General features: G+C 70.1%; 52 protein-coding genes, 1 tRNA gene and 1 other RNA gene (2 of these 54 only partly in view). 22 read left to right on the top strand and 32 right to left on the bottom strand.

Features of this window, described 5'->3' with window-relative positions; translation table 11 throughout:
* The 7 genes from B140_RS0103145 to ffs form a co-directional block, all read right to left on the bottom strand.
* Positions 1-359 carry the 5' portion of a hypothetical protein gene (locus B140_RS0103145; RefSeq protein ID WP_018117900.1) on the bottom strand. The gene continues 31 nt to the left of window position 1, outside the view, so only the first 359 of its 390 coding nucleotides appear in the window; its start codon is at positions 357-359; its stop codon lies beyond the left edge, outside the window.
* Positions 359-1015: a recombination mediator RecR gene (gene recR / locus B140_RS0103150; protein WP_018117901.1), complete on the bottom strand. Its 657-nt coding sequence runs from the start codon at positions 1013-1015 to the stop codon at positions 359-361. The genes B140_RS0103145 and recR overlap by 1 nt, the downstream gene beginning before the upstream one ends.
* A 10-nt stretch (positions 1016-1025) precedes the next feature.
* The gene (locus B140_RS0103155) at positions 1026-1352 is read right to left on the bottom strand and encodes a YbaB/EbfC family nucleoid-associated protein (protein WP_018117902.1); all 327 of its coding nucleotides are present in this window, start codon (positions 1350-1352) and stop codon (positions 1026-1028) included.
* 52 nt (positions 1353-1404) lie between these two features.
* The gene (locus tag B140_RS0103160) at positions 1405-3684 is read right to left on the bottom strand and encodes a DNA polymerase III subunit gamma and tau (RefSeq protein WP_018117903.1); all 2280 of its coding nucleotides are present in this window, start codon (positions 3682-3684) and stop codon (positions 1405-1407) included.
* Positions 3685-3717: 33 nt separating this feature from the next.
* Entirely contained in the window at positions 3718-4329 is a 612-nt protein-coding gene (locus B140_RS11780) for a hypothetical protein (RefSeq protein ID WP_156801634.1), read from the bottom strand.
* A gap of 45 nt (positions 4330-4374) precedes the next feature.
* The gene (locus B140_RS0103170) at positions 4375-5643 is read right to left on the bottom strand and encodes an aspartate aminotransferase type Ic (RefSeq protein ID WP_018117905.1); all 1269 of its coding nucleotides are present in this window, start codon (positions 5641-5643) and stop codon (positions 4375-4377) included.
* A gap of 113 nt (positions 5644-5756) precedes the next feature.
* An RNA gene (gene ffs, locus B140_RS13235) (signal recognition particle sRNA small type) lies at positions 5757-5853 on the bottom strand.
* Between the two features lie 163 nt (positions 5854-6016).
* On the opposite strand from ffs, the gene B140_RS0103175 reads away from it, so the two are divergent.
* Positions 6017-6105: transfer RNA gene (locus B140_RS0103175), tRNA-Ser, on the top strand.
* A 117-nt stretch (positions 6106-6222) separates the two neighbouring features.
* Here the strand turns inward: B140_RS0103175 and B140_RS0103180 are convergent.
* Both B140_RS0103180 and B140_RS14175 read right to left on the bottom strand, forming a co-directional pair.
* Positions 6223-7083, bottom strand: a complete 861-nt coding sequence (locus B140_RS0103180; RefSeq protein ID WP_156801635.1) for an SPFH domain-containing protein — start codon at positions 7081-7083, stop codon at positions 6223-6225.
* Between the two features lie 191 nt (positions 7084-7274).
* Positions 7275-8405: a peptidoglycan recognition protein family protein gene (locus tag B140_RS14175; RefSeq protein ID WP_018117907.1), complete on the bottom strand. Its 1131-nt coding sequence runs from the start codon at positions 8403-8405 to the stop codon at positions 7275-7277.
* A gap of 171 nt (positions 8406-8576) precedes the next feature.
* Between B140_RS14175 and bioB the strand changes: the two genes are divergently transcribed.
* Positions 8577-9572 carry a biotin synthase BioB gene (bioB, locus tag B140_RS0103190; RefSeq protein ID WP_018117908.1) on the top strand — a complete coding sequence of 332 codons (996 nt, stop codon included), beginning with the start codon at positions 8577-8579 and terminating at the stop codon, positions 9570-9572.
* A gap of 17 nt (positions 9573-9589) precedes the next feature.
* Entirely contained in the window at positions 9590-9886 is a 297-nt protein-coding gene (bsaP, locus tag B140_RS11790; protein WP_018117909.1) for a biotin synthase auxiliary protein BsaP, read from the top strand.
* 10 nt (positions 9887-9896) lie between these two features.
* On the opposite strand, the gene B140_RS0103200 is transcribed toward bsaP, so the two are convergent.
* Entirely contained in the window at positions 9897-11264 is a 1368-nt protein-coding gene (locus B140_RS0103200; protein WP_018117910.1) for an FAD-dependent oxidoreductase, read from the bottom strand.
* A gap of 275 nt (positions 11265-11539) precedes the next feature.
* Here B140_RS0103200 and pta point away from each other — a divergent pair, with 275 nt between their 5' ends.
* From pta to B140_RS0103220, 4 genes are all read left to right on the top strand, one after another.
* Positions 11540-12949 (top strand): phosphate acetyltransferase, encoded by a 1410-nt coding sequence (pta, locus tag B140_RS0103205; protein WP_018117911.1) that lies wholly within the window; start codon positions 11540-11542, stop codon positions 12947-12949.
* Entirely contained in the window at positions 12949-14142 is a 1194-nt protein-coding gene (locus B140_RS0103210; protein WP_018117912.1) for an acetate kinase, read from the top strand. The genes pta and B140_RS0103210 overlap by 1 nt, the downstream gene beginning before the upstream one ends.
* A 108-nt stretch (positions 14143-14250) precedes the next feature.
* Positions 14251-15609 carry an NHL repeat-containing protein gene (locus tag B140_RS0103215; RefSeq protein ID WP_026165938.1) on the top strand — a complete coding sequence of 453 codons (1359 nt, stop codon included), beginning with the start codon at positions 14251-14253 and terminating at the stop codon, positions 15607-15609.
* Between the two features lie 17 nt (positions 15610-15626).
* Positions 15627-16166: a hypothetical protein gene (locus B140_RS0103220; protein ID WP_156801636.1), complete on the top strand. Its 540-nt coding sequence runs from the start codon at positions 15627-15629 to the stop codon at positions 16164-16166.
* A gap of 50 nt (positions 16167-16216) precedes the next feature.
* On the opposite strand, the gene B140_RS0103225 is transcribed toward B140_RS0103220, so the two are convergent.
* The 4 genes from B140_RS0103225 to B140_RS0103240 all read right to left on the bottom strand — a co-directional run bounded on the left by B140_RS0103225 (position 16217) and on the right by B140_RS0103240 (position 22554).
* Entirely contained in the window at positions 16217-17452 is a 1236-nt protein-coding gene (locus B140_RS0103225; RefSeq protein WP_026165939.1) for an AAA family ATPase, read from the bottom strand.
* An 83-nt stretch (positions 17453-17535) separates the two neighbouring features.
* Positions 17536-19980: a serine/threonine protein kinase gene (locus B140_RS0103230; protein WP_018117916.1), complete on the bottom strand. Its 2445-nt coding sequence runs from the start codon at positions 19978-19980 to the stop codon at positions 17536-17538.
* Complete coding sequence (locus B140_RS0103235; protein WP_018117917.1) at positions 19973-21043, bottom strand: glutamate ABC transporter substrate-binding protein; 1071 nt, start codon at positions 21041-21043, stop codon at positions 19973-19975. Before B140_RS0103235 ends, B140_RS0103230 begins: the two co-directional genes overlap by 8 nt.
* Positions 21040-22554 carry a hypothetical protein gene (locus B140_RS0103240; RefSeq protein WP_040425890.1) on the bottom strand — a complete coding sequence of 505 codons (1515 nt, stop codon included), beginning with the start codon at positions 22552-22554 and terminating at the stop codon, positions 21040-21042. Before B140_RS0103240 ends, B140_RS0103235 begins: the two co-directional genes overlap by 4 nt.
* 54 nt (positions 22555-22608) lie before the next feature.
* Between B140_RS0103240 and B140_RS0103245 the strand changes: the two genes are divergently transcribed.
* The 3 genes from B140_RS0103245 to B140_RS0103255 are packed head-to-tail and all read left to right on the top strand — an operon-like array spanning position 22609 to position 24815.
* Positions 22609-23115: an NUDIX domain-containing protein gene (locus B140_RS0103245; protein WP_018117919.1), complete on the top strand. Its 507-nt coding sequence runs from the start codon at positions 22609-22611 to the stop codon at positions 23113-23115.
* Positions 23112-24050: an ABC transporter ATP-binding protein gene (locus B140_RS0103250; protein ID WP_026165942.1), complete on the top strand. Its 939-nt coding sequence runs from the start codon at positions 23112-23114 to the stop codon at positions 24048-24050. The genes B140_RS0103245 and B140_RS0103250 overlap by 4 nt, the downstream gene beginning before the upstream one ends.
* A 3-nt stretch (positions 24051-24053) precedes the next feature.
* A complete protein-coding gene (locus B140_RS0103255; RefSeq protein WP_018117921.1) occupies positions 24054-24815 on the top strand; it encodes an ABC transporter permease in 762 nt (253 codons plus the stop codon).
* Between the two features lie 58 nt (positions 24816-24873).
* Here the strand turns inward: B140_RS0103255 and B140_RS0103260 are convergent, their stop codons facing one another.
* The 6 genes from B140_RS0103260 to B140_RS0103285 all read right to left on the bottom strand — a co-directional run bounded on the left by B140_RS0103260 (position 24874) and on the right by B140_RS0103285 (position 31163).
* Complete coding sequence (locus B140_RS0103260) at positions 24874-26109, bottom strand: Na/Pi symporter (protein WP_018117922.1); 1236 nt, start codon at positions 26107-26109, stop codon at positions 24874-24876.
* Between the two features lie 147 nt (positions 26110-26256).
* On the bottom strand, positions 26257-26709 hold the full coding sequence (locus B140_RS12915; RefSeq protein WP_018117923.1) for a CAP domain-containing protein: 453 nt from the start codon (positions 26707-26709) through the stop codon (positions 26257-26259).
* 478 nt (positions 26710-27187) lie between these two features.
* A complete protein-coding gene (gene cls / locus B140_RS0103270; protein ID WP_040425953.1) occupies positions 27188-28648 on the bottom strand; it encodes a cardiolipin synthase in 1461 nt (486 codons plus the stop codon).
* Between the two features lie 56 nt (positions 28649-28704).
* Entirely contained in the window at positions 28705-29529 is an 825-nt protein-coding gene (locus tag B140_RS0103275) for an exodeoxyribonuclease III (RefSeq protein ID WP_026165944.1), read from the bottom strand.
* Between the two features lie 2 nt (positions 29530-29531).
* Positions 29532-30551, bottom strand: coding sequence for an N-acetylglutamate synthase, CG3035 family (locus B140_RS0103280; RefSeq protein WP_018117926.1), 1020 nt, complete (start codon positions 30549-30551; stop codon positions 29532-29534).
* A gap of 15 nt (positions 30552-30566) precedes the next feature.
* Positions 30567-31163: a peptide deformylase gene (locus B140_RS0103285; protein WP_026165945.1), complete on the bottom strand. Its 597-nt coding sequence runs from the start codon at positions 31161-31163 to the stop codon at positions 30567-30569.
* 16 nt (positions 31164-31179) lie between these two features.
* On the opposite strand from B140_RS0103285, the gene B140_RS0103290 reads away from it, so the two are divergent.
* From B140_RS0103290 to B140_RS0103300, 3 genes are read left to right on the top strand one after another with little or no spacing between them, the layout of a single operon-like run.
* Positions 31180-31401, top strand: a complete 222-nt coding sequence (locus tag B140_RS0103290; RefSeq protein WP_018117928.1) for a DUF3263 domain-containing protein — start codon at positions 31180-31182, stop codon at positions 31399-31401.
* Positions 31402-31434: 33 nt separating this feature from the next.
* Positions 31435-32319 (top strand): LytR C-terminal domain-containing protein, encoded by an 885-nt coding sequence (locus B140_RS0103295; RefSeq protein WP_018117929.1) that lies wholly within the window; start codon positions 31435-31437, stop codon positions 32317-32319.
* 51 nt (positions 32320-32370) lie between these two features.
* Positions 32371-33504 carry a glutamate--cysteine ligase gene (locus B140_RS0103300; RefSeq protein WP_018117930.1) on the top strand — a complete coding sequence of 378 codons (1134 nt, stop codon included), beginning with the start codon at positions 32371-32373 and terminating at the stop codon, positions 33502-33504.
* A 212-nt stretch (positions 33505-33716) separates the two neighbouring features.
* Here B140_RS0103300 and B140_RS0103305 read toward each other — a convergent pair whose 3' ends face one another.
* From B140_RS0103305 to B140_RS0103340, 8 genes are all read right to left on the bottom strand, one after another.
* Positions 33717-34100, bottom strand: coding sequence for a monovalent cation/H(+) antiporter subunit G (locus tag B140_RS0103305; protein ID WP_018117931.1), 384 nt, complete (start codon positions 34098-34100; stop codon positions 33717-33719).
* A 3-nt stretch (positions 34101-34103) separates the two neighbouring features.
* Entirely contained in the window at positions 34104-34379 is a 276-nt protein-coding gene (locus B140_RS0103310) for a monovalent cation/H+ antiporter complex subunit F (protein ID WP_026165947.1), read from the bottom strand.
* 3 nt (positions 34380-34382) lie between these two features.
* Positions 34383-34892: a Na+/H+ antiporter subunit E gene (locus B140_RS0103315; protein WP_018117933.1), complete on the bottom strand. Its 510-nt coding sequence runs from the start codon at positions 34890-34892 to the stop codon at positions 34383-34385.
* Positions 34893-36656, bottom strand: coding sequence for a Na+/H+ antiporter subunit D (locus B140_RS0103320; protein ID WP_018117934.1), 1764 nt, complete (start codon positions 36654-36656; stop codon positions 34893-34895).
* Entirely contained in the window at positions 36649-37140 is a 492-nt protein-coding gene (locus tag B140_RS0103325) for a Na(+)/H(+) antiporter subunit C (protein ID WP_018117935.1), read from the bottom strand. The genes B140_RS0103320 and B140_RS0103325 overlap by 8 nt, the downstream gene beginning before the upstream one ends.
* Before the next feature lie 2 nt (positions 37141-37142).
* On the bottom strand, positions 37143-40112 hold the full coding sequence (locus B140_RS0103330; protein WP_018117936.1) for a Na+/H+ antiporter subunit A: 2970 nt from the start codon (positions 40110-40112) through the stop codon (positions 37143-37145).
* 302 nt (positions 40113-40414) lie between these two features.
* A complete protein-coding gene (locus B140_RS0103335; RefSeq protein WP_018117937.1) occupies positions 40415-40903 on the bottom strand; it encodes a Rossmann-fold NAD(P)-binding domain-containing protein in 489 nt (162 codons plus the stop codon).
* 197 nt (positions 40904-41100) lie between these two features.
* Entirely contained in the window at positions 41101-42456 is a 1356-nt protein-coding gene (locus tag B140_RS0103340) for a dipeptidase (protein ID WP_040425892.1), read from the bottom strand.
* A gap of 208 nt (positions 42457-42664) precedes the next feature.
* On the opposite strand from B140_RS0103340, the gene groL reads away from it, so the two are divergent.
* The 3 genes from groL to B140_RS0103355 all read left to right on the top strand — a co-directional run bounded on the left by groL (position 42665) and on the right by B140_RS0103355 (position 46305).
* Positions 42665-44308, top strand: a complete 1644-nt coding sequence (gene groL / locus B140_RS0103345; RefSeq protein ID WP_018117939.1) for a chaperonin GroEL — start codon at positions 42665-42667, stop codon at positions 44306-44308.
* A 158-nt stretch (positions 44309-44466) separates the two neighbouring features.
* Positions 44467-45366 (top strand): polyphosphate kinase 2, encoded by a 900-nt coding sequence (gene ppk2, locus B140_RS0103350; RefSeq protein ID WP_018117940.1) that lies wholly within the window; start codon positions 44467-44469, stop codon positions 45364-45366.
* A 531-nt stretch (positions 45367-45897) separates the two neighbouring features.
* Positions 45898-46305 carry a CAP domain-containing protein gene (locus tag B140_RS0103355; protein WP_018117941.1) on the top strand — a complete coding sequence of 136 codons (408 nt, stop codon included), beginning with the start codon at positions 45898-45900 and terminating at the stop codon, positions 46303-46305.
* A gap of 34 nt (positions 46306-46339) precedes the next feature.
* On the opposite strand, the gene B140_RS11800 is transcribed toward B140_RS0103355, so the two are convergent.
* The 4 genes from B140_RS11800 to B140_RS0103375 are packed head-to-tail and all read right to left on the bottom strand — an operon-like array spanning position 46340 to position 48904.
* Positions 46340-47596, bottom strand: coding sequence for a hypothetical protein (locus B140_RS11800; protein ID WP_018117942.1), 1257 nt, complete (start codon positions 47594-47596; stop codon positions 46340-46342).
* Between the two features lie 33 nt (positions 47597-47629).
* Complete coding sequence (locus B140_RS0103365) at positions 47630-48085, bottom strand: MarR family winged helix-turn-helix transcriptional regulator (RefSeq protein WP_018117943.1); 456 nt, start codon at positions 48083-48085, stop codon at positions 47630-47632.
* Between the two features lie 42 nt (positions 48086-48127).
* Positions 48128-48424, bottom strand: coding sequence for a rhodanese-like domain-containing protein (locus tag B140_RS0103370; RefSeq protein ID WP_018117944.1), 297 nt, complete (start codon positions 48422-48424; stop codon positions 48128-48130).
* Positions 48425-48427: 3 nt separating this feature from the next.
* Positions 48428-48904, bottom strand: a complete 477-nt coding sequence (locus B140_RS0103375) for an inorganic diphosphatase (RefSeq protein ID WP_018117945.1) — start codon at positions 48902-48904, stop codon at positions 48428-48430.
* 116 nt (positions 48905-49020) lie between these two features.
* On the opposite strand from B140_RS0103375, the gene dacB reads away from it, so the two are divergent.
* The 6 genes from dacB to folP all read left to right on the top strand — a co-directional run.
* A complete protein-coding gene (dacB, locus tag B140_RS0103380) occupies positions 49021-50304 on the top strand; it encodes a D-alanyl-D-alanine carboxypeptidase/D-alanyl-D-alanine endopeptidase (protein ID WP_026165948.1) in 1284 nt (427 codons plus the stop codon).
* Positions 50305-51267, top strand: coding sequence for a tRNA lysidine(34) synthetase TilS (gene tilS / locus B140_RS0103385; RefSeq protein ID WP_018117947.1), 963 nt, complete (start codon positions 50305-50307; stop codon positions 51265-51267).
* Positions 51257-51847 (top strand): hypoxanthine phosphoribosyltransferase, encoded by a 591-nt coding sequence (hpt, locus tag B140_RS0103390; protein ID WP_018117948.1) that lies wholly within the window; start codon positions 51257-51259, stop codon positions 51845-51847. Before tilS ends, hpt begins: the two co-directional genes overlap by 11 nt.
* A 172-nt stretch (positions 51848-52019) precedes the next feature.
* Positions 52020-54347 carry an ATP-dependent zinc metalloprotease FtsH gene (gene ftsH / locus B140_RS0103395; protein ID WP_018117949.1) on the top strand — a complete coding sequence of 776 codons (2328 nt, stop codon included), beginning with the start codon at positions 52020-52022 and terminating at the stop codon, positions 54345-54347.
* Positions 54337-54915 (top strand): GTP cyclohydrolase I FolE, encoded by a 579-nt coding sequence (gene folE, locus B140_RS0103400; RefSeq protein ID WP_018117950.1) that lies wholly within the window; start codon positions 54337-54339, stop codon positions 54913-54915. The genes ftsH and folE overlap by 11 nt, the downstream gene beginning before the upstream one ends.
* A 12-nt stretch (positions 54916-54927) precedes the next feature.
* Positions 54928-55776: the 5' portion of a dihydropteroate synthase gene (folP, locus tag B140_RS0103405; protein ID WP_018117951.1), read on the top strand. The gene runs 30 nt beyond the window's last position; only the first 849 of its 879 coding nucleotides appear in the window; it begins with the start codon at positions 54928-54930; the stop codon falls past the right edge of the window.

Below are 55776 nucleotides of genomic sequence, written 5' to 3' on the forward strand. Positions count from 1 at the left end.
AGCCCCACCCGCCCGCTGGCCTTGACGCCGAGCGCACTCCACTCGCCCACATCCACGCGCCGCTCGGTGTCGGTGCTGCCCATCTCGATCGTCTCCGTGCGCGGCTCGGCGCTCGCGGGGGAGTCGATGGTGATCTCGATGCGGTCGCCCGGCTGGCCGTGGTAGACCAGCTCCTCGCCGTCGGCGGAGAGCACCGCGGGGTCGCAGGAGCCCTCCTCGGTGACCGCCCCCAGGATGGGGTCGTCCGGGGTCCTGATCCCCTCTTGGGATAAGGTGGGCTGCTCGTACTCCACGGTGCGCTGGGTGGCGCAGCCGGTGGCCACCCAGCAGCAGGCCAGCAGGCAGACCAGGCGCTTCATCACACCGTCAGCCTTCCGCTCAGGGCGCGGGAGAGCGTCAGCTCGTCCACGAACTCCAGGTCCCCGCCCAGCGGCATGCCGGAGGCGAGCTTGGAGATGGTCAGGTTGGGGAAGTCCCGCAGCAGCCGCACGAGATAGGCGGCGGTGGCCTCGCCCTCGGTGTTGGGGTCGGTGGCGAGGATGACCTCGGTGACCTCCGGAGCGGAGTCGTAGAGGGGGCGCTCCGGGGTGGAGTCGGCCAGTTGGCGATCCGGCAGCGCCCCGCCGATGCGCTGTAGCAGGGGGGTGATGTTCAGCTCGCGCGGGCCCACGCCCGCCAGCGGGTCGAGCGCCCCGCCCAGGACGTGATAGCGCCCGGAGTATTCTCCGGTACGCTCGATGACCTGGATGTCCTTGGGCTCCTCCACCACGCAGATCACCGAGCGGTTGCGGCCGGAATCCGCGCAGATGCGGCACACCTCCGCCGAGGAGATGTTGCAGCAGATGCGGCAGAACGTCACGCCGTCGCGCACGCCGCCCAGGGCCTGCTGCAGGCGGGTGATGTCCTCGGGCTCCGCGCGGAGGAGATGAAAGGCGATGCGCTGGGCGCTCTTGGGGCCCACCCCCGGCAGGCGCGAGAACTCGTCGATGAGGTCTTGCAGAGGTCCTTCAAACACCCGTGTTACGTTACCCCAGCATCCCGCCCAGGCCGCCGCCGAGCCCCTGGGACAGCGGCCCCATCTTCTCCTCCGCGAGCTGGCCCACCTTCTTGTGGGCGTCCGCGAAGGCGCCGGTGATGAGGTCCTGGAGGGTCTCCACGTCCTCGGGGTCCACGACCTCGGGGTTGATCTGCACGTCCTTGACCTCCCCGCCGCCGTTCATGGTGACGGTGACCAGGCCGTTGCCCGCGGTGCCGGAGACGTCGGTAGCCATGATCTCCTTCTGCGCCTGTTGGAGCTGGAGCTGCATCTGCTGGGCCTGCTGGAGGATGGACTGCATATCGGGCTGGGACATCGCGGTGCCTTTCTTGTTCGCGTGTGCTTTCGGGTACCGAGTGTACTCACGCCTAGAGCGGCTTGGCCCCCAGCTCCTCGGCCAGCAGCTCCATCACCACGGTCATGGCGTCGCGGCGATCCCGGCTGCCGGGCTCGCTGGCCGCCGCCCGGATCATCTCCTCCTCCTCGGATTCCACGGGGGTGGGAGGGGTCGGGGAGTCCTCGGGCGGCGCGTACGGGGGCTCCTCGTCGGCGGGCTCCGGCGGCAGCGGCACCTCCTCGTCCACCGGCGGGCGCCGCTGCGGCACTGAGGGGGCGGGCCGGGGCGCGGGACGGCGCGCGGACCCCGTGGGCACGGTGATCCGGGGCGGCGACGCCGGCGCGGGCGGCTCCGGCGCGGCGGCGGGAGCGCTCTTACCGGGGTCCTCCTGCCCGCCGAGGGCGGCGGGCTTGCCCCACACGGAGGGGGTTCTCGCCGGCTCCTCGGGCTCGGTGGGCTTTTCCTTGGGGGCGGGCGCGCGACGCTCGCGCGGGGCGGACTCCGTGGGCTGCCACGGCTGCTGCGGCGCGGGGGCGGAGCGGAAACCCTGCGCGGCGGGGTCCGTGCCCACCACGCAGTGCACCTTGAGCGGGCGCCCGGCCACCTGGCCCACGGCCGCCACGATGTCCTTGTTGTTCTTCTCCGCGTTCAGGCGCGCGGCCAGCGCCCCCGTATTGTGCCCCAGCACCAGGGTGTCCTCGCGGATGCCCAGCACGGTGGCCTCGGTCAGCATGATCTGCGCCACGCGGTTGCGGGCGCCCACGTCCTCGCGCAGCTTGGCCCACGCGCCCCGGATGGTCTCCAGGGGGTCGGCGGCCCGCTCGGGCGGGGTCTCCTCCCGCTTCTCGCGCGCGGGGGGCTCGGGAGCCTCGGCGGGCGCCTCGCCTCGGGGAGCCTCCTCGCGCCGCTGCGGCTCCGGGGATTCCTTCTGACCCTCCGGCGGCGCGGCGGGGCGTTCCGGCTCCGGCGCGGGCTGGTGTGCCTGCGGCTGCGGCTGCTTGGCGGGCGCAGCGTCGGGAGCCGGGGCCTGGTCGTTTTCCTTGGGTGCGGCGGCAGGAGCCGGGGACTGCTCGCCCCGGGCCGCGCGCTGCGAGGGGCGCTCGTACACGCGCCCGCCCGCCCCGGTGATCCGGGGCGAGGGCGCGGACGAGGAGGCCGCCTGCGCGGCGGCCTTGGCGGCCTGCTGCGGCGAGGCCGCCAGCGGGGCCGGGGGCTGCTCGGCGGGGAGCAGCAGGTGCGCCGCCAGGATCTCCAGCAGCAGGCGCGGCGAGGTGGCCCCGCGCAGGTCGGCCACCCTGCTGTTGACCTGGTCCGCCAGCCGGGTGATCTGCGGGCCGCTGAAGCTCGAGGCCTGGGCGCGCAGCACCTCGGCGCGGTCGGCGGGGGCGTCCACCAGGCCCATCTCCAGGGCCTCGGGCACGGCCTCGAGCACCATGAGGTCGCGCAGGCGGTCGAGCAGGTCGGAGACGAAGCGGCGCGGCTCGATGCCGGTCTCGATGACGTCGTCGATGGTGGCGAAGAGCCGGGCCTTATCGCCGCCGGCGAGGGCGTCCACGGTGGCGTCGAGAAGCGAGAGGTCCGTGACGCCGAGCAGCGGCAGGGCCTCCTGGTAGGTCAGGCCGCCGGGGCCTGCGCCCGCGAGGAGCTGATCGAGGATGGACAGCGAGTCGCGGGGGCTGCCGCCGCCCGCGCGGATCACCAGGGGATAGACGGAATCCTCCACGGACATGCCCTCGGCCTCCACGGTGCGCGCCAGCAGCCCCTTCATGGCCTGCGGGGTGAGCAGGCGGAAGGGGTAGTGGTGGGTGCGCGAGCGGATCGTGCCGATGACCTTTTCCGGCTCCGTGGTGGCAAAGATGAAGATGAGGTGCTCCGGGGGCTCCTCCACGATCTTGAGCAGGGCGTTGGACCCCGCGTTGGAGATCATGTGGGCCTCGTCGATGATGAACACCCGGTAGCGGGAGTCCGCCGGGGCGTAGTAGGCGCGGTCGCGCAGCTCGCGCATGTCCTCCACGCCGTTGTGGCTGGCGGCGTCCAGCTCGGTGACGTCGAGGTTGCCGGGGCCGCCCGGGGCCAGCGAGCGGCAGGAGGCGCATTCCCCGCAGGGGGTGGAGGTGGGGCCCTGCTCGCAGTTGAGGGAGCGCGCGAGGATGCGGGCCGAGGAGGTCTTGCCGCAGCCGCGCGGCCCGGAGAACAGGTACGCGTGGTTGATCCGGCCCGAGTCCAGGGCGGCGGACAGTGGCCGCGTGACCTGTTCCTGGCCTACGACCTCGGCAAAGGATGCGGGGCGATACTTCCGGTAAAGCGACACGCCCCTCAGCCTACCTGCCCCGCGTGGCGGCGCTTATCGACGCCAGTTGTGCACCGCGATGCGCTCGGCCTGAACCTCCCGGAGGAAGCGGTTCATCCCCTCGCGCATGACGCGCTCGCGCTCCTCGTCGGTGAGCATGATGAGCTGGAGCATGACCGTGAGCCGCCCCGCGCCGGGGGTGATGCCCTCGCCGTGGACGTCCCCGGCCTCCTCGGTGAACTGCGGCACCGGCCCGCCCCACATGAAGGGCGGAACCAGGAGGCCGTGCAGCACCGTGATCCCGGAGTCGAAGCCGAACTGATCCATCAGCACGCCGGAGCGGTGGGCCAGGTCCGGGAGCATGGTACCCGGCTCGGCGGGCAGCACGGCGGCGTTCTTGCGCAGCACGTCCACGGCGGCGCCGAGCACGCGCACGGCGGGGATCACGGAGCCGTCGATCACGGTGAACAGCTCGCTGCGCACGTCGGTGGGGGTGCTCTCCCCGTCCACCTGGAGGCCGGTGTCCACCCGGGCAAAGTCGGTGGTGCAGGCGATGGACTGTTTGCCAAACTCCGCCACGCCGATGTGCACTCCGCCGGCGGGGTGGACACTCAGTTTGGCGGGCATGAAGTCATCGAGCCAGTATTCCGTCTCAGATCTATTCACTGTCCCGTCGTGCTCCTTCCACAGCCTGTTTCTCCTCGTCCCGTTCTACGCACCCAGCTTCTCCACGGCGGCCAGCAGCACGCAGGTGGCCACCCCGTCCATGGCCTCGGCCACCTCCTCCACCGGGGGCAGGGAGGGGGCGAGGCGGATGTTGCGGTCGTTGGGGTCCTCGTGCAGCGGGAACGACGACCCCGCCGCCGTCAGCGCGATACCGGCCTCGCGGGCCAGTTCCACCACGCGCGCCGCCGTGCCGTCGAGCACGTCCAGGGAGATGAAGTAACCCCCCTCGGGCGAGGTCCACCGCGCTACATCATACGTGCCCAGCCGCTCCTGAAGAATCCCCAGCACACGCTCGAACTTCGGGGCGAGGGAGGCGGCGTGCTTGCGCATGAGGGCGCGCACCCCCTCGGCGTCGCGGAAGAACAGGGCGTGCGCGAGCTGGTTGACCTTGTTCGGGCCGATGCCGCGCACCCCGGCCAGCGAGGAGTACCAGGCGAGGTTGTCCGCCGAGGACGCGAAGAAGCTCACCCCGGCGCCCGCGTGGGTGATCTTGGAGGTGGAGGACATCCACCAGAAGCGGTGCGGGTGCCCGGCCTCGCGCGCCAGGTCCAGCACGTTGTGCACGGTGGGGAAGTCCTCGGTGAGGGTGTGTACCGCGTAGGCGTTGTCCCACACGATGCGGAAGTCCGGGGCGGCGGTCTCCATGCCCGCCAGCGCGCGCGTGACCTCCTCGGAGTAGGTCACCCCGGTGGGGTTGCCAAAGATGGGCACGGACCACATGCCCTTGACCTGGGGGTCCTTGACGATCTCCCGGATGGCCTCCACGTCGGGCCCGTGCTCGAGCATGGGAACCGGGATCATCTCGAAGCCGAACCGCTCGGTGATGGTGAAGTGGCGGTCGTAGCCGGGGACCGGGCAGATCCACTTGACCGTCTCCTCCTGGGACCACGGGCGCTCGGAGTCCACGGTGCCCCAGGTGTAGGCGAAGCTGATGAGGTCGAACATGATGTTCAGGCTGGAGGAATCCCCGGCGATGATGAGCTCCGGGTCAACCCCCAGCAGCTCGCCCCAGATGCGGCGGATATCCACGATCCCCGTGAGGTTGCCGTAATTGCGCACGTCGGCCCCGGTGGCGTCGCGGTAGGCGTCGCCGGGCAGGCCGAGGAGGTCCCGGGAGAAGTCGAGCTGCTCGGCGGAGGGCTTGCCTCGGGTGAGGTCGAGCCGCAGCCCCTTGGCCTGGAGTTCTTGGTACTTTCCGCGCACCTGGGCGGCGAGTTCCGTACGCTGCTCGGGGCTCAGATCCAGGAGAGACAAGGGGAGTTCCTTCCGGTGGGGGAATAGCGGCACAATAATTACGGCCCATCCTACCCTTTATTGACTCCGCCCCGTGCCCCCGATGCGGCCGCGCCCCGGCCGCAGTGAAGAAAAATAAGGGGACCTCGCGCACCCGCGAGAGCTCGCTGACCCTTGCTGCATTCCTGCCCTGGGGGAGTTCACAAGATACACGCCGCGCGAGATCCAGGAACCGATTGTAGCCTATCCCCGGACCCGGGCCAAAGGGGCGGCGAGGGGGTGTGGGGGCGCGGCTGCTGGGGCGGCGCGGCGCGGGCGTGTGCAGGAGATTTGTTCGCCGGGTGCGGTGGGTGTACTGTAATCCCGGTACGCGGCGGTCACGCCGTGGTGCGCTGGAGGATTCGACTAGCGGCCTATGTCACACGCCTGGAACGCGTGCGGGGTTCACGCCCCTCGTGGGTTCAAATCCCACATCCTCCGCCAGATAGGAACCCCGACCTTGGGAGCAAGATCGGGGTTCCTTGTGTGGCCGGGGGCTCTCGGTGTGACCGCACCCGCGCCTGGGGCCAGGGTCGGGCGGCGGGAGCGGCCGGGAGGGGCTTAGGGGGCCTGGGTCACCGGCTGCACGTCGGTGGGGAAGCAGCCCAGCGGCGACTGTTGGGTCTCCGCCACGATGTCCAGGCACTTGGAGGTCAAAACCTCGGGGCTCAGCGCGCCCTCCAGGGCGCGGTTGGCCCGGGCCTCGGCCTCGTTGGTGGCCTTCTTCTGCTCCGTGATGCGCGTGCGGGCGATCTCGGACTGTAGCTCGTCGATGCGGGCCTGGGTGGCGTCGTCGAAGTTGATGATGGGGATGGTCACGGAGTGGACCTCGATCTGCCCGCCCACCTTGGCGAGCATCCGCTCCAGGGTCTGCTGGGAGAGCACGGCCAGGGTGTCATCCTCGGCGTCCACGCTCTCCTGGGAGAGGGGATCGTACCCGCTCATCACCTCGTTGAGCGCCGCGCGGAAATTGCGGTCCACGAGGTTGGACTGAATGCCCTCGAAGGTGCGGTAATCCATGAAGAGTTCCTCGGCGCGGTCCACCTTTAATTGCCATTGTAGGGAGGCATCCACGGAGGCTTTTGCGTCATTTCCCAGGCGCACCTCAATGCTGCCGCGCGTGTTTTCCCCGCCGTCGCGATAAATGTCGTTTTGCTTGGCGCCGTCGAGCTTGGTCACGGACTCCCAGGGGGCCTTGGCGTGCAGCCCGTTGGACAGCGATCCGGTGGGCTTGCCGAAGGCGGTCTTGATCCCCACCGTGCGGGGCTGCACCACGGTGATGCAGGAGGCCACCAGGATCAACACCGCCAGGGCCACGGTGGCCGCGCCGGTGATCCGGGCCGCGCGCGGCGTCCAGCTCGGCTGCTTATCGCCGGGTTCGGCGCCGCCCGCGGCATGGGTGCGAGGCTTTCCGGACAACATGCACAGAATTCCGGCGATGATAAGGACGATGGATAGGATGAATAAAAACACGAAGCTCTCCCGCCTGTCATGGTGGTACTGGCAAAATAAACGGTGGCTGCGATCCCCTTGCGGTAGTGACCCCCAATTGTGCAACCACCATTCATTATAGCATACTTTTAAGGAAAAGCGGCGGGAGTTTAAGGGAAACTCTATAACTCCGTTGTGAGGATTTCCGCCACGGACTGCCGCACCTCGGGCAGCCGACGCCAGAGGCGGTCCCCGGGGCATTCGATGGGCTTCTCGGAGATCGGCTCCCAGTCGTGGTGCCCGCTGATGGTGGGCTGCACGAGGTCCACCGAGGAGGCGGGGTTGGTGTAGCGCACCTGGCCGAGGGGATCGAGGCCCAGCTCCCGGCACAGCACGGCCAGCACGGTCACAAGGGAGTCCAACGCCGCGCGCGTGGGCGGCTCGGAGGTGAAGTCCCCGATGAGGCAGACCCCGATGTTGCCGGTGTTGGCCTTGTACACGTGCCCGGCGGTGACCACCCGGGGGCCGGTGGAACCTGCGTCGGTGGCGGTGGTGTTGGCGGCGGGGTCAAAGACGGCGCGGCCCGGGGTGCCGGTGGTGCGCCCCTGGTAGACGGTCCCCTCGGGGTCGATGAGCAGGTGGTAGCCGATGTCTCCCCAGCCGCGCCCGCCGTTGTCGGAGGAGGCGTGGAAGCGGTAGATGCCGCGCACGGCGGCGGCCCAGTCGTGCTGATACTCGAGCTCTTTTCCCGAGGGGATGAAGGTGTGGTGCACCGTGAGGCACGCCGGGGCGCCGTACTCGGGCGGCCAGGTCATGAGGGATTCGTCCGCGCCCCACTGCTCGCGGGAGACCGCGCGCAGGCCGGGGGCGACCTCCGCGTCGGAAGAGCCGCCGGAGGAGGCCGGGACCAGCTCGGCCCACGGCTGGCGCAGGTGCGCGCTCACGCTGGGGTCGCACTCCACGGAGACGGCGCCCTCGGGCACCGCGATGAGCTCGGAGCACACGGGGAAGTCGCCGTCGCGCCCGTGGGCGGAAGGCGTGGCCGCGACGTCGCGGGTGGAGCCGTCCTCGAGCAGGAACCGCACGGCGGCGGGCTCGTGCGCCGTGGTCGCACCCTCGGGGAACCGGAGGCTCACCGCCGCGCCGCGCGCGGGCGGGGCGCTCGGGGAGAGTGGGGTGGACCGGAGGGCGTCGAGGTCGAGTGCCGTGGCGCGGGGCAGGGCGCGGGAGGAGAGCGCGAGGGCTCCGGTGGCGAGGGCCAGGCGGCCGAGCTGGCGGCGGCTGATTGGGCCCGGTGTGAGGTGAGTATGCATGGCAAGAAGATACGGCTCCGCGCCGCGCGGGGGTGTGGTGCGGAACACCGTCCGGCTGTGACGTGCGACGTCACAGCCCGTTGCCCCTGGAAGGGGGAGCGCGGGGCGGCGGAATTGAACGCCGTTTAATAGGCTGGGGGTGTTACACCCGCCCGCACCGAAGGAGCACCCATGCCGCACGTTCTTGACCTTGCCCGAGCGAAGGCCCTGGGGGACGGGGAGGGGCTGAGCCGGGAGGAGCTGCTGGGTGTGCTGCGCCTGCCGGACGGAGAGATCCCCGCCCTGCTGGAGCTGGCCCACGAGACGCGGCTGCGCTGGTGCGGGGAGGAGGTGGAGATCGAGGGCATCGTCTCGCTCAAGACCGGCGGCTGCCCCGAGGACTGCCACTTCTGCTCCCAGTCGGGCATGTTCGCCTCCCCCGTGCGCTCCGCGTGGCTGGACATCGACGCCCTCGTGGAATCCGCCAAGCACACCGCCAAGACCGGGGCCACGGAGTTCTGCATCGTCGCGGCGCTCAAGGGGCCGGACGAGCGCCTGATGGGGCAGCTAGAAAGCGCGGTGGTGGCCATCCGCGCGGAGGTGGACATCCAGGTGGCGGCCTCGGTGGGCACGCTCGACGCCGCGCAGGCGCGTCGGCTCGCGCGCGCCGGGATACACCGCTACAACCACAACCTCGAGACCGCCCGCAGCTTCTTCCCCCGGGTGGTGACCACCCACACCTGGGAGGAGCGCCGCGCCACGCTGGACCTGGTGCGCGGGGTGGGGATGGAGGTGTGCTCCGGCGGCATCCTGGGCATGGGGGAGACCCTGGAGCAGCGCGCGGAGTTCGCGGAGCAGCTCGCCGAGGTGGAGCCCGCCGAGGTGCCCATGAACTTCCTCGACCCCCGCCCCGGCACCCCCTTTGCCCACTACCCGGTGATGGACTCCCGCGACGCCCTGCGCGCGGTGGGGGCCTTCCGCCTCGCCATGCCGCGCACCACCCTGCGCTTTGCCGGAGGGCGGGAACTCACCCTCGGGGCCGGCGGCGCGGAGCGGGGACTGCTGGGCGGGATCAACGCCATGATCGTGGGCAACTACCTGACCACCCTGGGCCGCCCGATGGAGGAGGACCTGGACATGATGGAGCGGATACAACTGCCCATCAAGGCCCTGAACTCGGCGGTGTAGGGGACGGTGTAGAGGACATGGAGGCAACGGGCGCGCGGCGCGCGCCGCATCGCGGCGGGCCGAGCGGCGCGGGAGACGAGGCCGAGGAACTCGCCGCCGCTATCCTCGCCGGGGAGGCTCCCGCCTTTGATCCCTACACGGGCGCCCGGCCCGGCACCGGCGGACCGCCCTCGCCGGGGGCGCGCGCGGGGCTCGAGGCGCCGCGCTACTGCCAGATCTGCGGGCGGCGCATGGTGGTGCAGATCCTCCCCCACGGGTGGCGTGCGCGCTGCTCGCGGCACGGCGCGGTGGAGTCCCGCTGGCTGGAGCGCTGAGGGGTTATGCCTATGCCTGCGGCCCGGCGTGGCGGACCATCTCCTCCCACTCCACGATCTTCTTGCGCTCGCGGCCCTCGGCCTCGCCCAGGGCGCGCTCGGCGGCGTCCAGGCGGTGCCAGCCCTCCCAGGTGGTCACCGCGATGCCCTTGTCCTCGAGGAAGTCCAGGGCGGCCTCCGGGGTGGCCTTCTCCGCCTCGGGGGCCTCGAGGGAACCGGCGGAGTAGTCCGCCAGCAGCATCTCGATGGTCTCCTTGGCGTCGGACTTGGTGTTGCCGATCAGCCCCACCGGGCCGCGCTTGATCCAGCCGGTGGCGTACAGGCCGGGCACTGGGGAGCCCCCGGGGGCGTCGAGCACGTGGCCGCCGTCGTTGGGGATCACGGCCTTGGCGGCGTCGAAGGGCACCCCGGCCACCTCGTCGGAGCGGTAGCCCACGGCGCGGTACACCGCCTGCACGGGCCAGGTGGTGAACTTTCCGGTGCCGCGCACCCCGCCGTTGCCGTCCAGCTCGGTGCGCTCCGTCTTGATGGCCGCCACGTGGCCGTCCTCCCCGATGATCTCCACGGGGGACTCAAAGAAGTGGATGTAGAGCTTGTGCGGCGCGCCCTTGGGATCGCGCATGGCGTACTGCTCCAGGGTCTGGCACACCAGGTCGGTGGACTTGGAGGCGCGGCGGGCCTCCTCGGAGGCGGCGTCGTAGTCGATGTCCTCCGGGTTGACGATGACCTCGATGGTGGGGGAGTGGTCCAGCTCCTTGAGCTCCAGGGGGGTGAACTTGGCCTGGGCGGGGCCCCGGCGGCCAAACACGTGCACCTCCTGGGCGGCGTTGGCGGACAGGCCGTCAAAGACGTTGTCCGGGATCTCGGTGACGTGCAGCTCGTCGCCGGTCTTGGCCAGCACGCGGGCGATGTCCAGGCCCACGTTGCCCACGCCCACCACCGCCACGGAGGGGGCCGTGAGGTTCCAGTCGCGGCTAAAGTCCGGGTTGCCGTCGTAAAAGCCCACGAACTGCCCCGCGCCGTAGGACTCGGGGAGGTCGGAGCCGGGGATGGGGAGGTCGCGGTCGCCGGTGGCGCCGGTGGAGAACACCACGGCGTCGTAGTACTCCTGCAGCTCCTCCACGGTGACGTCCTTGCCCACCTCGACGTTGCCCAGCAGGCGAATCTCGGGCTTGTCCAGCACGTTGTGCAGGGACTTCACGATGCCCTTGATGCGCGGATGATCGGGGGCCACGCCGTAGCGGATGAGGCCAAAGGGCGCGGGCATCCGCTCGTAGAGGTCGATCTGCACGTCCTGATCGGACTTCACCAGCAGATCGGAGGCGTAAATGCCGGCGGGGCCGGCGCCCACCACGGCAACGCGAAGGGGACGGGACATGTGGCTGTTCCTTATCTATTCCGAGAGCAGATACCTAACTCGGCATAGTCTACTGAGCGGGATCGGGGGCGGGAAGGGCGCGGGGTTGCCGCGTGGTCGCCGGGGTCCGGCCGTGGGTTTTCCGCAGGTTCCGCGCGGGGTGGCCAGCGGCGGGGGTACGGGGGCATTTCACCCCGTCATTTCCTCGTATCGAGGGTGCAGAGCCGGTAAAATCGGGCGGGTCAACGCTGTTGGTGCGCGGGTGAAAATAATCCGCTCCGCAAGAAAGGTCGTCCATGGCGCATTCTCGTTCCTTCCTGCTGACCGCAATCAATTGCATCTTCGAGGGGGTGGACGAGGAATCCTGGGCGCGCGACCTCGGCCTGCGCCTCCTGCCGGTGTCCGCCGACACTGCCGACGCCGCCCCCACGGTGGCCGGGGTGCTCGCCAGTGCGCCCCTGAGCCAGGGCGAGGCGCTGCTGCTCGGCACCGGCAACCACCTCTTTGACGCCCAGGTGGCCGCCGCCCTCGGCGTGCCGTTGCTGGCGCTCGTCGGCGGTTCCTCGGACTCCGCAGCCTCCGCAACCTCCGCCGCTTCCCCCGCGCGCGTGGACCTCGCCGTGGCGCAGATGAAGGACGCGGGCGCCGTGGTGGCGGCCTCGGGCACGGCTCGGGAGCTGCGGGCGCTGGGGGAGATCACCGCCAGCGCGCAGCCCGTCATGTCCCCCGAGGTCTTTGAGTCCTGGTTGCTGGACAAGGCGGCCGCGGCCAAGGCCCGCATCGTGCTGCCGGAGGGGGAGGATGACCGCATCCTCCAGGCCGCGCACGCCCTGCTGGCCCGCGAGGTGGCGGAGCTGACCATCCTGGGCAAGCCGGAGGAGATCGCCGCCCGCGCCGAGGCGCTGGGCCTGGATCTTTCGGCGGCCACGCTGGTGGATCACGAGAACGACCCGCGCGCCGAGGAGTTCGCGGAGCAGTTCGCGCAGTTGCGCAAGGCCAAGGGGGTGACCCTGGAGCAGGCCCGCGAGACGATGCGCGACATCTCCTACTTTGCCACCATGATGGTGCACACCGGGCAGGCGGACGGCATGGTCTCCGGCGCGGCCCACACCACCGCCCACACCATCAAGCCCGCCTTCCAGATCATCAAGACCGCCCCCGGCGCCTCCGTGGTGTCCTCCATCTTCCTCATGGTGATGCCGGGGCGCCTCTGGGCCTTCGGCGACTGCGCGGTCAACCCCAACCCCACCGCCGAGCAGCTCGGTGAGATCGCCGTGGTCTCGGCGGAGACGGCCGCGCAGTTCGGCATCGACCCCCGGGTGGCGGTGCTCTCCTACTCCACCGGCACCTCCGGCAGCGGCCCCGACGTGGACCGCGCCGTGTCCGCCACCGAGCGCGCCCGCGCCCAGGCGCCGCAGCTCAAGGTGGACGGGCCGCTGCAGTTCGACGCCGCCGTGGACGCCTCCGTGGCGGCGAAGAAGATGCCAGACTCCCCGGTGGCGGGCCGGGCCAACGTCTTCGTGTTCCCCGACCTGGAGGCCGGCAACATCGCCTACAAGACCGCCCAGCGCACCGCCGGCGCGCTGGCGGTGGGGCCGATCCTGCAGGGGCTGAACAAGCCCATCAACGACCTTTCGCGCGGGGCCACCGTGGCGGACATCGTGAACACCGTGGCCATCACGGCCATCCAGGCGGGAGGAAAATAATGTCCTTTGCACTTGTGCTCAACTCCGGCTCCTCCTCCATCAAGTTCCAGCTCGTGGACCCCGCCAACGGGGCCACGCAGCCGCCCTTTGTCAGCGGCCTGGTGGAGCAGATCGGGGAGCCCTCCGGCAGGATCACCCTGAAGCACCAGGGGAACAAGCACGAGGTGGAGGAGGAGATACCGGACCACTCCACCGGCCTTAAGCGCGTGTTCGCCCTCATGGACGAGCACGGCTGCGGCCCCACCCAGGTGGAGGTGATCGCCGTGGGGCACCGCGTGGTTCACGGCGGCATCCTCTTTTCCGCCCCGGAGCTGATTACGGACGAGATCGTGGGGATGATCCGCGACCTCATCCCCCTGGCACCCCTGCACAACCCGGCCAACGTGGACGGCATCGAGGTGGCCCGCGCCCTGCTCCCGGACATCCCCCACGTGGCGGTGTTCGATACCGGCTTCTTCCACACCCTGCCGCCCGCCGCCGCGCTGTACGCCATCAACAAGGACGTGGCCCTGGACAACGGCGTGCGCCGCTACGGCTTCCACGGCACCAGCCACGAGTACGTCTCCCAGCAGGTGCCCGAGCTGCTGGGGCTGCCCGCCGAGGCCGTCAACCAGATCACCCTGCACCTGGGCAACGGCGCCTCGGCGGCCGCCATCCGGGGAGGGCGCGCGGTGGACACCTCGATGGGGCTGACCCCGCTGGCCGGGCTGGCGATGGGCACGCGCTCGGGAGACATCGACCCAGGCATCGTGTTCCACCTGCACCGGCAGGCGGGCATGAGCATCGACGAGATCGACCAGCTCCTGAACAAGCAGTCCGGCGTCAAGGGTCTCTCCGGGGTCAACGACTTCCGCGCCCTGCGCTCCATGATCGAGGCGGAGGACGAGGACGCCTGGCTGGCCTACAACATCTACATCCACCAGCTACGCAGGTACATCGGCTCCTACATGATCGCCCTGGGGCGCGTGAACGCCATCACCTTCACCGCCGGGGTGGGGGAGAACGACGCCGCCGTGCGCGCCGACGCCCTCGCCGGGCTGGAGGCCTACGGGATCAAGGTGGACCCGGAGCGCAACGCCCGGCCCAACGAGGGGGCCAGGGAGATCTCCACGGAGGACTCCGCGATCAAGGTGTTCGTGGTGCCCACCAACGAGGAGCTGGCCATCGCGCGCTACGCCGTGGCCTTCGCCTAGGGTGAGGGGCGAGCGGCGCGGCGGGAGGGGCGGCGTCGATAGCACGAGCGGTGGGGAGGCGTTATCCTGGGCGGGCACATCGTTCCCCACCCCCAGGAGCCTCGCACCGTGGCAGACCTCGCCTACACACCGCAACCATCCCCGCACCTCGCGGCCCCGGGAATGGGCACCATGCACTCCGACGCGCAATCCTCGGACGCCACCCCGCTGCCGGGGCCGGGGGCGCGCCCCTGGAAGGTCTCCACGGTGGACCTCGGCGGAGCCTGCCCCACCGTGCTGTGCGGCGCCGACGGCCTGGTGCAGGTGCTCATGACGCAGCGCATCGGCTCCGGGCTGACCTTCCTGCGCCCCAAGGTGGTGGTGCTCGACCCCGCCAGCGGCGCCGTGCTGGGGGAGCTGGAGATCGCCAAGGGCGCGCTGCTCGGCGGCGTGTATGCCTTCCTGGACTCCTCGGACCGCATGGTGCTCGTGGACGGCACCAACACGCTCATGCGCATCGCCCACGACCCCACGGGCGGCAGCCTGTGGGTGGAGGAGCGCCTGGACCTCACCCGATTCCTGGGCCGCCGCGAGGGTGACCAGGTGGTGGGCCTGGTGCCGGACTGGCGCGGCCGCGTGTGGGTGGCCTCCGGGCAGGGGCAGGTGGCCGTGATCGACGAGTCCACCCACAGCCTCCACGCCATAACCCTCGGGGAGGACGAGCGCATCGATAACTCCATCTCCGCGGCCCCCGAGGGCGTGAGCGTGATTACCTCCCGGGCCATCTACCTCCTGGACGCCCAGCCGGGGCAGGCCCCGCAGGTGGTGTGGCGTCGGGAGTACGACGCCGGCTCCGCCCGCAAGCCGGGGCAGCTCGCCTGGGGCTCCGGGGCCTCCCCCACCTTCTTTGGCCCCGGCGGCAGCGACTACCTCATGCTCAGCGACAACGCCGACGAGCAGGAAAAGCTCATCGTCTACCGCACCGCCACCGGCGAGAAGGTGGGCGAGGCAGGGCTGTTTACCCCCGGCGCCTCCGGCACGGAGAACTCCATGATCGGCGTGGGCTCCACCGTCATCGGGGCCTCCACCTACGGCTACCCCTACCCGCGCTACCCGGAGAACGCCGGGGAGTCCGTGCCTAAGGAGGCGCCCTTCGCGCCGGGCCTGGAGCGCTGGGACGTGACCGATTCCGGCCTGGTCAACGTGTGGAAGCGTGACGACGTCTACTCCGCCGCCGTGCCCCGGCTTTCCTGCCCGGACGGCCTGGTGTACACCTGCGAGCGCCGCCCCGGCGTGCTGGGCAACGGCGTGAAGGTGCACGCCGTGGCCATCGACGCCGCCACCGGGGAGACCGTCTATGAGCAGGAGCTGCCCGGCCTGGTGACGGTCTTTGGCGTGGACACCCTCCAGATGGTGGGAACCATCAGCCCCGGCGAGGTGTGGTGGCAGGGCACCATCGGCGGCGTGATTCGGATCTCGGCGGCCTAAGGAATAAGGAGAGGCAGATGGATCGACGGAGCTTTTTGAAGATCGGCTCCCTCGCCGTGGCCGTGGGGGCGGTCACCGTGGTGCCCGGCGTGGGCAGCGCGGGCAGGGGCGTGGCGACGGCGGCCGAGGAATCCGGCGCGGCGGGTGCGGCTGCGGGCGGGCTGCGGCTGGAACTCGCCGCCGAGCCCACCGCCGAGGGCGGGGTGCTCACCCTGCTGCGGCTGCACAACGGCACCGACGCCGCCGTGGAAGAGGGCACGGAGCTGTACTTCGCGGCGCGCGTTCTCGACGGCGCGGGGCTCGTGGGCGCGGCGGCGGCCTGGGAGCCCGAGCGGTCCTCCGGCCAGCCGGGCGAGGGCCGCTGGGCGGTGGCGCTCCCGGAGGAGGTGGCCCCGGGCGGCAGCGCGGAGGTACCGCTGCTGTGGACCGGCGGCGGGGCGGGCGGCCTGGGCAGCAGCGGGGCGGGCGCGGACCGGGTGCAGGTGTTCGCCAGCCTGGTACTCAGCGAGGAGCCCTACCACGAGGTACAGTCCCCCGAGGTGCTGGTGGAGGGCTGAGGGGCGGGCACCGATGAGGGGCCTTCCGGTGCCTTCGGATTCGCGTGGGCCTAGGTGGTCTCCCTCGGCCACTCGGTGGTGAGATAGGCCTCCACCGCCTGGTTGTGAAAGGTATAGGGTCTGCCCCGCCTGATGATGCCGCGGACTATGTCAAGCCGCTGCGCCGCCGTTCCTAATTTCGAGGAGGGGCTTATCCCGGCGGTGTGCGCGATGGTGCTGAGGGTGCGTTCTGCGGGGTCGAGTTCTCCCATGACCTCGACGAGCAGCCGCTCCTGCTCGGGGAGCCGATCGAGGATATTGGCCACGTGGGACTCCGCCTCGTCGCGGACGGCCTGCCACCCCGCCAGCACGTCCTCGCGCGTGATGGTATCGGTGCTTCCGGCACGCCATGCGGAATCGCCGGCGAGCTGGAAGAGGAAAGGCTCCCCCTTGCTGAGGTCGATGATCGCGTCGCGGGCATCCTGATCCATGTACACGCTTTTCACTCCGCCCTCCCCGTCGCCTACCTCCCATCCCTGGTTGACGAGGGGAGCGAGGGCCTGCTCCATCTCCGAGGTGGTGACCGAGCTGAGCAGCGTTGACTTGAACCGGCGGGTGAAGGTTGCGCCCTTCTGGGAGCGCGCCATTCTCTCGAAGTCCGGGAGGCCGGAAAGATACACCGCGATGGGAAGGTATCGAGTGATCTCGCGGTTGCCCGGAGCCGAGACCGTCACCTCCTTAGTCAGGGCGTCGCCCAGGGAGATGAGGAGCTGCGAGAGGATCGCCTCGTCGGTGATGTTCTGGATCTCGTCGATGCAGATGAGCACCATCACGTTTCTCTCGATGGCCACGCGCCCGATTTCCACCAGGAGGTCGGTGAGCGCGACGTAGGCGTCCTCGCCCTCGGGGTGGGAGAGGGACACGGAGACGCCAAGCACGGCGATGCTGCGCACGCGATCGAGCAGGGACGCCAGGCCCTTTTCCACCCTGGTGGAAAGCCCCGCCTGGTCCGCGATGGTGAGCAGCGCCTTGGCCACCCGCTTCAGGGCGTCCGTGGAGGGAGGTATGCGGAGCTGGTCGGTGACCCAGTCGCCCTGTTTCCTCGCCTCCCTCGATATGAGGTTGACCAGGGAGGATTTTCCCACGCCCGGCTCTCCGAGGATGGTGCGCCCGCGCTCGGAGAGCCCGGCGATGCGGCGCGGGCGCACGATGCGGGTCCAATCGTTGATCTCCTGATCGCGTCCGGCCCAAATTGTGGGGACAACGTCCGAGCCCGGGCTAAACGGCGAGTCGGTCACGCCTCTCATGCTTGTTAAATTTAACAGCGATATGAGCCGTTGTTAAATTTAACAACGCCGTACCGCGCGGCGAGCAGGCGGCGAGAACGCGGCTAGAACCACGTCACCGGGCGCACCTGGTTGGCCATGTCCACCAGGTCGTAGCGGTGCCGGGGGAAGGGGGCGTTGCGGGCCTGGCGGCGCAGGGCGTCGGCCAGGGCGTAGCGCAGCCCGCGCTGGGTAAAGGGGTAGTCGAAGAGGTCGTTGGGGGAGGCCGCCCCGCGTAGCCCGGACTCCCGCAGGAACCTCAGTCCGGCGGAGAGCACGGCCGTCTTGATTTGGAGAAAGCGCGGCTCGTTGGTGGGGATCTCCTCCAGGCGGCGCGCGGCCCGGCGGATGCGGGATTCGCTGAGGTCGCCGGAGATGAACTGCAGGATGTTGGTCAGCTGCGCCATGCGGTGGTGCCGGGACGCCTGGGGCACCTTGTCTAGGGCCTGCACGGCCAGTTCGAGCTGGTTTTCCGCCATGAGCTGGCGGGCCAGGCCGAAGGCGGAGGAGACCGTGGCGGGGTTGGTCACCCACACCAGGCTGTACAGGCGGATGGCGTGGAAACGCAGCAGCAGGGGGTCCTGGGTCAGGTGCGTCCAGTCCCGGGCGATGCGGGCGAAGAAGTCCCTGGCCAGCTCCTCAAAGTTCGAGCCGGAGGAGGTGATGGCCCGGGCGGCCTCCTCGGGCAGGAGGGTCTGGTCTGTGTAGCCGAGGTCCTGGAGGATGAGCTCGTCCACGGCGGCCAGGGCGAGCTTGGGGGCAGCCTCGCCGGGCAGGATGCGCAGCACGTTGTAGAAGTGCTGCTGGGCCTGCCGGTAGTCCTCCATGAGCAGGTAGGTGGTGGCGGAGTACCACTGGTAGCGCCAGTCGTGCCCCAGGCGGTATTCCAGGGAGGAGAGCCAGGACCGGGCCTGCCCGGTAAAGCCGAGGTCGAGCATGGCGCGCACCACCCCGAAGGGGATCTCGGCGGACTTCTCGTACTCCGGGGTGTTCATCGCCTGGTGCAGCGTCTCCAGGGCCTCCTCCGGCTCGGTGTAGGAGAACCCGGAGAGCATGCCCGCGCCCACGTCGTCCCGGTCCACCAGGGGCACCGGCAGCGCCTGCATGACCTCCCCGGAGGTGATGCGCACGGTGCGGTCGATGCCGTCGATGAGCTGGTCGGTGCGGAACACCAGGTGCTTGGTGCCAAAGGTGCGGCGCTGCGGGGAGAACAGGGAGTGCTGGGAGGGGAACTGCCGGTTATCGCGCAGCGCGATGACCTCGCGCAGCACCCCGTAGAGCTGGCTGCGCAGCGCGGCGAGGCTGCCGAAGCGCTCCTCCGGGTTCGGGTTGGTGGCGCGCACCAGCAGCCGGTAAAAGCTCAGGTAGCGGCGAAGCTGCGGCTCGTCGGTGGGGGAGGGGATGCCCGGGTCCAAGGCGCCGTCGGTGGTGGGCATGGCAAGCGTGAGGGCGGCCAGCGTGCGGCCCACGGTGTAGATGTCGCTGGCCACGCTGGGGCCTCGGGTGGGAACCTCCGGGGCCTGGTAGCCGCGCGTGCCGTAGATGTACCCGTAGGCCTCGATGCCGGAGACCGCGCCCAGGTCGATGAGCTTGACCTGGTCCTCGGTGGCGATGATGTTCTCCGGCTTGAGGTCGTTGTACACCACTCCCCGGGAGTGCAGGTATTCCAGGGCGGGGAGGATCTCCAGGATGTAGGCGATGGCGACGTCGATGGGCAGCCTGCCGCTGGGGTAGGAGCGCATGCGGTCGCGCAGGCTGGGCCCGCCCACGTACTCCATGACGATGAACCCCCCGGGCACCCGGGGATCGTCGATGAAGTTAAAGATCTTCACGATGCCGGGGTGGGTGATGTCCGCCAGGAACTCGCGCTCGGCCTCCGCCGCGCCGGCGTCGTGCGCCTCCTTCTCCGCCTGCATGCCCTTGAGCACCACCAGGCGCTCGGAGACGTTGCGGTCCTCCGCGAGGTAGATCCACCCCATGCCGCCGTGGGCGATGACGCCGAGCACCTCGTACTGTTCCGCCACGATGTCCCCACGGGAGAGCTGCGGCTGCGCCACCTTCTTCTCGGCGGGGTCGCGCAGCGCCTGCTCCGGGGGGACGAGGTTGATAAACGGCAGGGTGACCATGCCGTCGGCCACGGTGCGGTCGGTGCGCCGCTCGGCGCGGCGGCGCCGGAACGTGCTCAGGGCCTCCCGCCGTGCCCGCTCCGAGGCGTCCATCCGGGCGGCGGCGTCGCGCAGCGAGCCCATGTCGTCGATCAGGGCGGCGATGCCCCCGATCTCGGCTCCCTCGGTGTCCTCGTCGTCGGCAAAGGGATCGAAGGGCACGGCGGCGGTGGCGGGCTCCTCGTCCTCGTCCGCGAAGGGGTCAAAGGGCACGGCCTCCGTGGCGGGGCCCTCGGGGTCGGTGGCCTCCGCGCTGTGCTCCGCGCCGGTGGGCTCCTCCTCGTACAGGTGGGCCTCGTCGTCGCGGGGGACGTCCTCGCGGGGGTACTCCTCGCGCTCACTCATCGGCTTCCTCCTCGCGGTATTGCAGCGGCGGCGGCCCGGCGCTGCGCAGGTAGGGGCCGAACCAGGCGTCGTACATCCGCCACCAGGTGCCGTCCGAGCGGATGCGCTCCAGGGTGGAGTTCACCTGGCGCACCAGCCCGGGGCTGCCGCCCTCCTCCGGGCGCGCCATCGCCACCCCGTAGTGCTCCTCGGAGAGGGAGGGGCCCACGATGCGGGTGAACTGGTCCTGGGCGGCGATGCCGGAAAGCAGGGCGTCGTCCGCCAGGATGGCCTCCGCCTGGTGCTGCTGCAGCGCCACCAGGCAATCGGACCAGCTTCGGGTCTTGAGGATGGAGGAGTCCGGGGCCTGGGCGCGGGTCTCGCGCAGCCCCGTGGAGCCGTCCGCCACGCACACGGTGCGCCCGCCGAGGTCGTCGAGGGACTCCACGCCCGAGCCGGTGGTGACCAGCAGCCGCTTGTCCGTGGTGAGGTACGGGGTGGAAAAGGCTACCGTCTGCTGGCGCTCCTCGGTGATGCTCATGGTGCGGATCACCGCGTCCACGGCGCCCTTGTTCAGGGAGTCCAGGCTATCGGCGGACTCCATGAAGCGGAACTCCACCCTGGCGGGGTCGCCAAAGATGTCCCGGGCTATCTCGCGCGCCAGGTCCACCTCGAAGCCGCGCAGGTCCCCGGTGCCGGGGTCGCGGTAGCTGATGCGGTAGAGGGACTGATCCACGCCCACCACCAGGCGCCCGCGCTCGAGGATCTCCGGCACGCGCTCCTTCGCCGTGGCGGCGTCGGGGCGCAGGGAGCCCGCCGCGCTGTAGCTCTCGCCGGGCTCGGCCCGCTGCTCGCCCGGGCGCTCCAGCACCGCCCCCGCGGGCAGCGGCGGGCCGTAGGTGAGCGCGGCGGCGGGGGCGCTGTCCTGCTGCTGCGGCTGGTGGCGCATGGCGCGCTCCGCCAGCGGGGACGAGCACGAGGCCAGCAGCGCGGCGGCCCCCAGCGCGGCCAGCGCGCGCAGCGTTCTCGACGCCCCCGGTGCGGCGCCGGGGCGGGGCGGGCGGAACGTGCGGGGCGGGATCATAGGTACTCCTGGAGGCGGGGACGGATGCCCAGCACCACGGCCACCACGGAGCTCAAGGCGAGCAGGAGCACCGCCAGGGACACCAGCGCGGTGGCGCCGAGGCCGTCGCGGATGAAGGAGCGCATGGTGGAGCGGGACTGCGAGATCAGGTCGCTCAGCGCGCCGTCGAGGCTGGCGAAGGCCTCCGCCGTGGTGCGGTCCTGCGGCCCCTGCGCGGACACGTCCGTGGTCAGGTGCATGGCGGTGGAGAACTCCCCCGAGCGCAGGGCCGCCACCAGGTCCTCGTGGGCCTCCTCCCACTGCCGCAGCGCCGCGCGCGCCTCGCCCAGCGCCTCGGGCGCGGGGGCCTTGCCCTCGGAGTGCGCCCGCTCGACGTCGTCGAGCGCGGAGCTTAGCGCCCGGGTGGTCTCCTCGAAGGAGCTGTTCGTGGCCTCGATGCTCTGGCGGCGCACCAGCGCCAGCGTCTCCGTGGTGCGCGCCTGCTGGGCGAGGATGCGCGAGGTGGTCAGCGAGTCCCAGGGCAGCGCGGCCCGCTCGAAGCTGCGGTTGCCGGCCTGCCAGGTGGCAAAGTTGGAGCCGGAGACCCACAGGATCGCCACCAGCATCATGCCCGTGGCCGCAAGGAACCCCTTGTTGAGGCGGCGGCGCGTGATGCGCCACAGCCACCACTGGGCGATGAGCAGGAAGATCACCGCCGCGAGGAGCCCGGACAGCGGCACCCACTGGGGCCGCATGGCCTGGTACTGCTGCGCGGAGACGCTGTGGCTGGTGTGATCGAAGAGGGCCGAGGCGTCCTCCAGGATCTCGTTGCGCATGAGGGAGGAGGCGGCCGCCATGTAGGACACGCTCACGGGGTTGCCCTGCCGGTTGTTGGCCCGCGAGGTCTCCACCAGCCCCGCGTACACCGGGAGCTGGCGCTGCACCCGGGCGATCAGCTCCGAGGCGGCGGAGTCCGCGTCCCCGATGCCCGCCGCCACCTCGGAGGCGGCCTGGGAGGCGCGGTCGAGCGCCTGGTAGTACACGCTTAAGGATTCCTCCGGCACCACCCCGGACTGCACCATGCCGGTGGTGGCCATCGTGTCCGCCAGGGACAGCGACGTATAGAGATTGTGCGCCGCGTAGCTGGTGGGCTCGGTGGTATCGAGCATCTCCGTGAGGGACCGCTGCCGGGCCGCGGAGGAGTCGCTCATGGAGTAACCGGCGGCGAAGAGCGCGGTGGCCAGGATGATCGTCAGGGTGACCATCTTGCCCGGGGTGGTGGAGACGAAGCGCCAGATCACCCGCACCCGGTACAGCGGCCCGGAGGAGGCGGTGACCCACAGCGTCTTGAGGGAGCTGCGCGGGGCGGAGTCCTCCTCCTCCACCCGATCCAGCCAGTGGTCCTCCGTGTCGTGCGGAAGCTCGGAGGCGTTGAGCAGGGGGGCCTTTCGCCGCACCCGGGTGTGCTCCCACGGGTGGCGTAACCGCTGGCGTAGGTTTCCCTTGGGGGAGTGTCCCTCATCACCAGTCATTTCTTTAGGATAACGCGACCACCCGTGCTCTGGCTAGCACTAGGCTGGAAAGGCATGAACGGCGATGGCAACGGATGGGCGGCGGGGCCGCGCGGCGGCACCCTGTGGGGCAGGTTCGGGGCGGCGGGCCTGCTGCTGGTGGCGCGCCGGGACCGCTCCGTGCTCATGCAGCACCGCGCCCCGTGGACGCACCACGGCGGCACCTGGGCGCTGCCGGGAGGGGCGCGGGACTCCGGGGAGAGCGCCGCCGAGGCGGCCCTGCGCGAGGCGCGGGAGGAGACGGCGATCGACGCCGCCTCGGTGCGCGTGCTGGGGGAGCGCCGCACGGCGGGCCCCTTTCCCGCCGACCCGACGCGCCCCGAGCTGGCCGGGCAGTGGACTTACACCACGGTGCTCGCGGAGACCGCCACCGGCGAGGCCCTGGACTGCCGCGCCAACGAGGAGTCCCTGGAGCTGCGGTGGGTGGGCGTCGAGGAGGTGGCGTCCCTGCCGCTGCTGCCCGCCTTCGCGCGGTCCTGGCCCTGCCTGCGGCGGGAACTTGTGGCACGCTTAGGTATGTGATTGAAGTCAGGGGATTGACAAAGAAGTACGGTGCCACGCTGGCCGTGGACGACCTCAGCTTCTCCGTGCGCCCGGGGGCGATCACGGGGTTCCTGGGGCCCAACGGCGCGGGCAAGTCCACCACCATGCGCATGATCCTGGGCCTGGATAGGCCCAGCGCGGGCAGCGCCACCATCGACGGCCGCCCCTACGCGGAGTTGGAGCACCCGCTGCGGCAGGTGGGCGCGCTCCTCGACGCCAAGGCGGTGCACCCGAACAGGTCCGCCGCCAGCCACCTGCGCTGGATCGCCGCGGCCAACGCCATCCCCCGCTCCCGCGTGGACGAGGTGCTGGGCGTGGTGGGGCTGAGCAACGTGGCCGGGAAGAAGGCCGGGGGGTTCTCCCTGGGCATGGGGCAGCGCCTGGGCCTGGCCGCCGCGCTGCTGGGCGACCCGCACACGCTCATCCTGGACGAGCCCGTCAATGGCCTCGACCCCGAGGGCATCCGCTGGGTGCGCACCTTCCTGCGCGCCTTTGCCGCCCAGGGCCGCAGCGTGCTGGTCAGCTCGCACCTGCTCTCCGAGATGGCGCTCACCGCCGATCACCTGGTGGTGATCGGACAGGGGAGGCTGATCGCGGACACCCCCACGGCGGACTTCGTGCGCGAGCACGCGGGCTCCTCGGTGCTGGTGCGCGCCGCCCGCCCGGAGGGCCTGGAGGCGCTGGAGGGCGCGCTGCGCGCGGCCCTGCACCCGGTGACGCGCGGCACGGACCCCGAGGGGCGCGCCCGCCTGACGGTGCAACAGGCCGACACCGACGAGGTGGGGCGCATCGCCTTCGCGGCCGGGGTGCAGCTCGCGGAGCTGGCGGAGCAGACGGCCTCGCTGGAGGACGCCTTTATGGACAGCACCGGGGCGGCCGTGCAGTACCGCACCGGCGGAGCGGAGGAGAGGTAACCAATGACTACGCTGATCAACGCCTGCCGCGCGGAGTACCTCAAGCTGCGCACCACCGCCTCGCTGTGGTGGACGAGCGTGTTTTTCCTCCTCGCAGCCCTGGCGGCCCCCCTGCTGATGGGGATCGTCACCCGCAACCTGGACGAGGGCTTGACCGGGATGGTCACCCCGGCCTCGGTGCTGGGCGGGCTCGTTGGGGTGGCTCCCGTGCTGGTGATCGTGCAGGCCACCATGACGGTGACCACGGAGTACCGCTACGGGCTACAGGCCACCACGCTGCTGGCCACCCCGCGCAGGCTCGCGGTGGCGGTGGCCAAGCTGCTGGTGTACGCCGCGCACGCCGTGGCGCTCACGCTCGTGGCCATGACCCTGGCCTACCTGATCGCGGGGGCGCTTCTCCCGGGGTTCTCCCCCGTGGAGTTCTTTGGCGATCCCGAGGCCCAGTGGATGTATTGGACGCTGCCGCTGGGGATCGCGCTGCTGGTGGCCCTGGCCCAGGGCGTGGCCATGCTGGTGCGCAACACCGCGGGAACTGTGGTGGCGCTGCTGGCCTGGGTCTGGGTGGTGGAGTCCGCGATCTCCTTCGCGCCCCGAATAGGGGCTGCGGTGCAGGAGTACCTCCCCAGCCAGCACTTCTATGCCTTTGTGACGCAGGAGGCCGTGTCCGGCTGGGGCGGGCCCCTGGCCTCCGGGGCCTACTTTGCGCTGTGGGCCGTGGCGATCTGGGGGTTGGGGTCCCTGGCTTTCTCCCGGCGGGATGCGTAGGGGTGCGCGGCGGTCCTGCGGCGCCCGAGGAACCGGCTAAGGGGCCCGCGCCTGCGACCTAAAGCGCCACCACGAGCGCCAGGATGAGGGCCGGGAGCCCCAGGTAGGCCGCGGTGAGGGCGGCGAGCACGCCCAGCGGGCGTCGGCTGGTCGCGGCTGCGCTCAGCGAGGCCAGCCGCAGGAGGCCCCGCTGTGCCCCCGGGATCAGGAGCACGAGCAGCGCGCCGAGCACGTTGAAGATCACGTGCACGAGGGCGGCCTGGAGGGCAAACACGCTCAGGGTGCTATCCGGCAGCGCCCAGAACGCCAGCAGCGCGCCCACCGTGGTGCCCACGTTGGCGCCCAGGATGAGGGCGAGGCCCTCGCGCTGCGTGAGGGTGCGGGTGGCGGCGAAGGGGAGTAGGGAGACGATGGCCACGGTGGAGGACTGGATCACCGCCGTGCCCACCGCCCCGGTGGCGACCCCGGCGGCGGTGGAGCCGCCCACGGTGCGCTCGAGGGCGCTGAGCGTGGTGGCGGCGAAGAGCGAGCGCAGCAGCAGCCGCATGGCGCGCAGTCCGAGGAAGATGAGCAGCGCCCCGATGACGGCGCAGAGGAAGCCCGCCACGGAGGGAGCCATGCGCCCGATGAGCCCCTGGGTGCCGAGGGCCTGGATGAGCGGGTAGAGCGGGCCCGGCATCACGATGTCCCCGGTGGGGGCGTGGTCGCCGGGGTGGAGGGCCAGGCGGGCGATGGACTGGGAGAGGGACTGCAGGGGGTGCAGCGCCAGCTCCAGGGGGAAGACGATGGCCACCATCAGGGCGTTGAACCAGGGGTGCAGGAACGCGGTGGTGAGCGCCTGCCGGAAGGCCTCCGGGTGGCGGACGTAGCTAAACGACGCCACGAGGGCCGTGAGCGTGGTGCCGATGTTGGACCCCAGGATGAGGGGAATGGCCACGGGAACGCCGATGGCGCCGGTGCCCACGGCGGCGACGGTGAGGGCCGTGGTGGTGGAGGAGGATTGCAGGAGCGCGGAGGCCAGGACGCCGATGATGAGGCCGATGAGCGGGGCCGAGGCGGCCTGGAAGATGCGGCCGGTGTACCCGGCGCTCATGCCGTAGATGCCGTCTACCACAAAGTAGATGCCCAGCAGTAGGGCGAGGACGGCGGTGGCCACTCCGGCGCAGCGCAGGAGCTTGCCCGCGGTGGAGAGCAGGACCACGTCGTCGTGCTCCGCGATGACCTTGGGGTTCATGTAGTGCTGGGTGCCGAGGGCGGTGGAGGCGGTGCCAGGGCTGGCGGTCCAGGTTGCCACGGCACCTCCTGCTAAGCACTAGGGGATGGGAGTTTGCCCGATATTTTCCTATCAGTAACCTATCAGTTACCTCGGGCGGCTAGTAATCGCATAAAAACAGCGCCCCGCGTGGTGCGGGGCGCTGTTTTTAAGTCGCGCTGGCTGGTGCTACCAGAATCGCTGCACGGCGTAGGTGCCCTTCTTACTGTCCTCGACCCAGCCCACGCCGATCATGCTGGCTTCGGGGTCCAGCATGTTGGCGCGGTGCCCAGGGGAGTTGTACCACTGGTCGGCGGCCCACTGCGGGGTGCGCTTGCCGTTGCCCCAGGCCACGTTCTCGGCGGCGTGGGTGCTCTCGTCGTGGAAGGTGTGGTCGCCCTTGCCGTCGTCCGCTTTGCGCATCGTCTCGGCCCACTCCTGGGACTCCGCGGTCAGCTCGTCGTCGCAGTTCACCTTGTCGAGCCCGTTGGAGGTGCGGTACTCGTTAGTGGCGTTAACCACATTTGCCACGTGGTAATCGGCGCAGTTGAAGGCGTGGGCGGCCTGTGCGGGGGCGATCATCACGGTGGCGGCGAGCGCTGCGGTGGAGACGGACTTCATGGTGGTGCGCAGGGAGAACATCCTGTGGGCCTTTCGTTTTTTGCTTCGTTGCTTTGCTGAAACCCACATTATGGAGCCGGGGGAGGAAGCGCGACTTTCCCTCCTATGGTATGAGATATTACCTATCGTGATAATAGGTCAAAATTATCTAAAAAGGTCCAGCTTGGCGGATGTCGGAGGTGCGACCTCCCCGGAAAATGCCAGTACATGTCTCATGTGGTAAACATCGTACGTCCGGCGACCGCGCTAAAGGGCGGAGATCGGTCAACCGACGTCGGTACGAAGGTATATTTATGTGATCCTGCACACTTTTTAAGGTGCGTGAAAATGCTATACCTTTTTTGGCGGCCCGGACCCCTTTTTCCATCGTGACCAGGGATTTATTGGTTGGATGTCTGATGTTCTATGTCTGAACCTATTGTCTGACGTTAATACTGGCTGGTGGAATGGCAGATCGGATGTCGGCTGAGGGTGTGCGGCGGCCCGGCTGGCGGATTTTTTACTGCAGCGCGGAGGTTAGCCGCATGACGTTATCCACGTAGCGGCGCACAAAGCCGCGCTGGTTCCACCTGCGCAGGGTCAGCTCGGTGGACACCGATTGGTAGGCCGCCGTGAGCTCGTTGAGCTGTGAGATGAGGTTGCCACGCACCACCATGAGGGAGACCTCGTAGTTGAGGCCAAAGCTGCGCATGTCCATGTTGGAGGAGCCCAGCACCGCGATGGGGTCGCCGTCCGGGGCGTCCGGATCGGCCAGGAGGTACTTGGTGTGCAAAACGTAAGGGGCGGGGAACTGGTAGATGTGCACCCCGGCCTCCAGGAGCGCCTGGTAGTAGCTGGACTGGGCGTGGTGCACCATGAATTGATCGGCCTCCTCGGAGACCAGCAGCTCCACCCGCACTCCCCGGTAGCAGGCGGTGGTCACGGCGGAGAGCAGGGACTCGTCCGGGATGAAGTAGGGGCTGCACAGGATCAGCCGCTCCTTGGCGTGGTGCACGATGGAGGTGAACATCCGCAGGTTCGGCTCGGTGGTGTACCCGGGGCCGGAGGGGAGCACCTGGGCCACGTTGGTGGCCGAGGAGGAGAGCGCGGACGGGGTGGCCGGGTGCGGGGCGCTGCTGAGCTGAAGGTCCTCCCTGGACTCCAGGTACCAGTCCACGGCAAAGATCATCTCCAGCGAATCCACGATGGGCCCCTCAAGCTCCACCATGACGTCGATCCACTGCAGGTTCTTCCTTCTGTTCTTGCGCATCAGGTAGGAGCGCGCGATGGCGTTCTGGGAGCCCATGAACCCCACCGTGCCGTCCACCACCACGATCTTGCGGTGGTTGCGCAGGTCGGGGCGTCGGAACCTGCCGCGCCAGGGCTGCAGGGGGAGCATGAGCTGCCACTCCACCCCGATGGCGTCGAGCCTGCGCCCGAGCCTCCGGTAACCGGGGTACTTGTGGCTGCCCACGTGGTCAAAGAGCAGGCGCACCTGCACCCCGCGCGCCACGGCGCGCTCCAGGGCACGGAAGAACACGTCCGTGGTCTCGTCCCACGCCATGATGTAGATCTCCACGTGGACGTGGTCCCGCGCGGCGTCGATGGCCTGCGCCATGCGGCGCAGCGTGTCCTCGTAGTCCGCGTGGAGCCCCGCGTTGATGGCGGGCACGGCGGGGAAGTTGGTGAGTGTGCGGTTGAGCCGCACCAGCGAGGTGATCTCGGGGGAGAGCGTCACGCCGGGGGGATAGTCCGGGGCCTGCTCCTGGATGTCCTCGATCATCGCGTTGGCCTCCTGCTGGATGCGGTGGCGCCTGCGGTTGATGTAGGGGCTGCCCATCAGCAGGAACAGGGGCAGGCCCACCACGGGCAGGAGCAGGATCACCAGGAGCCAGGCGGTGGACGAGCTGGGGCGGCGCCCCTCGGGCACGTAGCCGATGGCGATGATCTTGATGGTGTAGTCCACCACCAGGCCGATCATCTGCCAGGTGTCCAGGTTGATGTTGAAGGAGAACACGCTCGGCACCGCAGGTTTCCTCAGCGCACGCTGTCAAAGTCCGGGCCCAGGCGGTAATCCACCACCACGGGGGCGTGGTCCGAGGCGCCCTTGCCGGAGCGCTCCTCCACGTCCACGAATCCCGAGGCGGCGCAGTCCGCCAGCGCGCCGCTGGCGAGCTGGAAGTCGATCCTCATGCCCTCGTTCTTGCCAAAGCGCCCGGCGGTGTAGTCCCAGTAGGTGTAGCGGGTCTGCTCCGTGAACTGCCGCGTGACCTCGCGCAGCCCGGCCTCCTCGAGGGCCTGGAAGGCGGCGCGCTCCGGCTCGGTGACGTGGGTGCGGCCCTCGAAGAAGCCGACGTCCCACACGTCCTCGTCGCGCGGGGCGATGTTGAAGTCCCCCATGAGCAGCAGCCGGGCCCCGGGGTCCGCCGCGAGGTGCTCGGCCACCTGGTCGCGCAGCGTCCACAGCCAGCGCAGCTTGTAGTCGTAGTGGCGGTCCGCGATCTCGCGGCCGTTGGGCACGTACAGGCTCCACACCCGAACCCCGCCGCAGGTGGCCCCCACGGCGCGGGCCTCGCGGGCCTGCTCGGCGGCGGGGTCCTTGGCAAAGCCGGGCTGGTGGGAAAAGTGGGTGCGCACGTCCTTTAGCCCCACGCGGGAGAGGAGGGCCACCCCGTTCCACTGGTGGTAGCCCACGTGCGCTACCTGGTAGCCCATCTCCTCGAAGCGGGCGTAGGGGAACTTCTCGTCGGAGCACTTGGTCTCCTGCACGGCCAGCACATCGACCTCGTGGCGGCGCAGAAAGTCCGCCATTCTGTCCGCGCGCGTGCGCGCCGAGTTCACGTTCCAGGTGGCTATGCGCATGGCTACGAGGATAGCCGGTGGTGGGCGTAGCGGTGGCGATGGTGCTCCACGAAGCCCTGCGAGCCGTACAGCCTCACCCCGGCCTCGTTGGAATCGAGCACCTGGAGGTAGGCCGCCTGCGCGCCGTGCTCGGCGCCCCAGGCGAGCATCTCCACGCCCAGCCAGGAGGCCAGGCCGCGGCGTCGATACGCGGGGGCGACCTCCACGGCGGAGTATCCCAGCCACCGGCGCCCGTCCTGGGACTCGGTGATGGTGCCCCTGGTCACCGCCACCGTCTCGCCCGTGGTAGCAAGGACGCGGCCAAATCCGAGCGTGCCGTGGATCTCCGAGCGCAGCAGCCGCAGCGCCCGCTCGGGCAGGGGCGTGCCGCGAAAGTGATACATGGCCAGCCAGGCGGGGTCCGGCTGCGCGTCCACCCGGAAGCGGAAGCCCGGCACCCCGGCGGGGGCGGGCTCCTGCGGGGAAGGCTTATCGATGCCCTTGGTCATCACCAGGATCTCCGGGCCGTACTCCCACTGCGGGCCCGCGCACAGGGCCTCCGCCGGGCGGCCGATGCGCTCCGGGACGTGCAGGATCGTCGGCAGGCCGTGCTCCGCGTAGAACGCCCGGATCTCCTCGAGGGGCACGGCGCCCAGGCTCGCGGCGGGGCCCAGGGGCGTGGCGGAGTTGGAGCGCTCCGTGATGCCGTCCCCGGCGCGCAGCAGCCACTGGCCGTCCTCGCTCCACCTGTGCTCGATGCCGGGGAAGGCCTCGGCGGTGGCCTGCTCGATGGCGCGGATCTCGGAGTTGAGCACGCGCCGGGGCGAGAGCCTGCGCACCACCTTGACCTGCTCGGCGGGGATGGTCACCGCCGGGGCGCGGGAGGGCAGCCCGCCCACCTTCTGCGGGCGCACGGTGAGGGGATCGAGGCTGAGGACGTGCCCCACGACGTCGCTGAGGTGCCCCGGGGTGTCCGGGAGCGCGCGGCGCACCACCACCCGGTCGCCCACCGCGACGGGCTGGTTGCGGAACCACCTGCTCATGGCGCGCGGCGGCGGTTACTCGGCCTCGGGGGCGTCGTCGTGCCCGAAGGGGTCGGGGTCCACGCCCGGCATCCAGGTGTTGCCCGCGCGGTTCCACTCGTGGGCCTTGATGGCCTTCTTGGCCTGGCGCTTGTAGCGGCCGATCAGGGTATCGGTGTACACGTAGCCGTCCAGGTGCCCCACCTCGTGCTGCAGGCAGCGGGCGAGGAAGCCCGTCCCCTCCACCTCGATGGGGTTGCCGTCGAGGTCCACGCCGGTGACCTTGGCCCAGTGGGCGCGCCCGGTGGGGAAGCCCTCGCCGGGCACGGAGAGGCAGCCCTCGTCGTCGCTGCCGTCGTCGGCGGGCATGGTCGTGGGGATCTCGGAGGTCTCCAGCTCCGGGTTGATCACGTACCCGCGGTGCCAGTGGCCCTCGTCGTCCGGGCAGTTGTACACGAAGAGGCGCAGGGACAGGCCGATCTGGTTGGCGGCCAGCCCCACCCCGTGCGCCACCTCCATCGTCTCGAACATGTCCTCGATGAGGGCTTCGTGGTCGCGGTAGGGGGCGCTCACGGGCTGCGTGGGGTTATGCAGTACCGGATCGCCGTAGATCACAATGGGGCGCACAGTCATGAAATACAGTGTAGGCATGGCCCTGAGTGACTTCGACGCGCGCCTGCTGGACTTTGCCGAGCGGGCCCCGCGCGCCCTCGGCGCTCGGGAGGAGGCGATCCGGGCGGAGCTGGGGATCAGCCCGGTGCGCTACTACCAGCGCCTCAACCTGCTTATCGACGCCCCCGAGGCGATGGCCGCGCACCCGGCGCTGGTGCGGCGGCTGGGGGTGCTGCGGGAGCGCCACGGGAAAATGTAATTTTTGATATGTAGAGTGGCTAGTGTGTCTGATGTGAATAAAGATCAAGATGGTTACGACGAGTACGGCAACTACGAGGGGTACGAGGATGCCTACCCGGAGGAGGCCTACGCGGCCGGCGCCGCCGGGGAGGCGGAGCCGGTAGACGGCCCCGAGGAATCCGGGGACGGCAACGGAATACCCCTCCGGGGCTTAGCGATGGTGCTGGTTGCCGTGGCGATCCTCCTGGCGATCTGGGGAATCTGGTCCCTGGTGGGCGGCGGCGATGACGCCGACAAGGAGGGCGACGCCGCCGCGTCTACCCAGGCGAGCGCCCCCGCCACCCAGGCGAGCGCGCCGAACTCCCAGCTCGGCCAGCAGGGCCAGCCGGGGCAGCAGCCCGCCGTGACGGGCGCGCCCCAGCAGGTGCCCTCCGAGCAGAACCCCGCCGCCGGTGCCCCCGAGGCCAACCGCCCCGCCGCCTCGAGCGGCGCCGCCGAGGCCCAGGACCCGAACGCGGCCCCGGCCGCCCAGGGCGATCCCCGCGCCGGGCAGGCGCGCGGCGAGGAGGGAGCCAACGCGGAGCGCGGCACCGAGGCCAACGAGGCCAACAACGCCGCGCCGGGCGCCCAGGCCCCCGCCGGGCGCGTGAACGTGCTCAATAACTCCACCGTGCAGGACCTCGCGGCCAACACCTCCCGCCAGCTCGAGGGGCAGGGCAACCAGATCGGCGAGGTGGGCAACCTCCCGGAGGAGCAGTACAAGGTCAACGAGACCACCGTGTTCTACCAGCCCGGCAGCGAGGAGCGCGCGCGCAAGCTGGCCGAGCAGCTCGGCGGCGTGGCCCGCCCCTACGATCCCAACCTCCCCGCCACCACGGCCGGGCAGGGTGACCTCACCGTGGTGTTGGCTGGGGCTGTGGCGGCTCCCACCCGGTAGGATGCTTTCAGGCCCACCTCCCCAACCCTGAAACGGAGGCAAGCAGACGCTATGCCTGAGATCACCTTCGCACGCTCGCCGCGCCCCACGCTGGGGGTGGAATGGGAGGCGGCGCTCATCGACCCCGCCACCTACGACCTCGCGCACAAGGCCGCCGAGGTCATCGAGATCGTGGAGCGCGAGCACCCCGAGGTACACCTGGAGCGGGAGTTCCTTCAGAACACCGTGGAGCTGGTCACCGGCATATGCGACGACGTCCCCCAGGCGGTGCGGGAGCTGCGCCACGGCCTCGACGCCGTGCGCGCGGCGGCCTCCCGGCTGGGCCTGCGGGTGTGGTCCTCCGGCTCCCACCCCTTCTCCGACTTCCGGGAGAACCCGGTCTCCGTCAAGGGCACCTACAGCGAGATCATCGAGCGCACGCAGTACTGGGGCTCCCAGATGCTCATCTGGGGCATCCACGTTCACGTGGGCATCAGCCACGAGGACCGGGTGTGGCCCATCATCAACGCGATCATGACCAAGTACCCGCACCTGCTGGCGCTCACCGCCTCCTCCCCGGGGTGGGACGGGGTGGACACCGGCTACGCCTCCAACCGCACCATGCTCTACCAGCAGCTCCCCACCGCCGGGATGCCGTACCAGTTCGGCTCCTGGAAGCAGTGGGAGGACTACATGCGGGACCAGGGCATCTCCGGCGTGATCAACCACACCGGGTCCATGCACTTCGACGTCCGCCCCGCCCCCAAGTGGGGCACCATAGAGGTGCGCATCTCCGACGCCACCTCCAACCTCCAGGAGCTCTCCGCCGTGGTGGCGCTCACGCACTGCCTGGTGGTGCACTACGACCGCATGTACGACCTCGGGGAGGAGCTGCCCACCCTGCAGCCGTGGCACGTGGCCGAGAACAAGTGGCGGGCCGCCCGCTACGGGCTCGAGGCCCTGGTGATTACCTCCCGGGACACCGAGGAGGCGTGGGTGCGCGACGACCTGCGCGCCCTGGTGGAACTGCTCATGCCGCTGGCCGAGGAGCTGGGCTGCGCGGCGGAACTGGCCCTGGTGGAGGGCATCCTCGAACGCGGGGCGGGGTACGCGCGTCAGCGGGCCCTCTACCGGGAGCACGGCTCCTGGGTGCCCGCCGTTAAGGCGGCCTGCGACGAGCTGGACGCGGGGCTATCCCCTCGGTAGCAGGTAGGCGCGCTTGCGGCTCGTGGGCGGGGCGGCTCCTGCTGTTTTTCTATCCCGCGCGAGTATGCGATCCACTGTGCTCACTGAACTCTCAGTGAGCACAGTGAGCCTCTCACTCTAGAAACTGAGCCCCTCAGTGAAGAAACTGAGGGGCTCAGTGTGCACCACTGAGGCCTCGGTGAGCGGCCTCAGTGAGCGACCTCGGCGGGTGCCTAGCGCCGCTTGTTGAGGGAGCGGTCCGCCGGGGCGTCGTTGCGCGCCATCTTCTCCTTGGGCGCGTACAGGCCCTCGCGGCGCGCCACGCGCCCGATGCGCTGCGCGGTGACGGGAGAGGTGAGGAAGGAAAACACGATGAGCAGCAGGAGCACCCCCATGTCCCCGCGCTCGCCGGGGCTGAGGTTCTCGCTGCCCGCCACGCGGATGATCGCGCCGAGGATGGTGAGCACCAGCCCGGCGGTCTGCGGCTTGGCCACGGCGTGGATGCGGGACATGGTATCGCCAAAGCGCACCAGGCCCACGGAGCCGGCGAAGGAGAGCGCGGCACCCACCAGCACGAGGGCGAGGGAGACGGCGTCGGTGATGAGCTGAATGTTCATGGGCTAGGAACCATCCCTCTTGCGGAATCGGGCCACGGACACCGAGGAGATAAACCCCAGGAGCGCGATCACCAGCATGGCGTTGGAGACCGTGGTGTCGAGCGTCCAGCAGATGTACACGGCCAGCGCGCACTGCATCATGGCCACCAGGCCGTCGAGGCCCACCACCCGGTCCAGGGAGTTGGGCCCGGCGAGGATGCGCCAGCTCGTGAGGAGGAAGGAGGCGAAGAAGAGCACCTCCGCCACGGTGAGCACGGCATGATAAATAGCGGGATCCATGAGTTATCTCCCCTCGAAGATGTCGATCATGCTTTGTTCCAGCTCGCGGATCTTGTCCAGCTCGCGCGCGATGGCCTCCGGGGTGGGGGCGTTGACCAGGTGCACGGTCCACATGCGGTTGGCGATGTCGATGTCCGTGATGGAGCCGCCCGGCTGGAGGTTGTACAGCCCGGTGGCCAGGGTGAGGATCAGCTCGCTGTTGACCCGCATGGGAGCCTGCACGATGGCGGTGGTGGGCAGGGGGCGGGGGCTCAGCGCCAGGGCCGCGACCTTGAAGCTGGAGGTGAAAAGCTCCCCGAGCCAGCGCCACAGGAAGGCGGCCAGCACCCTCCACTCCACGGTGAGGTGCGCGATGGGCAGCCGGGGCAGCGGGAGGATAAAGACCACGCCGAGGCCCACCAGGAGCCCGGCGATGACGTTGGCCCACGTCACCTCGCCCATGAGCCCGCACCACAGGAGGGTGGTCCACCCGATGGTGAGGGGGCGGATCCTGTTTCTTGCACCCTGGTACATCTAGCGCTCCTCCTCGGGGGTCTCGGTGGTGGCCGCGGCCGGGGGCGCTTCCTCGCCGGTGGCCCGGGCGGCGGAGGAGGCGGTGCGGCTCTCGTAGCTGTCGCGCCCCTCGTCCAGGCGCACGGAGGGGTCGAGCGTGCGCGCCGGGGTGCGCTGCTCGGGGTCGGCGCTGCCGAGCACCGCCGTGCGGTACACGCTCACGTCGGAGGCGGACTCCGCGGCGCGCTGCGCCACGCCCACCAGCGGCCCGGCAAAGACGGTCAGCCCGAGCGAGGCGATCACGAGCAGGGCGGTGGAGCCGACCATGCCGGAGGGGATGCGGCCCACGTCGTCGCGCTCGGTCATCTCCACCTCGTCGGTGACGTCCACCAGGGGAGCGGGGCGGGCCATCGCCAGGTGCCCCTCGGGGGCGTCCTTGCGGTCGCGCCAGAAGCCCTTGGACCACACCATCACCATCACGTAGAGGGTGAGCAGCGAGGTGGCCACCGCGCCGCCGATGAGCAGCCAGGCCATGAGGTCGCCGCGCTCCGCGCCCGCCTGCATGAGCATGATCTTGCCGATGAACCCGGAGAACGGCGGGATGCCGCCCAGGTTGATCGCGGGGATGAAGTACAGCACGGCGATCAGGGGGGTGGCGTAGAGCAGGGAGCCCAGGCGGCGCAGCGAGGAGGTGCCCGCCTGGCGCTCGATGAGGCCCACCACGAGGAAGAGCGCCGTCTGCACCAGGATGTGGTGCACGGCGTAGAAGATCGCCCCGGAGAGCCCGTGGGCGGTGCCCAGCGCCAGGCCGAAGATCATGTAGCCGATGTGGCTGACCAGGGTGAAGGAGAGCAGACGCTTGATGTCGCTCTGCGCCATGGCTCCCAGGATTCCCACGAGCATGGTGGCCAGGGCCACCCACAGGAGCATGGTGTTGAGCGAGCCGTCGGTGAAGATCACCGTCTGCGCCCTGATGATGGAGTACACGCCCACCTTGGTGAGCAGGCCCGCGAACACGGCGGTGACCAGGGACGGGGCGGTGGGGTAGGAATCCGGCAGCCAGGCGTCGAGCGGGAACACGGCCGCCTTGATGCCGAAGGCCACGAGCAGCACGGCGAAGATGGCGGCGCGCGTGCCCGAGGGCACGTCCTCCATGCGCATACCGATCTGGGCCATGTTCAGCGTCCCCACGGCGGCGTAGACCATCGCCAGGCCGAAGAGGAAGATCATGGAGGAGATCATGGAGACCATCACGTAGCCCACGCCCGCGCGCACCCGGGACACCGAGCCGCCGAGGGTGAGCAGCACGTACGACGCCACGAGGAACACCTCGAAGCCCACGTACAGGTTGAACAGGTCCCCGGCGAGGAAGGAGATGTTGACGCCCATGGAGAGCAGCAGGTAGGTGGGCACAAAGACGGCCACCGGGTCGTCCTCCCCGCCGTCGCGCACGCCCTGCGCGATGGCGTACCACATCACCGCGAAGAGCACGAGGCCGGAGACGCTGAGCATGAGGGTGGAGAGGCGATCGGCCACCAGGGTGACCCCCACGGGGGAGTCCCAGCCGCCGATCTGGAGGGTCTGGCTGCCCTCCTGGTCCACCACGATCAGCATGAGAGCGGAGACCGTGATGGTGCCCAGCAGGGAGAAGAACGCCACGAGGCGCTGCATGCCCATGAACCGGGCGAGCACCAGGGTCAGCGCCGCCGCCACCGCGGGGGTGAGGATGGGCACCGGGATCAGGTAGGGCATGTAGGGGGCCAGGAGGGAGGGCAGATCAGTCATCGTCGCCCCCCTTGACCGGGGACTCGAAGGACCGGGGCCCGAAGCTATCGCCCTCGGAGGTCATGCGGCCCGTGGCGGGGTCGTCCGAGGCGTCGTGATCCGGGGCGGCCGAGGCCACGGTGGGCCGCGCCACGATGGCGGCATCCTCGGTGTCGTCCTCGATGACGTCGGCGGCGCGGTAGCGGTACTGACGGTAGGTGAGGGTGAGGATGAAGGCCACCATCGCCATGGAGATCACGATGGCCGTGAGGATCATGGCCTGGGCCAGGGGGTCGGCGATCTGATCGCCGTACTGCTCCGATTCCCGGCCCACGATCGGCGGGGACCCGGCCGGGCCCCCGGATTGCAGGATGAGCAGGTTGGCACCGTTGCCGATGAGCATGAGCCCGAGCATCATCTTGGTCATGGCCCTGTCCAGAACCAGGTACACCCCGGCGGAGATGAGCGTTCCCGCGGCGATGAGCAGGACGAGGTTGGCGACCATTCTTAGCGGTTCTCCTTTCCGGGTCCGGTGGCGGAGGCAGAGGTGGTGGGCGTCGCGGTGGCGCTCGCGCGTCGGCGCTGCGCCTCCCGGGCCATGGAGCGGGCCCGATCGCGGGCGCGCTGGCGGCGGGCGGCCTCGTCCTGGTCGATCTGGCCGCCCAGCGAGGTGAGGATGTGCATGATGAGTCCGATCACGATGAGGTACACGCCGGCGTCGAAGAGCAGCGCGGAGGGCAGGTGCGTCTCCCCGACCAGTGGCAGGGTGAGGTCCCAGACCTCGGTGGTCAGCGGCGGGCGGCCTAAGAACATGGGCCAGATCGCGGCCAGCGCGGAGAGCAGCAGGCCGGAGCCCAGGAGGCGCCCGGCGTCGATGGGCAGCGCCTCCTCCAGCTCCTCGCGCCCGCCCGCCAGGTAGCGCAGGCTCAGCGCCAGGGCGGCCACCAGGCCCCCGGCGAAGCCGCCGCCGGGGGCGTTGTGCCCGGCAAAGAAGAAGTACATGGAGAGCACGATCATGGAGGGGAAGGAGATGCGGGTAATCACGTCCACCATCAGCGAGCGGTTCTGGGCCTTCTCCGAGTCGATCCCCGCGGCCAGCCAGCGCCGCCCCACGGTGCTTAAGGTGGGGCGCCGCGAGGCCCGGGAGAAGGATCGGGTGCCGTAGATCAGCGACGCCACGCCGGTGGCGGCGATGACCAGCACGGAGATCTCTCCGAGGGTGTCCCAGGCGCGGATGTCCACCAGCAGCACGTTCACGGCGTTGGCGCCGTGGCCGATCTCGTAGGCGAGGTCGGGGATGTACCGGGAGATGGACTCCGCCTGGCGCGCGTTGAGTGCAAAGAGTGCCACCACGGTCACCGAGAGCCCCACCGCGATGGACAGCCACGCCCGGTTCCGGTTGCCCTTGGGGGTTCCGCGCCACTCCGTGGTGGCGGGCAGCTTGCGCAGCACCAGCATGAAGATCACCATGACGATGGTCTCCACCAGCACCTGCGTGAGCGCCAGGTCCGGCGCGCCGTGCAGGGCAAAGATCATGGCCAGGCTGTACCCCGTGACGCCCACCATGATGACCCCGGAGAGCCGGTTGTGGGTGCGGGTGGCGCCGATGGCCATGACCACGATGATGGTGGCCAGCACCGCCTGCCAGGGGCTGCGCCAGACCTCCATGCGCACGTCGTTGCGCGCCCCCGCGATGAGGGCGGCCAGGGGCAGCAGGGTGAGCACGGCGAAGATGATGCCGATGTTGACCATCAGGGAGCCCCGCTGGGTGGAGGCCGTGAGGCGCAGGGAGGCCTTGCGCAGGAACATCAGGGTGGCGTCGTAGGCGTCGTCCGCGCTGCCCAGCGCGGGCTCCTCCAGGTGCAGGTAGCGCAGCAGGTGGCGCTGCCAGAACACGAGGGCGCCCGCGCCCACGATCACGGCGGAGAGCAGCAGCGGGACGCCGAATCCGTGCCAGAGCGTGAGGTGCGCGGCCTCCTGCCCCGGGGGCAGGGGGAAGGCGCCGTCCAGGTAGGAATCCAGGATGCCGCCGAGCAGCGGGGGGTGGATACCCAGGGCGAGGGTCGTGGCTATGAGGACCGTGGGCGCGGCGTAGAGCGTGGGGCCGATGGAGTGCATGGACGCCACCGCCGGGGAGGTGCCGCCGCCGGTGGGGTGGTCCGTCGGCTTGGTGGCAAAGGCCCCGTAGAGGAAGAAGCAGCTATACGTCATGGTGAGCACGGAGCCCAGCACCATGCCCACCAGCATCAGCCGCCCGGGCATCCCCACGAGCAGCTCCTCGTGCAGGATCGCCTCCAGGGCGGCCTCCTTGGCTACGAAGCCGAACAGCGGCGGGATGCCGGCCATGGACGCCGCGGCCAGGGCCGCCAGGGCAAAGACGTAGGGCTGCGCGCGCCACAGCCCGGAGAGCTCCTGGGTGTTGCGGGTGCCCGTGGCGTGGTCGATGGCGCCCACCACCATGAAGAGGGTGGCCTTGAACAGGGAGTGCGCGCAGGTGAGCGCCAGGCCCGCCAGCATGGCCTCCCGGGAGCCCACGGAGATGACCGCCATGATGAACCCGAGCTGGGACACCGTGCCGTAGGCCAGGATCAGCTTGAGGTCCTTTTGCCGCAGCGCCATCCAGCCGGACATCAGCATGGTGAAGATGCCCACCGGGACGATGACCAGGTGCCAGGTCTGCACGGCGTGCAGGTCCGGGGCCAGCCGGGCCACCAGGTAGATGCCCGCCTTGACCATCGCGGCGGAGTGCAGGTAGGCGGAGACCGGGGTGGGGGCGGCCATCGCCCCGGGCAGCCAGAAGTGGGCGGGGGCGATGGCGGACTTGGACAGCGCGCCCGCCAGGATGAGGATGATGGCGGCGGTGATGTGGGGGACGGCGGTGGGGTCGATCGATCCCAGGTCCGAGAAGTACCACACGCCCGAGGACTGCCCCAGGAGGATGAATCCCACGAGCATGGCCAGGCCGCCCAGGGTGGTTATCATCAGCGCCTGTCCGGCGGCGCGGCGCGAGGAGGCGCGCTCCCCGTAGTAGCCCACCAGCAGGAAGGAGAGCACCGAGGTGATCTCCCAGAAGATGTACATGAGCAGGAAACTATCCGAGGCCACGAGGCCGAACATGGCCATGGAGAAGGCCACCATGTGCCCGCCGAAGAGGGAAAGGCGGCGCGGGTTGGAGTCAAAGTATCCCCAGCAGTAGAGCAGGACGAGCGCGCCCACCCCGAGGATGATGAGGCTGAATATTCCGGCCAGGCCGTCCAGGCGGAACACGATGTTCATGTTCAGCGAGGACAGCCAGCCGGTGTGGGAGACGAGGGCCTCCCCCCGGCCGAGCGGGCCGTGAAGGAACTGCCCCAGCACCCAGGCAAAGCCGGCCAGGGGAACGAGGGCGAGGAGGCCGAAGGCGGGGCGGCCGAGGGAGCGTAGGAGCAGCGGCGCGAGGACGGCCGCCAGGGTGAGGGCGCCCAGTAGGACTAACACGTGGTGGTCGCTCTCCTTTGTGCTTGAGGCGGGCAAGGGCAAAGGTGGGCACCCCGTCATCTGCCGGTTGCCGGACTACGAGCAGCCCGCAACAAAAGATATGGTCCTATCCCCTCATAGGCGTCGGTCGAAGGAACCTGCCGGATGAAGCCCGGATGAAGCGCGGTGCCGCGCCGGCGGGGCGGAGGCCCCTCATGGCGGCGGCATCTATGGGTGCGGCCAACAAAGCAGAGTCTACCTATTAATCTCCCCGGGCGGTAGCGGCCCGGGGCCGTGCGACACCGCCCCGGCTGCGGCCGCTTCTAGCCGTGCAGCCGCTGCGCGGCGCAGCTCAGCGCCTGCGCCACGGAGGCGTCCGGGGTGCTGCCCAGCCCCATCGCCCACGCGGTGCGCGGGCCGTGGTGGGCGAGCAGGAAGGTGGCGGTGGCCTGGAAGAGGGAGTGCTGGTGGAAGCGGAGGATCTCCACGGGGCGGCCCTCCTCCGCGAGGAACGCGGAGCAGGCGCCCACCGGCCCGGAGGCGATGAGCTCCCGGTGCTCGTGCCGGGGCGGGTGGATCTTGGAATAGCGGATCACGTCCATGCCGTAGCGGGTCTCCCGGTGGTTGAGCCGGTGGGGGCTGATCCCGGCGATGCTGAGCTGCGGCGCGGGGCTGTAGGTGGCCAGGAAGAGGCCCCAACCCATCCCGGCGGCCTCCTCGCGCAATCCGCGCGGCAGGGGGCGCAGCCCGTAGCGGCGCTGGAAGGGGTCGCACGGGGTCAAGGTGTGGGGGAGGGGAGAAAAGGTGTGCATCGGATCGGTCCTGTCCGTGAGGGTGAAAGGGGGCGGACCGACTCTTCAAGGTGCGGGTGGGCTAACGACTACTTCCCCAGGTGCGGGGGTCAGTCCCTATCCCGCACTGGGGTACGTAGCCTTGGCTACTCGCTGAAGAGAAACGCTGATGCGAAGCATGTGGGGCAGCTTACATTAACGGCGCGGGGCCGTCAAGGTTACTTCCCGTAGCGCAGCAGGAACAGGGCCTCCGCGATGGCCACGCGCTCGATCTCGGTGGGGTCCACCGACTCGTCCGCGGAGTGGATGAGGCACTGCGGCTCCTCCACGCCGAACAGCGCGATCTCCGCCTTGGGGTGCGTCTGCTGGAGCTTGGTGGTCAGGGGGATGGAACCGCCGGAGCCCAGGCTGGCGGAGCGGTCCGAGCCGTAGGCCTCCGCGAGGCAGGAGCGCAGCAGGCTCAGCGCCGGGGCCTGGACGTCGGTGGCGAAGCCGTCGTTGACGTCCTTGATCTCCACCTCGATGTGCGCCCCCCACGGGACGTGCGCGCGCAGGTGCTCGGCCAGGGCCTCGGCGGTCTCGGCCGCGGACATGGTGGCCGGGACCCGCAGGTTGAGCTGGGCCTGGGCCACCGGGGGCACGGCGTTGACGGCCTCGGCCACCGGGGTGGAGGTCAGGCCCGTCACGGTCACGGCGGGGCGCGCCCAGAGGAAGTCCGCCGGGGCGTCGTTGCTGGTGCCGGTCAGGCGCACGCCGTTAAGCACCCCGGCGTCCCTGCGGAAGTCCTCCACGGGGTAGGGCTCGCCCTCCCAGCGCGCGGAGGTGTCCACGCCCTCGATCACGGTGCGGCCCTCCACGTCGCGCAGGGAGTCGAGGGTGCGCACCAGGGCGAACACGGCGTCGGGGGCCGCCCCGCCGAACAGCCCGGAGTGCACGGCGCCGTCTAGCGTGCGCACGGTGACGGTGAGCTGGGCGCCGCCGCGCAGGGAGGTGGTGAGCGTGGGCGTGCCCACGGCGGCGTTGCCGGTATCGGCGATCATGATGGCGTCGGCGGCAAAAAGCTCCGGGCGCTGCTCGATCAGGGCGTCGAGCCCCTCGCCGCCCTTCTCCTCCGAGCCCTCCACCACCACGGTGATGCCCACGTCGCTGCCCCCGGCGGCCGCCACGGCGCGCAGCGCCGCCAGGTGCATCACGAGGTTGCCCTTGCAGTCCGCCGCGCCGCGCCCGTACCAGCGGCCCTCGCGTTCGGTGAGGGTGCAGGGGTCGCTGGTCCACGCGGCGGGATCCCCGGCGGGGACCACGTCGTGGTGGCAGTACAGGAGCACGGTGGGCCGCCCCTCGGCGGCCTTCCTCGTGCCGATCAGCGCGGTGGAGCCGTCGGCGGTGTCGATGGCCTCCACCTCCAGCCCGGCCTCGGTGAGGGCCTTGTGCACCCAGGAGGCCGCCCCGGCCGCCTGCTCCGCCAGGGCGGGGTCGCCGTGGACGGAGTGGTAGGAGACGATCTCGCTGAGCTGCTGAAAAATCCGGTCGCGGTCGCCCAGGACCGCCGTGCGCACTGCTTCTGTCTTCGTCATGGACTCCAGCCTAACGTCCTTGCACTCGCGGGGGCGGACTGCTAAAACGGGATCTAGCACTTCGCGGCAGCGAGTGCCAGAAAATGACAGAGCGCATCCCCGGGTGAGGGTGGAACACACTCACCATCCGTGCCGTCGCGGGCGCCCGCCGAGATGCGTTGACGAGGGTGTCGTCACCCCAATAAACGCGTTAAGGAGTACCAACCGCATGTCTAAGATCATCGCTTTTGATGAGGAAGCCCGCCGTGGGCTGGAGAAGGGCCTGAACACGCTTGCCGACGCCGTGAAGGTCACCCTGGGCCCCAAGGGCCGCAACGTGGTGCTGGAGAAGTCCTGGGGCGCGCCGACCATCACCAACGACGGCGTCTCCATCGCTCGGGAGATCGAGCTGGAGGATCCTTACGAGAAGATCGGCGCCGAGCTGGTCAAGGAAGTAGCCAAGAAGACGGACGACGTCGCGGGCGACGGCACCACCACCGCCACGGTGCTGGCCCAGGCCCTGGTCAAGGAGGGCCTGCGCAACGTGGCCGCCGGCTCCAACCCGATGGGCATTAAGCGCGGCATCGAGAAGGCCGTGGGCGCGGTGACGGAGAAGCTGCTGGCCGGGGCCAAGGAGGTCGAGACGGAGGAGCAGATCGCCGCCACCGCCGGCATCTCCGCCGCCGACCCGGAGATTGGCAAGCAGATTGCCAAGGCCATGTACGCCGTGGGCAACGGCCAGGTGAACAAGGATTCCGTGATCACCGTGGAGGAGTCCAACACCTTCGGCGTGGACCTGGAGGTCACCGAGGGCATGCGCTTTGATAAGGGCTACATCTCCGGCTACTTTGCCACGGACATGGAGCGCCAGGAGGCCGTGTTGGAGGACCCGTACATCCTCCTTGTCTCCTCCAAGATCTCCAACATCAAGGACCTGCTGCCGCTGCTGGAGAAGGTCATGCAGTCCGGCAAGCCGCTGCTCATCGTGGCCGAGGACGTGGAGGGCGAGGCCCTGTCCACCCTCGTGGTCAACAAGATCCGCGGCACCTTCAAGTCCGTGGCCGTGAAGGCCCCGGGCTTTGGCGACCGCCGCAAGGCCCAGCTCCAGGACATCGCCATCCTCACCGGCGGCCAGGTCATCTCCGAGGAGGTGGGCCTCTCCCTGGAGACCGCCGATCTCCCGCTGCTGGGCACCGCCCGCAAGGTCGTGGTGACCAAGGACGAGACCACCATCGTGCAGGGTGCGGGTTCCTCCGAGCAGATCGAGGGCCGCGTGAAGCAGATCCGCGCGGAGATCGAGAACTCCGACTCCGACTACGACCGCGAGAAGCTCCAGGAGCGCCTGGCCAAGCTGGCGGGCGGCGTGGCCGTGCTCAAGGTCGGCGCCGCCACCGAGGTGGAGCTCAAGGAGCGCAAGCACCGCATCGAGGACGCCGTACGCAACGCCAAGGCCGCCGTGGACGAGGGCATCGTGGCCGGCGGCGGCGTGGCCCTGCTGCAGGCCGCGCACGTCCTCGACGGCGACCTCGACCTCTCCGGCGACGAGGCCACCGGCGTGAAGATCGTGCGCGAGGCGCTGTCCGCCCCGCTGAAGCAGATCGCCTTCAACGCCGGCCTGGAGCCGGGCGTGGTGGCCGATAAGGTGGCGGGCCTGCCCGCGGGCGAGGGCCTCAACGCCGCCACCGGCGAGTACATCGACCTCATGGCTGCGGGCATCAACGACCCGGTGAAGGTGACCCGCTCCGCGCTGCAGAACGCCGCCTCCATCGCGGCGCTCTTCCTCACCACCGAGGCCGTGGTGGCGGACAAGCCGCAGCCGGCCTCCGCCGCCGCCCCGGGCGCGGACGAGATGGCGGGCATGGGCGGCTTCTAGGCCGCGCCGTTCCGGCATCCACTTCCGGTACCCACGGGGGCCGCTTCCGCAGAGGGCGGGGGCGGCCCCCGGCCGCTTTGTTTCCCGTTTGCTTTCCGCCGCCCCGGGGGAGGGGCTGACCGGCGGGCACAATGGTCTGAACTAGGTAAAATGGGGGCATGGCTGAGCAACACGAGGACGACCTGCCCGTTATCGATTTAGCAAAGACCGAGGGCTACGTGGTGGACGACTCCGACGAGGACGATCCGGCGCTTATCCGGCCCGACGGCACCCCGGTGGAGACGTGGCGGGAGAACTACCCCTACGACGAGCGCATGACGCGCGAGGATTACGACCACATCAAGCGCTCCCTCCAGATCGAGCTGCTCAAGTGGCAGAACTGGACCAAGGAGACGGGCCAGCGCCACATTATCTTGTTCGAGGGGCGCGATGCCGCGGGCAAGGGCGGCACGATCAAGCGCTTTAACGAGCACCTGAACCCGCGCGGCGCGCGCACCGTGGCGCTGGAGAAGCCGAGCCCCAGGGAATCCACGTCCTGGTACTTCCAGCGCTATATCCAGCACTTTCCCGCCGCCGGGGAGATCGTCTTTTTCGACCGCTCCTGGTATAACCGCTCCGGCGTGGAGCGCGTGATGGGCTTTTGCACGGAGTCCCAGCACGCGGAGTTCCTGCGCGAGGTGCCGATGCTGGAGAACATGCTGCTGGGATCGGGCATCTCCCTGACCAAGTTCTGGTTCTCCGTGAGCAAGAAGGAGCAGCGCACCCGCTTTGCCATCCGCCAGGTGGACCCGGTGCGGCAGTGGAAGCTCTCCCCGATGGACCTGGCCTCCCTGGATAAGTGGGGGGACTACACCCGGGCCAAGGAGGAGCAGTTCCGCTACACGGATACGGACGAGTCCCCCTGGATCACCATTAAGTCCAACGACAAGAAGCGCGCCCGCATCAACGCCATGCGCTACGTGCTGAGCAAGTTCGATTACACGGACAAGGACTACGAGCTGGTGGGGCAGCCGGACCCCAAGATCGTGATGCGCGGGCGGGATCAGATCGGGGACTGATCCGCGGCGGTACAGCGGGCGTTCTTTGTACGCGTCAAGCCCCGGTGCGTGGTGATCGCGCCGGGGCTTTCCCTTTGGGGCTTGCGGGGTGTGCGGGGTGCGTGGGCTGCGCTGGTTGCGCCTGGGAGAGTCTCGTGTATCTTGCCTTGGTCCAGGTGAGGGATTTAAACAGGGAAAACCCGTATTTTAAAGGTCTAAGGTTTGGCCGCCCGACGAAGTGTGTTGAAGATCACAAAAAGATACCTTGGTAGATGCTTTCTGGGGTCAAAGTTCAACCTTTGGCGATGCCCATACGGGGTAGGGGGATCGCTGCAGCGGTTTTTGTTGCCCTCGGACTCTTGGTGGCGGCCCGGGGCGGTCATGTGCAAACTTCCTAATGTATCTAAACCTATTAGAGTTATTAGGTATCGTATATACGATTAAAAGTATAGGTGGTGTCGGGGGGCAACGCTGCTAATCTAACCTCCGAACTCAGGTTAGGGAACGTGAAAGGCACACACTAGGGCTCGCAGCATCTTTGGTACCAAGACGATGACGGCCGGGGCGATCGCCGCCACCGCCGTGATCGCCTTCCTGCCGCAGGCGGCGCTCGCGCACGACTGCGAGGATGAGCACGTGGCCGAGATCGTGCGGCTGACCAACGAGAAGCGCGAGGAGCAGGGCCTGGCGCACGTGGATTGCGACGACGAGCTGGTGCGTGGCTCCCAGGAGTGGGCCGAGCACATGCGCGAGGTCCACGACCTCGAGCACGGCGACGGCGCCTTCTCGGAGAACATCGCCTGGTACGGCGGCGAGGCCCAGCCCGACGAGCTGGTGGACGGCTGGATGAAGTCCGCCGCGCACCGGGGCAACATCCTGGACTCGGAGGCCTCCGCGATGGGCGTGGGCTGGAGCCACAGCGAGGAGGACGGCACCTACGCCGTGCAGCGCTTCTCCTAGCGCCTAGCCCAGCGCAAGCGCCCGCCCCGCCCGGTTATCTACCGGGCGGGGTCTTTTCTGCCCGCAGCTCCCGCCACGCGCAGGCCGCGGCGCACCCGGCGGCCGCCACGATGAGCAGGTTGCGCGCGCTCGCCACGGCGACGATCCCCGGCTCGGAGGCCAGGAAGGCGTCGAAGAACACCGGGTACACCAGGGAGGTCAGCGCCGCCGCGCCCAGCAGCAGGGCGGCGCACCAGCGCAGGGCGCGGGAGGGATCCAGGGCGAGCATCACCGCCACCAGCGGGCCTACCCACAGCAGGTACTGCGGGGAAAAGACCTTGGCGCTCACGATGATGAGCAGCGCGGTGAGCAGCCAGAGCGCCCGCGTGGTGGCGGGGCGGTATCCGGCCTCCCGCGCCGCGCCCGCTGCGGATTCGGCGGGGGCGGCGGATTCTGAGGGCGGGAGGGGAGCGGCGCGCAGGAACCGGCGCAGGGTCACCCCGGCGATCAGCAGCGCCGTGGCGGCCGTCAACCCGGTGGCCACGGCCAGCCCCGCCCCCACGCCGGACCCAAAGACCTCGTAGCTCTGGGAGGCGGCGTAGCGGATGTCCCACCGCCCCGGGTTTATCGCGCGCAGCCACAGCAGCGGGGTGGCGGCGATGGCCTCGGACTGTAGGCCGCGCTCGTCCTGGTACGTCAGCGGGGAGACCACCCGCCACCAGCCCTGGGTGAGCCCGCTGAGTGCGAGGAGCCCGGCGAGGGTGCCGCCGAACCAGGCCAGGCGGATCCAGGTGCCCGCGGCCCGCGCGCGGCCCACCAGCCCCGAGGCCAGCGCCAGCGGCCACAGCTTGAGGGCGGTGGCCAGCGCGAGCAGCCCCGAGGAAAGGCGCGGGGAGCGGGCGAGCCACAGCGCCGCCGCGCCCACCGCCAGCCCCGGCAGCAGGTCCAGGCGGCGGGTAAACAGGGGCGCCAGGGCCAGCCCGAAGAGCAGCCAGAACCCGTAGGCCCACCACGCGCGCCGCCGCGCCAGGGCGTAGCAGAAGAGGGCGTCGAGGCTGAGCAGGAGGACCATGAGCGCCACCGCGAGGGACTGATGGTCGGACCCCACCAGGGCGTGCAGCGCCCGCAGCGGAATCACGGAGGCGTCCGGGTACTCCGTGAGCGCCCGCTCGCCGCCCGCCTCGGCCTCCAGGCCGCGAAAGTAATAGGCCACGTCCCCTCGGGGCACGGGCTGGTGCGCGGCGTACAGCAGCAGGGCGACGCGGCTGCACCACCAGGCCACCGCCGCGCGGAAGGAAGAGGAGGAAGGCACGCAGCAGATTGTAACGGAGGAGCCCGCGGGGGCTTATTCCTCTTCCACCGCGATGATGGACTTGGCCAGCTTGCGCAGGTGCTTGAGCTGCTTGGAGGTGGACTCGTCCAGGGCGGCGTCCTCCCCCTGGGCCACCAGGTCGGACATGGTGGCCCGCGCCTTGCGGCCCTTCTTGGTGATGGCCACGATCTGGCGGCGGCGATCGCGCGGGTCGCGTTCGCGCGCGGCCCAGCCGCGATTCTCCAGGGAATCCACCAGGCGCACCATGTCCGAGGCGTCGATCATCAGCATGGCGGAGAGGTGGGACTGGCTCGCGGCATCCCCGGAGTCCAGGCAGGTGAGCACCCAGTATTCGCGCAGGGTGGCCTGGGCCTCCCCCAGGCGGCTTTCCACCTCGTCGCGCGTGCGGCGCCGGAGCCGTTCTAGCTGGAAGGACGGGGACTGCAGCAGCGCCGTGGGGATGGCGGAGTGATCCGTTTTGGAGGGCATGCCACCATCATACGCAGGCCGCTGTTGGCACAAATGATGGAATCACTCCACGATGGGCAGGCCTTGCTCGCGCCAGGCCTCGGTGCCGCCCTCCACGTTGATCACGCGCTCCCCGCCGCGCGCCTGCTCCAGGTATTCCCCGCACTCGCGGGAGCGCCCGCCCAGCTTGCAGATGAGGTAGACGTCGCGCTCGGTGCTGATCTCCCCGATGCGGCCCACGAACTCGGACATGGGGATGTTGATCGCGCCCCGGGCGTGGCCCTGGGCGTACTCGTCGGGCTCGCGGACGTCGATGAACTGGGCGTCCGCGGGGACCTCGGTCACGTTCACGCTGCGCATGGCCTAGTGCTCCGCCCGCTCGATGGCCTCCGCGAGGATCTTCTCCGCCTCGTCCTTACCGGCCCAGCCGGAGCCGTGGACCTCCTTGCCCGGCTCCAGGTCCTTGTAGTGCACAAAGAAGTGCTCGATCTCGGAGCGGGTGAACTCGGAGACGTCCTCGATGTCCTGGTACTGCTCGTAGCGCACGTCGTCCAGGACGCACAGCAGCTTGTCGTCGCCGCCGGCCTCGTCGGTCATCTTGAACACGCCCACCGGGCGGGCCTTGACGATCACGCCGGGCAGCACGGACTCGGGCAGCAGCACCAGGGCGTCCAGGGGATCGCCGTCCTCGCCCAGGGTGCCCTCGATGAAGCCGTAGTCGGCGGGGTAGGCCATCGGGGTGAACAGGTAGCGGTCGAGGTAGACCTTGCCCGTCTCGTGATCCACCTCGTACTTGTTGCGGGAACCCTTGGGGATCTCGACGGTCACTTCCACGGACATTGCGTTAGCTCCTTCTGCCTTGCTTACAGTGCTTACTGCGCTTTCAGTGCTTACAGTGCGTTGAACTCCACCCATCCTAGCGAGATAGCTAGGGTGATAGGCGATGGTGATGCACGATGAGTAAAAAGGCATGGATGGCGGCGGCCGTGGCCGTGGCGGTAGCGGTGGCGGGGGTGGCCGGAACCGGAGTGGCCTATCAGGAAAAATACTCCGCGCTGCGCCACGAGCCCGCGCTGACGGTGGAGGCCCCCGAGCCCCTCCTGGAGCCCGCCACCGCGCGGCAGCCGGTGGACAACGCGGCCCTGGGTACCCGCCTGGCGGAGCTGGCCCAGGACGAGAGGCTGGCGGACTTCGGCGCGCAGGTCACCGACGCCCAGACCGGGGAGACCGTGCTGGCGCACCACGCCGACGCGGCGCTGCGGCCCGCCTCCTCCACCAAGGTGCTCACCGCGGCGGCGGCCATCGCGGACCTCGGCCACGGCGACCGCATCGCCACCCCCGTGGTGCGCGGGGATTTGCCCAACACGGTGGTCATCAAGGCGGCCGGGGACGTGTGGCTCACCGAGGACAAGATCGACGACCTCGCCTCGCAGATCGCGGCGGCCATGCCGGAGGTCAGCGGGGTGTTCATCGACACCTCCGCCTGGTCCGGCGAGCCGATCCTCGACGGCTGGGACCCCAAGGACGTGGACGCGGGCTTCGTGGCCCCCCTCGAGCCCGCCATGCTCCACGGGGCGCGCCTGGGGGCCACCACGGGAGACGTTCCCCGCAGCTACACCCCGGCCCAGGACGTGGCCCAGGCCCTGGCGCAGCGGCTGGGCGTGGGCACCGTGGGGCAGGCCTCCGCCCCGGCGGGCGCGGAGCAGGTGGCGTCGGTAGAGTCCCCCACCCTCGTCGAGCGCATCGCCGCCATGATGGAGGACTCCGATAACGTCATGGCGGAGGCCATCGGCCGGGAGGTGGCGCTCAAGCGCGGCTACCCCGCCGACGCCGCCGGGGCCACCCAGGCCACCCTGAGCGCGCTTTCCGAGCACGGGCTGAACACCGAGGGCGTGGAGATCTTCGACAACTCCGGGCTGTCCGTGCACAACCGGATCACCCCCGCGCTGCTGGATGCGATCCTCCACGAGGCGGCCACCAAGCCGCTGCTGCGCCCCATCCTGGCCGCCCTCCCGGTGGCCGGGGGCACCGGCACCCTGGCGGACCGCTACGGCGACCTGCCAGGGCGCGGATGGGTGCGCGCCAAGACCGGCACCCTCGACGAGACCTCCGCCCTAGCCGGGGTGGTCACCGCCGCCAGCGGCCGCGTGTACACCTTCGCCATGATCTCCAACGGCTCGGACGTGCTCCAGGCCCGGGAGGCGATGGACGCGATGGCCTCCGCGATCCGGGAGAGCTAGGTGCCCCCGCGCCGGCTGGGCCGGGTGGACATCCCGCGCGACCCCCCGCGCTTCCTGCCCGTGCGCACCGCCCTGCGCGCGCACGCCGCCCGCTGGCTGAGCCCCGGCCAGCCGGTGGCGGTGGGGCTCTCCGGCGGGGCGGACTCCACCGCGCTGCTGGCCGCCGCCCTGATGGAGGGCCTGCGCGCGCACGCCGTGGTGGTGGACCACGGGCTCCAGCCCGGCTCGGGCGAGGTGGCCGCGCGGGCCGCCGCCCTGGCGCTGGACCTGGGGGCCAGCGCGGAGATCCGCCGCGTGCGGGTGGGTCGGGCCGGGGGAATGGAGGCCGCCGCGCGCGAGGCGCGCTACCGGGCGCTGCGGCAGGCGGCGCGGGGCCGCCCCCTCCTGGTGGGGCACACCCGGGACGACCAGGCGGAGACCTACCTGCTGGCCGCGCTGCGGGGGAACCCCGCCGGGATGCTCCCGGCCTCGGGCGGCCTGCACCGCCCGCTGCTGGGCGTGCGCCGCGCGGACACCGAGGGCGCCTGCCGCGAGCTGGGGCTGGAGCCGTGGCGCGATCCCCAAAACGAGGACTCGGCCTTCCGCCGGGTGGCCGTGCGCGCGGCGGTGATCCCCGCCCTCTCCGAGGCCACCGGGGTGGGGGACCCCGTGGCCCCGCTGGCCCAGGCCGCCGACCGGGCGGCCCTCGACGCGGAGGCGCTGGACCAATGGGCGCGCCGGGCGGCCACGGACTCGGTGGCGGACCTGGCCCGGCTGCCCCAGGCGGTGCGCGGCAGGATCGTGAGCGTCATGATCCTGCGGGCGGGGGCAAGGGTGACGCGCGCGGCGCTGGACGCCGTGGAGGCCCTGGTGACGGATTGGCGCGGGCAGGGGCCGGTGGCCGTGGGGGCGGGGTTGGTTGTGGCACGGGCAGATGGCAAACTTACGGTGACAAGGGAGAAAGGGGTGCGCGATGCACGATAAAGAGGATTTCAACGTTCCGGACGGGCCCTACGGTTCCGATGTGGCCTCCGTGGTGGTCACGGAGGAGGAGCTGCAGGCGCGCATCCAGGAGATGGCGGACATGGTCTCCGAGCGCTACCGCGACGAGGAGGAGGACCTGCTCCTCGTGGGCGTGCTCAAGGGGGCCGTGTTCTTTATGACGGACTTTGCCCGCCGCCTGAGCATCCCTGCCCAGATGGAGTTCATGGCGGTCTCCTCCTATGGCAACTCCACCACCTCCTCCGGGGTGGTGCGCATCCTCAAGGACCTGGACAAGGACATCAGCGGGCGCAACGTGCTCATCGTGGAGGACATCATCGACTCCGGCCTGACCCTGTCCTGGCTCATGCGCAACCTCAAGCACCGCAACCCCAAGTCCCTCGAGGTGATCACGCTGCTGCGCAAGCCCGAGGTGCAGACCGCCCAGGTGGACCTGCTGGACGTGGGCTTTGACCTACCCAACAAGTTCCTCATCGGGTACGGCCTCGACTACGCGGAGCGGTACCGCGACCTCCCCTACGTGGGCATCCTGAACCCGGACGTCTACGCCCACGAGAAGTAGCGGCCGCGCGGGGCGCCGGGAACGAATGGGCCGCGCCCCGCGTTGTTGTCCGTGAACGTGCTTGCGCAGAGGCGTACGTGATGAGAGCAATGGCCTTCAGGGGTCGCCCCCAGGAGTATGAGAAAGGGTTTGGCCAAGGACACTCCGCGCGCGGAATCCTTGGCGTGCATATATGAAAAACAAGCGCATCCTTAGATTCGGCGTCATCGCCGCCGTCATCCTGGTCACCTTCTTTGTATTCTCCCTGCTCACGGACGATACCCGGGGCTATCAGCGGGTGGATACCTCCGTGGCCATGAAGCAGCTCAGCGAGAAGAACGTCCGCAGCGTGCAGATCGACGACCGCGAGCAGCGCCTGCGCCTCACCCTCAAGGAGGGCATCGAGGTGGACTCCCGGGACGGCGTGACGGAGATCCTCACCCAGTATCCGGCGCGCACGGCCCCGGACATCTTCGCCGCCGTCAACGGCGCCGAGGCGGAGGAGTTTGACACCCGGGTCACGCAGGACAGCTTCCTGATGTCCATGATCAGCTTCATGCTTCCCATGCTGCTGCTCTTCGGGCTGCTCATGTTCTTCCTCACCCGCATGCAGTCCGGCGGCATGTTCGGCATCGGGGCCTCCAAGGCCAAGCAGCTCACCAAGGACATGCCCACCAACACTTTCGAGGACGTGGCCGGGGCGGACGACGCCGTGGAGGAACTCCAGGAGATCAAGGACTTCCTGGAGGACCCCACCCGCTACTACGAGCTCGGCGCCAAGATCCCGCGCGGCGTGCTGCTCTACGGCCCGCCCGGAACGGGCAAGACGCTGCTGGCCCGCGCCGTGGCGGGCGAGGCCGGGGTGCCCTTCTACTCCATCTCCGGCTCGGACTTCGTGGAGATGTTCGTGGGCGTGGGCGCCTCGCGCGTGCGCGACCTGTTCAAGCAGGCCCGCGAGAGCTCTCCCTGCATCGTGTTCATCGATGAGATCGACGCCGTGGGCCGCCACCGAGGCAGCGGCATGGGCGGCGGGCACGACGAGCGCGAGCAGACCCTTAACCAGTTGCTGGTGGAGATGGACGGCTTTGGCGACCGCGAGGGCGTGATCCTCATGGCCGCCACCAACCGCCCCGACGTGCTGGACCAGGCCCTGCTGCGCCCCGGGCGCTTCGACCGCCAGATCCCGGTGACCAACCCCGACCTGGCCGGGCGCGAGCAGATCCTCAAGGTGCACGCCAAGGGCAAGCCCTTCGCCCCGGACGCGGACCTGAAGTCCCTGGCCAAGCGGACCGCCGGCATGTCCGGCGCGGACCTGGCCAACGTGCTCAACGAGGCGGCGCTGCTCACGGCGCGCATCGGCGGCAACGTGATCACCGCGGACGCCCTGGAGGAGGCCACCGACCGCGTGATCGGCGGGCCGCGCCGCTCCACCACGGTGATCTCGGAGAAGGAGAAGAAGGTCACGGCCTACCACGAGGGCGGGCACACGCTGTCCGCGTGGGCGCTCAAGGACATCGAGCGGGTGTACAAGGTCACCATCCTGGCGCGCGGGCGCACCGGCGGGCACGCCATGACCGCCGCCGAGGACGATAAGGGCATGTACAACCGCGACGAGCTGTTCGCCCGCCTGGTCTTTGCCATGGGCGGCCGCTCGGCGGAGGAGCTGGTGTTCGGTGAGCCCACCACCGGGGCCTCGGCGGACATCGAGCAGGCCACCAAGATCGCCCGCGCGATGGTCACGGAGTACGGCATGTCGCCCGCGCTGGGCACCGTGAAGTACGGGGCGGAGCAGGGCGATCCCTTCTCCGGACGCGGTGGCGGCGGCACCCTGGACTATTCCCCGGCGGTGGCCGCGCGCATCGACGAGCAGGTGCAGTACCTCATCGACAAGGCGCACCGGAAGTCCTACGAGATCCTGTCCCGGCACCGCGAATACCTCGACCGCCTGGCGGAGAAGCTGCTGGAGAAGGAGACGCTGCGCCGTCCGGACCTGGAGGCCCTGTTCACCGGGATCGAGCCGGTCTCGGCGGGCGAGGTGTTCCCGGATCAGTCCGGGCAGTTCCCCCTCCAGGAGGGGCGCGAGCCCGTCAAGACCCCCACGGAGCTGGCCATCGAGCGCGGCGAGGAGCCGCCCAAGCCGTTTAGCCTCCTCGAGGCGAGCCGCGCGGCCCGGGCCAAGCGCCTGGCGCAGAAGGAGGCGGGGACCGGCGGGGCGTCAAGCGGCGCCAAGGGCGCCCCGCGCTACGCCGGGACCCCTCCCCCGGAGGGGTGGACGGTGCCGGGCTGGCCGCCCAAGACGGGCGGCGAGCGGCAGCCGGAAGCCAAGGAGCAGGGGCGCGGCGAGGCCCGCCCCGTGGGGGAGGACGCCCCCGAGCGGACCCAGGCCCCGCAGGAGATGATCGGTTTCCGGCTGCCCGAGCGGGAGCGCCCGGACCACCCGGAGCGCGAGCGCGCCGAGGGCGGGCAGGGCGAGAACGAGGGCCCCGAGCAGACAACAGAAGGAGACAGCGGTGAGCGCTGAACGGGTTTTTGATCAGCGGCGCGCCGAGGCCGCGGTGCGCGAGCTGCTGCTGGCCGTGGGCGAGGACCCGGACCGCGAGGGGCTGCGGGAGACCCCGGCCCGGGTGGCCCGCGCCTACCGGGAGACCTTCGGCGGGCTCCACGCCGACCCCACCGAGGTGCTGGACAAGGTGTTCCACGAGGACCACCAGGAGCTCGTGCTGGTGCGCGATATTCCCGTGTACTCCACGTGCGAGCACCACCTCCTGCCGTTCCTGGGGAAGGCCCACGTCGGCTACATCCCCAACAAGCGGGGCGTGGTGACGGGGCTGTCCAAGCTGGCCCGGCTCGTGGACCTCTACGCCCGCCGTCCCCAGGTGCAGGAGCGCCTGACCTCCCAGGTGGCCGACGCCCTGGTGGACAAGCTTCAGGCCCAGTCCGTGATCGTGGTGATCGAGTGCGAGCACCTGTGCATGGCCATGCGCGGCATCCGCAAGCCGGGGGCCGTGACCACCACGTCCGCCGTGCGCGGCGGCTTCAAGGCCTCGGCGGCCTCCCGGGCCGAGGCGCTGAGCCTGCTCAAGGGCTAGGACGGGGGAGACATGCGGGTATCCGATCTCACCGTTCCGGGGCGCTGCCTGGTCATGGGCATCCTCAACGTCACCGAGGACTCCTTCTCCGACGGCGGCCGCTACCTCGGGGTCGAGGCGGCCCTGGAGCACGCGCACCGGCTGGTGGCGGCGGGGGCGGACATGATCGACGTCGGCGGGGCGTCCACCCGCCCCGGGGCCACCCGGGTGGACGCCCGGGTGGAGCGGGAGCGCGTGGTCCCGGTGATCCGGGAGCTGGCCCGGGAGGGCATCGCCACCTCGGTGGACACGATGCGCGCGGAGACCGCCGAGGCGGCGGCCCGCGCGGGCGTGTGCATGATTAACGACGTCTCCGGGGGCCTGGCCGATCCCGGGATGCTGGGCGCGATGGCGCGGGCGGACATCCCCGTGTGCCTCATGCACTGGAAGACGGTGCGTTTTGGCGACGCCGCCGGCCAGGCCAGCCACGAGGGCGGGGTGGTGGCCGACGTGCGCGCCACGCTGGACCGCCTGGTGGCGCGGGCGCTTCGGGCGGGCGTGGCGGCGGAGAACATCGTGCTCGACCCCGGCCTGGGCTTTGCCAAGTCCGCCGAGGACAACTGGGCGCTGCTCGGGGCCCTGCCGGAGTTCCTGGAGGGGGAGTACCCGCTGCTGGTGGGGGCGTCGCGCAAGCGCTTCCTCACGGCGGTGCGCGCCGCGCGGGGGTTAAGCGCCACGCCGGTGGACGCCGACCCCGCCACGGCGGCGGTGACCGCGATCTCCGCGCAGCTCGGCGCCTGGGGCGTGCGGGTGCACGAGGTGGGCGTCTCGCGCGACGCGGTGGACGTGGCGGCGCGCTGGCGTGCGGCGTCGGGCGCCGCA

Origin of the sequence: Corynebacterium mastitidis DSM 44356, assembly GCF_000375365.1 — a bacterium.
Taxonomy (GTDB): domain Bacteria; phylum Actinomycetota; class Actinomycetes; order Mycobacteriales; family Mycobacteriaceae; genus Corynebacterium; species Corynebacterium mastitidis.

What these genes read in the sequence shown, in the direction of transcription:
- ppk2 (WP_018117940.1), top strand. Translation starts at nt 44,467, where the DNA reads ATGGCTGAGCAACACGAGGACGACCTGCCCGTTATCGATTTAGCAAAG.
- B140_RS0103280 (WP_018117926.1), bottom strand. Translation starts at nt 30,551, where the DNA reads ATGAGCAGGTGGTTCCGCAACCAGCCCGTCGCGGTGGGCGACCGGGTG.
- B140_RS0103365 (WP_018117943.1), bottom strand. Translation starts at nt 48,085, where the DNA reads ATGCCCTCCAAAACGGATCACTCCGCCATCCCCACGGCGCTGCTGCAG.
- B140_RS0103355 (WP_018117941.1), top strand. Translation starts at nt 45,898, where the DNA reads ATGACGGCCGGGGCGATCGCCGCCACCGCCGTGATCGCCTTCCTGCCG.
- cls (WP_040425953.1), bottom strand. Translation starts at nt 28,648, where the DNA reads ATGATCGGCCTGGTGGTGGACTACACCATCAAGATCATCGCCATCGGC.
- dacB (WP_026165948.1), top strand. Translation starts at nt 49,021, where the DNA reads ATGAGTAAAAAGGCATGGATGGCGGCGGCCGTGGCCGTGGCGGTAGCG.
- hpt (WP_018117948.1), top strand. Translation starts at nt 51,257, where the DNA reads ATGCACGATAAAGAGGATTTCAACGTTCCGGACGGGCCCTACGGTTCC.
- B140_RS0103305 (WP_018117931.1), bottom strand. Translation starts at nt 34,100, where the DNA reads ATGAACATTCAGCTCATCACCGACGCCGTCTCCCTCGCCCTCGTGCTG.
- B140_RS0103240 (WP_040425890.1), bottom strand. Translation starts at nt 22,554, where the DNA reads ATGACTGGTGATGAGGGACACTCCCCCAAGGGAAACCTACGCCAGCGG.
- B140_RS0103335 (WP_018117937.1), bottom strand. Translation starts at nt 40,903, where the DNA reads ATGCACACCTTTTCTCCCCTCCCCCACACCTTGACCCCGTGCGACCCC.
- pta (WP_018117911.1), top strand. Translation starts at nt 11,540, where the DNA reads ATGGCGCATTCTCGTTCCTTCCTGCTGACCGCAATCAATTGCATCTTC.
- B140_RS0103375 (WP_018117945.1), bottom strand. Translation starts at nt 48,904, where the DNA reads ATGTCCGTGGAAGTGACCGTCGAGATCCCCAAGGGTTCCCGCAACAAG.
- B140_RS0103340 (WP_040425892.1), bottom strand. Translation starts at nt 42,456, where the DNA reads ATGACGAAGACAGAAGCAGTGCGCACGGCGGTCCTGGGCGACCGCGAC.
- B140_RS0103200 (WP_018117910.1), bottom strand. Translation starts at nt 11,264, where the DNA reads ATGTCCCGTCCCCTTCGCGTTGCCGTGGTGGGCGCCGGCCCCGCCGGC.
- B140_RS0103325 (WP_018117935.1), bottom strand. Translation starts at nt 37,140, where the DNA reads ATGGTCGCCAACCTCGTCCTGCTCATCGCCGCGGGAACGCTCATCTCC.
- B140_RS0103300 (WP_018117930.1), top strand. Translation starts at nt 32,371, where the DNA reads ATGCCTGAGATCACCTTCGCACGCTCGCCGCGCCCCACGCTGGGGGTG.
- B140_RS0103320 (WP_018117934.1), bottom strand. Translation starts at nt 36,656, where the DNA reads ATGACTGATCTGCCCTCCCTCCTGGCCCCCTACATGCCCTACCTGATC.
- B140_RS0103220 (WP_156801636.1), top strand. Translation starts at nt 15,627, where the DNA reads ATGGATCGACGGAGCTTTTTGAAGATCGGCTCCCTCGCCGTGGCCGTG.
- ftsH (WP_018117949.1), top strand. Translation starts at nt 52,020, where the DNA reads ATGAAAAACAAGCGCATCCTTAGATTCGGCGTCATCGCCGCCGTCATC.
- B140_RS0103285 (WP_026165945.1), bottom strand. Translation starts at nt 31,163, where the DNA reads ATGACTGTGCGCCCCATTGTGATCTACGGCGATCCGGTACTGCATAAC.
- B140_RS0103370 (WP_018117944.1), bottom strand. Translation starts at nt 48,424, where the DNA reads ATGCGCAGCGTGAACGTGACCGAGGTCCCCGCGGACGCCCAGTTCATC.
- B140_RS0103235 (WP_018117917.1), bottom strand. Translation starts at nt 21,043, where the DNA reads ATGATCCCGCCCCGCACGTTCCGCCCGCCCCGCCCCGGCGCCGCACCG.
- B140_RS0103155 (WP_018117902.1), bottom strand. Translation starts at nt 1,352, where the DNA reads ATGTCCCAGCCCGATATGCAGTCCATCCTCCAGCAGGCCCAGCAGATG.
- B140_RS0103255 (WP_018117921.1), top strand. Translation starts at nt 24,054, where the DNA reads ATGACTACGCTGATCAACGCCTGCCGCGCGGAGTACCTCAAGCTGCGC.
- B140_RS0103275 (WP_026165944.1), bottom strand. Translation starts at nt 29,529, where the DNA reads ATGCGCATAGCCACCTGGAACGTGAACTCGGCGCGCACGCGCGCGGAC.
- B140_RS0103245 (WP_018117919.1), top strand. Translation starts at nt 22,609, where the DNA reads ATGAACGGCGATGGCAACGGATGGGCGGCGGGGCCGCGCGGCGGCACC.
- B140_RS0103180 (WP_156801635.1), bottom strand. Translation starts at nt 7,083, where the DNA reads ATGTTGTCCGGAAAGCCTCGCACCCATGCCGCGGGCGGCGCCGAACCC.
- B140_RS0103230 (WP_018117916.1), bottom strand. Translation starts at nt 19,980, where the DNA reads ATGAGTGAGCGCGAGGAGTACCCCCGCGAGGACGTCCCCCGCGACGAC.
- B140_RS0103290 (WP_018117928.1), top strand. Translation starts at nt 31,180, where the DNA reads ATGGCCCTGAGTGACTTCGACGCGCGCCTGCTGGACTTTGCCGAGCGG.
- B140_RS0103315 (WP_018117933.1), bottom strand. Translation starts at nt 34,892, where the DNA reads ATGTACCAGGGTGCAAGAAACAGGATCCGCCCCCTCACCATCGGGTGG.
- bioB (WP_018117908.1), top strand. Translation starts at nt 8,577, where the DNA reads ATGCCGCACGTTCTTGACCTTGCCCGAGCGAAGGCCCTGGGGGACGGG.
- B140_RS0103310 (WP_026165947.1), bottom strand. Translation starts at nt 34,379, where the DNA reads ATGGATCCCGCTATTTATCATGCCGTGCTCACCGTGGCGGAGGTGCTC.
- B140_RS0103225 (WP_026165939.1), bottom strand. Translation starts at nt 17,452, where the DNA reads ATGAGAGGCGTGACCGACTCGCCGTTTAGCCCGGGCTCGGACGTTGTC.
- bsaP (WP_018117909.1), top strand. Translation starts at nt 9,590, where the DNA reads ATGGAGGCAACGGGCGCGCGGCGCGCGCCGCATCGCGGCGGGCCGAGC.
- B140_RS0103210 (WP_018117912.1), top strand. Translation starts at nt 12,949, where the DNA reads ATGTCCTTTGCACTTGTGCTCAACTCCGGCTCCTCCTCCATCAAGTTC.
- B140_RS12915 (WP_018117923.1), bottom strand. Translation starts at nt 26,709, where the DNA reads ATGTTCTCCCTGCGCACCACCATGAAGTCCGTCTCCACCGCAGCGCTC.
- groL (WP_018117939.1), top strand. Translation starts at nt 42,665, where the DNA reads ATGTCTAAGATCATCGCTTTTGATGAGGAAGCCCGCCGTGGGCTGGAG.
- B140_RS14175 (WP_018117907.1), bottom strand. Translation starts at nt 8,405, where the DNA reads ATGCATACTCACCTCACACCGGGCCCAATCAGCCGCCGCCAGCTCGGC.